Origin of the sequence: Mycobacterium sp. E183 (genome assembly GCF_001667735.1) — a bacterium.
GTDB lineage: Bacteria > Actinomycetota > Actinomycetes > Mycobacteriales > Mycobacteriaceae > Mycobacterium.
Genome location: NZ_LZJN01000005.1, coordinates 1 through 41,003, shown reverse-complemented (window position 1 = coordinate 41,003; position 41,003 = coordinate 1). Strand labels below are relative to the sequence as shown.

Below are 41,003 nucleotides of genomic sequence, written 5' to 3'. Positions count from 1 at the left end.
TGCACTTTTCCTACACCCACCCAGGCATGTCCTGGACCGACGCTTTCTACTTCACCAACGAGACGATCACCACGACCGGATACGGCGACTTCAGCTTCGCCAAACAGCCGACCTGGCTGCGCCTGTACGCCGCAGTGCTGATGTTGGCCGGCGTCACCACCACCGCATTGCTGGTCGCCTTCATCGCCGATGTGCTGCTGTCGCGCCGATTCCTCACGTTGTCCGCCCGCCCGCGGGCGCGACACCTGCGCAACCACATCATCGTGGTGGGGTTGAGCGCGCTGGGGGTCCGGGTCGTGGTGATCGTCTCGTTGGTGAAGTAGAAAGCGTCGGTCCAGGACATGCCTGGGTGGGTGTAGGAAAAGTGCAGCAGGGTCGTCGAGCTGATGATCAAGAGGACGAGGGCGGCTATCAGCGGGTAGAAAGCGGGATTGACCTCGTTGGGCAGGGCCCGCACCGCGTAGAGGACACGGCGCAGCCGGGATTGGCGCGACCGCATCTTCGGGTTACGTGGCACCTTGACGCCGCAGGCGGCCGCCTCCTCGGTGGTGCCGATCATTGCCGTCCAGTCGCCGGCGTTGACCCGCAAATCGCGCCCGGGGCACACCACGACCTCACCGGGGTGGTCGGCGTCCTCGTTGTGCACCATCGCTACCGGGGCGAGGTCGCCATAGATCTCGCGCAGCGACGCGTCGAACGGCGCCTCGGCGCCGAAGACCACGAATTCGATACCTGCCACTTCGAAGGGATGTGTGGTGCGTGCCAGGCACGCCTCGACGACCGCGGCCCCCGCCAGATCCGCGACGCCCAGGATGGAGCTGGGCCCCTCGTCGGCAGCGACCGCCTCGCGCAACACGTCGTTGGCCACCCGCGCCACCACACGGATGTCCGGGTTGGCCTTCCGCGCCAGCAGCGCAATCTCCAGGTTCGTCGCGTCGTCGTCTCCCGCGCACACGACGGCGGACGCCGTGGTGACGCCCGCCCTGGCGAGCTGGGTCTTGACCCGGGCGCCCGCGAGTTCCGAATCGAGAAGCCTGGCGACGCGCGCGCCCGCCCGCTTCAGCTCATCGACGATCGTCGACGCGAGCGCGTCATCACCGCTGACGATGATGCACTGGCTCATGAGGTCCTATCCCTCCGCGAAACAATTACTACCCTCCGGTGAACGTCGACCTGGATTGGTTTTCTCCATGCGTCCGGTGGTGCAGAGACGCGAAACCCATGTGGCACAAGCACTTATTTCGCTTAGGCGGGTGTCACGCGCTACTCCAAGGAAATGGAGATCTAATTCGATGCTAACAGACAGATTTGGAGTGCGGTGAGACTGAACGCATCCACCGTGCAAGAGCAGAGGCCCGGAGCGTACAAATACGCCCTCCGATTGCGCTGGAGCGCAACAGAACTCAATTAATACAACCATGACTTGTGTGAATTGCTATATTAGTGGTGGCGGTCAGCCGTGTTAGAAGATTTGCTGTACAACACCTTTGACGTTCCTGTGGTGATGCTGGTCATCGGCTCCTCGGCGCGGCGGGCTGGGTGTCGGCTACCAAGTGCCATACATCACAACGGGTTTCGCGTCGGACTTTTCGAGCCGTCCCGGGTGCCAGAGAAAGGCATCTGCATTACCGATTGGCGCTTGTTTGTTACATCCAGGTCACCCCGCTGGGAGTGTCCTGGCAATTATTCTGCCAATCTCCTGTGTTTGTTCTTCTAGGTCGCGGACGGTAGGGCGACAAAAACAATTGTGGCAGATACTCTTTCGGCGGGTTCCCGGATCGAAGGGGGCAAATGTCATGCTTGGGGGAAGGAATATCGCCTGTGGCAACACCTTTGGCTGAGCGACGGACCGTTGATCACAAGGCATGGTCGTCGTCGTTCTCCGACGTCTGCAAACGAGGCTTGCTCGGTAAACCCCTGATCAACTCGCAGCTCGAGCACGAGAAGTTGTCCAACCCGGTCGCGCTCGGCGTGCTCTCACCCGACGCGATCTCATCGACCGCCTACGGCTCCGAGCAGATCATGATCGAGCTGCTGCCGGCGGCGGGGATGGCCGCGTTCGCCCTGTTGCTTCCCATCACCGGGGTCATTCTCTTGATCCTGGTGCTGGTCGCCGCGTCCTACCGCCAGGTGGTGATGGTCTATACGCGGTCCGGTGGGTCCTACGTCGTTGCGCGAGAGAACTTCGGTCCCCGGGTGGCGCAGGTCGCCGCGGCCGCCCTGCTGATTGACTACGTCGTCACCGTCGCGGTGCAATGCGCGGCGGGCACGGTGGCGGTGGCCTCGGCGCTACCGGTCCTTGGCCCCTACAGCCTCGAGATCACGGTCGGCATGGTGCTGTTGATGTGCTTTGCCAACCTGCGCGGGTTGCGGGAAGCCGGCGCGCGTTTCGCGTTGCCCACCTACGCCTTTGTGGCCATGGTCTCGCTGACCATCGTGGTCGGCGTCATTCGTGAACTGATCGGCAACCTGCCGGTCTACGATCCCCAGCACATCGCCGGAGCGGTGCCCGTCCACCAGGGCAGCGGCCTGGTGATGGGCGCGACGCTGTTGATCGTGTTGCGTGCGTTTGCCAACGGCGGCTCGTCACTGACCGGGGTGGAAGCCATCTCGAATACGGTCACCACCTTCCGCAAGCCGGAGGGCATCAACGCCCGCCGGGTGATGACGATCATGGCCTGCATTCTCGCGTTCCTGCTGGCGGGAGTGGCCTGGCTGACACATGTGACCCACGCCGTCCCGTACTCCGACGGATACCCGTCGATGCTGTCCGAGATCGCCCGGGCGGTCTTCGGCCACGGAGCAGTCGGCAACGTCTTGTACATCCTGGTGCAGGCGTCGACCGCGGCCATCCTCTACACCGGTGGTAACACCAGCTTCAACGGCTTCCCCGCGCTGGCCAATTTCGTTGCGGGAGACCGCTTTTTGCCCCGCCCGTTGATGAAGCGCGGCCATCGACTGGTCTTCTCCAACGGCATCATCGCCCTGACCGCGCTGTCGGTCGCGCTGCTGCTCATCACCGGCGGCTCGGTTGACGCATTGGTGCCGTTCTACGCGATCGGTGTGTTCACCGGCTTCTCGATGGCCGGCTACGGCATGACCAAACACTATCTGTCCGAGCGCGGCCCGGGCTGGCGGCGCAAGGCGGCGGTCAACCTGTCGGCCGGGATCCTGTCGACGATCGTGGTGGGCATCTTCGCGGTGGCCAAGTTCACCGAGGGCGCGTGGCTCATCGTCGTCGTATTCCCGCTACTGGTGTTGGGGTTGATGCGACTCAACCGGCAGTACCGCGTGGAGGCGTCCGTGCTGGAGATGTCGCGCACGGAAAAGCCGGTCCTCTCCCGATACACGCGGCACCGGGTATTCGTCTTCGTGGATTCCGTCGACCTCGCGGAGGTCGAGGCCATGCGATACGCGAACGGACTTCACGCCGACGAGCTCACCGTCGTGCACTTCGTGGTCGACTCGGATCACGCAGCGCGGTTGTCGCGGCGCTGGGAGGTTTTCGAACACGACACCCCGCTGCGCCTGATCGACTGTCCGGATCGGCACCTGAGTCGGGCCGCCCATGAATTGGTCCTGCGGGTGCTCAACGAGCATCCGGATACCAAGGCGACCGTGCTGCTGCCGCGCCGGACCTACTCGCCGCTCGTGGGCCGCCTGTTGCACGATCGCACCGCGGACAAGATCGCCCGGGCGGTCAGCCGGATCCCGGGCGCGGCCGCGCAGATCGTGCCTTATGACATCGAGTCCCGCATCGCCGAGGTCACCCGCGCGGGATGAGGCAATCCGGTCTCGAGAAAGGGATGTTGTGACGCAACCGAGTGGCGAGATACCGCTCTCCTTCACCGACAAGTGCAAACGGCTTTTCCTCGGGGAGCCGTTGACCACCGACCAGCTGGACGGCGAGAGACTGCCGAATCACATTGCCCTCGGCGCGCTTTCGCCGGACGCGATCTCATCGACGGCGTACGGCACCGAGCAGATCATGGTCGAGCTGCTCCCGGCGGCCGGCCTGGCGGCGTACGCGTTGGTGCTCCCGATCACCGGTGTCATCTTGGTGATTCTCGCGCTGGTGTGCGCGTCGTACCGGGAGGTCGTGATGGCCTACACGCGGGCCGGCGGTTCCTACACGGTCGCGAGGGAGAACTTCGGTCCGCGGGTGGCGCAGGTTGCTGCGGCGGCGCTGCTGATCGACTACGTGGTGACCGTGGCGGTGCAGCCCGCGGCGGCGACAGTGGCGGTGGTGTCGGCGATTCCCCCGCTGCGGCCCTATCACCTGGAGATCACGTTGGCGGCGGTCGTGCTGATCTGCCTGGCCAACCTGCGCGGGCTGCGGCGGTCGGGCCGCACGTTCGCATTGACGACCTACGCCTTCGTCGGGATGATCACCGTGACGATCCTGACCGGGTTTGTGCGTGAAATGTTCTGGGGGTTACCGCGATACGATCCGCAGCACATCGCCGGCGCGGTGCCGGTGCATCAGGGCGGCGGCTTGGTGATGGGTGCGACGGTCCTGATTCTGTTGCGTGCGTTCGCCAACGGCGGCACCTCGTTGACCGGCGTCGAGGCGGTGTCCAACACCGTCAACGTCTTCCAAAAGCCGCAGGGCCCCAACGCGCGTCGCGTGCTGACGTGGATGGCCTGCATCCTCGGGTTCTTGCTCATTGGTGTGGGCTGGCTGACCCACGTCACGCACGCCGTGGCCTATCTCGACGAATACCCGTCGATGCTTTCGGAGATAGCCCGGGCGGTCTTCGGCCACGGCGTGATCGGCAACGTCCTGTACTTCCTAGTTCAGGCGTCGACCGCGGCGATCCTGTTCACGGGTTGCAACACCAGCTTCAACGGCTTCCCCGCGCTGGCCAGCTTCGTCGCCGAGGACCGTTTCCTGCCCCGCCCACTGACGAAACGCGGCCATCGCCTGGTGTTCTCCAACGGCATCTTCGTGCTGACCGCGCTGGCCATGGTCCTGCTCGTCATCACCGAGGCGAAGGTGAGTGCGCTGGTGCCCTTCTTCGCGATCGGCGTCTTCACCGCGTTCGCGATGGCCGGCTATGGCATGGCCAAGCATCATCTGACCCGGCGCGAGCCGGGCTGGCGTGCCAAGCTGGCGGTCAACCTGTCGGCGGGGGTCATGTCGACGATCGTGGTGGGGATCTTCGTGGTGGCCAAGTTCACCGAGGGCGCCTGGCTGATCGTCGTGATCTTCCCGCTCCTGGTGCTGGCCTTGACGAGGCTCAACCGGAAATATCGCGACGAGGCCTCCGTGCTGGAGATGACTCGCGCCGAGGACCTCGACCTGGCGCGGCATCCGCGACTTCAGGTACTGGTCTTCGTGGACACGATCGATCTGGCCGAGATCGAGGCGGTGCGCCTCGGATATGGCCTACATGCCGACGAGCTGACCGCCGTGCATTTCGTCATCGACGTCGATCACGCGGTGCGGCTTCGCGAGCGGTGGGATCGCTTCGAGCACGACACCCCGCTGTGGTTGATCAACTGTCCCGATCGCCATTTGAGCCGGGCCGCACACGAATTGGTGCTGCGGGTGCTCAAGGACCACCCGGACACCAGGGTGACGGTGCTGTTGCCGCGCCGCACGTACTCGCCCCTGTTGGGCCGGCTGCTGCACGACCGCACCGCGGACAAGATGGCCCGCACCGTCAGCCGGGTCCGGGGCGCGACCGCCATCATCGTCCCGTACGACATCGAGTCGCGGATCGGACGGCTCGCGCCCAACGGTTTTGACGCCGACGAGGCGGTAGTGGTGACCCCGATATCGAGTCTCGTGGGCGACTGACCCCGGGGCGGCCGGCGCCGAGGCGACGCTGGCCGCAAGAATTCGAACTAAGTTGCGCGAGTGTGCATCCATGGCGATTTTTGGGGCCGTTTTTGTCGGTGGGGGTGGCTAGTTTGGCGGTATGAGTCCAGATGGTCATCCCGACGCCGAGGCGGTGTTCGATGACCTGGATGCAGTTTTGGCCCGCGCCCGCGCGCTGCCGGTGGACGCGATGACGGTGCGGCAGCAGCTGGCGATGCTGGAACGCTGCGAGCAGGCGCGCCGCCAACTGCCCGCACTCGAACACCCGGTGATCAACTCCCTGGCCCATCAGGCCACCCCCGAAGAGTTGGGCGGCACCTTGGCGCATGCGATCGCCGAGGCGACGTTGGTCAGCCGCGCGGAGGCTTCACACCGGGTCAAGGAAGCGGTGGATCTGGGCCCGCGGCGCGGGCTGACCGGCGAACCGCTGGAGCCGATTCTGCCGGCCACCGCGGCCGCCCAACGCGCCGGAAAACTGGGCGGCGGGCAGGTGGCGGTCATCCGGAAGTTCTTTCACCACCTGCCCGGCTGGGTCGATGCCGCCACCCGCGCCGCGGTCGAGGCCGACCTGGCCACGCACGGAACGCAGTACCGGCCCGAACAATTGGCCGCGCTCGCCGATCACGTCGCCGATTGCCTCAACCCCGACGGCACCTACCGCGACGAGGACCGGGCGCGGCGCCGCGGCCTGGTGTTGGGCAAGCAAGCCGCGGATGGCATGTCCGAGCTGCGCGCCCTGCTCACCCCCGAGGCCCGCGCCACCCTCGAGGCGGTGCTGGCCAAACTCGCCGCGCCCGGCATGTGCAACCCACTCGAGGACACCCCGTGTGTGGACGGGGCCCCGAGCCAGGAGGCCATCGACCGCGACGCCCGCTCGGTGGCCCAACGCAACCACGACGCACTGCTGGCGGCCAACCGCGCGCTCCTGGCCTCGGGAGAACTCGGCCGCCACAACGGGTTACCGGCCTCCATCATCATCACCACCGCCCTGGCCGACCTGCAGGCCGCCGCCGGTCACGGCCGCACCGGTGGTGGCACCCGGTTACCGATCAGCGACGTGATCCGCCTGGCCCGCCACGCCCACCATTATCTGGCCGTCTTCGATCACGCCAAACCCGTGGCCCTCTATCACAGCAAGCGGCTGGCCTCCCCGGGGCAACGCATCGTGTTGTACGCGAAAGACCGCGGGTGTTCGGCGCCGGGCTGCACCGTGCCCGGCTACCTCTCCGAGGTCCACCACGTCACCGACTACGCCCAATGCGGCCGCACCGACATCGACAACCTCACCTTCGCCTGCGGACCCCATCACCGCCTGCTCAAACCCGGCGGCTGGACCACCCGCACAAACACCAAAGGCGACACCGTCTGGATCCCACCCCCACACCTGGACCGCGGCCAACCCCGCACCAACACCTTCCACCACCCCGAAAAACTTCTCCACGACGACGACGATGACGACGCGGCATAGTCACTCGGTCAGCGTCGCGCGGATGCACTCGGTGACGTAGGGGAGCGCCAGCCCCGTCGAATTCGCCAGCGCCGGATGGGTGGCCAGCAACTCACGCACCTGGTCCAGCGTCCTGGTGCGTACCTCGGTCGGCGAGGTGATGCAGTAGCTGCGCGACGCGACCAAGTCGATCAGCGCTTGCGGCGTAAGGTAATTCGTCCACTCGACCTGGTGGCGCTCCGGCTCGGTGAACGATTCGGACAGCGTGACGTCGAAGCGGCCGCGGTCGCCGTCGGAACCGATGATCTCGCCCAGCTCCCGCACCCAGCCCAGCCGCTCGTCGCGGGTATTCCACACCAGGCCCAGCCGCCCGCCGGGCCGCAGTACGCGGGCCACCTCGGGGATGGCGCGCTCGGGATCCACCCAGTGCCACGCCTGCGCGACCAGTACGACGTCAACGCTGTTGTCCGGCAAGGGAATCCCTTCCGCGGTGCCCAGGAGCGCGCGGGTCTCCGGCAGCGAGGTGCGCAACACCTCCAGCATGTCGGGAATCGGGTCGACGGCCACAACGTCCAGCCCGCGTTCCACCAGCCGGGTGGTCAGCTTGCCGGTGCCCGCGCCGAGGTCGAGCACCTGGCGCGCGCCGCGCGGCAGCAGCCAGTCGATGGCCTCCGGCGGGTAGGACGGGCGTCCCCGCTCATAGGCCGCCGCCGCGGAACCGAACGACAGGGAGCGGTCGTGGCGAGAACGGGTCACCGCCGTCACGTGCCTTCGTTGGCGGCGAGATCGAGCGTCTTGCGAATAAGTTCCCCGACCGCCTCGGATTCCACCAGGAAGCCGTCGTGCCCGCAGATCGACTCGACAACTTCCAGGCCGCCGCAGCCCGGCAGCAGCTCGGCGAGCTCCTCCTGCAACCGCAGCGGGTAGAGCCGGTCGGAGGTGATGCCGCCAACCACGGCGGGCACCGGGCAACCGGTCAGGGCCTTGCGCACCCCGCCGCGACCGCGGCCGACGTCGTGGCTGTTCAGCGCCTCGGTCAGGGTCACATAGCTGCCCGCGTCAAAGCGGGCCAACAGCTTGTCGCCCTGGTGTTCGAGGTAGCTCTGCACGGCGTAGCGGCTGTCCTCGCCACCCTGCTTGTCGTTGCCGAACCGGGTGTCGAGCTCCGTTTCCCCGCGGTAGGTCAGGTGGGCGAAGCGGCGGGCGATGGTCAGGCCGGTGTCCGGGGTGCGGCCGGTGTCGTGGTAGTCGCCGCCCTGCCAGTTCGGGTCGGCCTTGATGGCCGCGATCTGTGTGGTCTGGGTGCCGATCTGGTCCGCGGTCGCCCGCGCGCCGACGGCCAGCAGCAGCCCGGCCCGCACCCGGCTCGGGTGACCGACCATCCACTCCAATGCCCGTGCGCCGCCCATGGAACCACCAACAACGGCGGCGACCTCGTTGATTCCCAGCGCGGCCAGTGCGGCGATGTCGGCCTCCACCTGGTCGCGGACCGAGACCATCGGAAACCTTGAGCCCCAGGGCTTTCCGTCGCGGGCCAGCGAGCTGGGCCCGGTGGAGCCGCGGCAACCGCCCAGCACGTTGGTGGCCACGGCGCACCAGCGGTCGGTGTCGATCGGCGCGCCCGGCCCGGCCACCCCTTCCCACCAGCCGCCCGTGGGATGACCCGGTCCGGCGGGGCCGGTGATGTGCGAGTCACCGGTCAGCGCATGCAGCACCACCACCACGTTGTCACGACTCGGCGACAGCTGACCCCAGCGCTGGACGGCGATGCACACGTCGTCGATCACCGCGCCACTCTCGGTGGTCAGCGAGCCGATGTGCACCAGGCCGATCTCGCCTTCGGCGGGCAGCGCCTGGGTCGGAACGTCGGAGATCGTCATGCCCGGGCTCCCTAGAACGCCGCCACGGCTTGCGGGTCGGACGCCTCGGCACCGTACTTACGCGCGGCGGCGAAACCGAGTTCCAGGTCGGCCAGGATGTCGTCGATGCCCTCGATCCCGACGGCCAGCCGCACCAGCCCCGGCGTGACGCCGGTGGCCAGCTGCTCGGCCGGGCTCAGCTGGGCATGCGTGGTGGACGCCGGGTGGATCACCAGCGAGCGCACGTCGCCGATGTTGGCGACGTGGCTGTGCAGCTTCAGCGCGTTGACGAACGCCTTGCCGGCCTCGACGCCACCGGCCAGCTCGAAGGCCAGCACGGCGCCGGTTCCCTTGGGCGCCAGCTTCTTCGCCCGCTCGTGCCACGGCGAGCTGGGCAGGCCCGCGTAGTTCACCGACAGCACGCCGTCGTGACCCTCGAGGAATTCGGCGACCCGCTGCGCGTTGGCGACATGCCGCTCGACGCGCAGGCTCAGGGTCTCGATGCCCTGGGCGACCAGGAACGCGTTGAACGGCGAGGCGGCCGACCCGAGGTCGCGCAGTAGCTGCACCCGCGCCTTGAGCGCGTACGCCGGCGGCCCGAGCTCGGCGAACACCACGCCGTGGTAGCTCGGGTCGGGCGTGGTGAAGCCGGGGAAGCGGCCCTGCGTCCAGTCGAAGGTGCCGCCGTCGACGATGACGCCGGCGATGGCCGAGCCGTGCCCGCCGAGGTACTTGGTGGCCGAGTGCACGACGATGTCAGCGCCGTGGGCGAACGGCTGGATCAGGTAGGGCGTGGCGATGGTGTTGTCGACGACCAGCGGTATTCCGTTGGAGTGGGCGACCCCGGCCACCCCGGGAATGTCCAGCAGGTCGATCTGCGGGTTGGAGATCGTCTCGCCGAAGAACGCCTTGGTGTTGGGCCGCACCGCGGCCTGCCAGGAGTCCAGATCGTCCGGGTCGTCGACGAAGCTGACCTCGATGCCGAGCTTGGCCAGCGAGTAGTGGAACAGGTTGTACGTGCCGCCGTAGAGCCGCGGGCTGGAGACGATGTGATCTCCGGCACACGCGAGGTTCAGGATCGCGAAGGTCTCCGCGGCCTGCCCGGAGCTCAGGAAGAGCGCGGCCACGCCACCCTCGAGGGCGGCGATGCGCTGCTCGACGACGTCGGTCGTCGGGTTGCCGATCCGGGTGTAGATGTTGCCCGGCACCTCGAGCCCGAACAGGGCGGCGGCATGGGTGGTGTCGTCGAACGTGTACGAGGTGGTCTGGTAGATCGGCAGGGCGCGGGCGTTGGTGGCCGGGTCCGGGTGCTGGCCGGCGTGCACCTGCCTGGTCTCAAACGACCAGCCGGCGGTCGGATCGGTGTCGTCGTTGCTGGTGGCATCGCTCATGGAAAGCTTCCCCTGTCTGGCTCAGGGGCCCGTCATGGCGGACCCGCGCTTGCCGGATAGCCGGTGCTTGGCTACTCAACCTGGTCATCACCCGGGGCACCCCACCGCGGTTGGAGGGTTGCCGGCCAGCAAGCCGGGGCTTGATGCTGGCGCTCATGACCAATACGAAGATTAGCTTACTGTGCCGACCGGATGCCAATGGCAGGTCGACACCTGCCCAAACGCCCTTGATAACGTGGCAGGAAGAACGCTGAGCCCCCCAGAGATCTGACCGAATATTCGAGGATTTTGACGCCGGGAAGAAGGACCGTGAGCGCCGAACAGCCGACCGTCATCTACACACTGACCGACGAAGCGCCGTTGCTGGCGACCTACGCCTTCCTGCCGATCGTGCGCGCCTTCGCCGAGCCGGCGGGCATCGAGATCAAGACCAGTGACATCTCCGTGGCCGCCCGGATCCTCGCCGAGTTTCCCGACGATTTGACCGAAGAGCAGCGGGTTCCGGACAACCTCTGCGAGCTGGGCGAGCTGACGAAGCTGCCAGACACCAACATCATCAAGCTGCCGAACATCAGCGCCTCGGTGCCCCAGCTGATCGCCGCCGTCAAGGAGCTGCAGGACAAGGGATACAAGATCCCGGACTTCCCGCAGAGCCCGAAGACCGACGAGGACAAGAAAATCCGCGCCCGCTACGGCAAGTGCCTGGGCAGTGCGGTCAACCCGGTTCTGCGGCAAGGCAACTCGGACCGCCGCGCGCCGAAGGCGGTGAAGGAGTACGCGCGCAAGCACCCCCACAGCATGGGGGCGTGGTCGCCGGCCTCGCGCACCCACGTCGCCACCATGCGGCACGGCGACTTCTATCACGGCGAGAAGTCGATGACGCTGGACCGCGACCGCAACGTGAAGATGGTGCTGGAGACCAAGAGCGGGAAGACCCTCGAGCTCAAGCCCAAGGTGGAGCTGCGCGACGGCGACGTCATCGACTCCATGTTCATGAGCAAGAAGGCCCTGGTCGAGTTCTACGAGGAACAGATGCAGGACGCCTACGAGACCGGCGTGATGTTCTCGCTGCACGTCAAGGCGACGATGATGAAGGTCTCGCACCCGATCGTGTTCGGCCACGCCGTCAAGGTCTTCTACAAGGACGCGTTCGCCAAGCACCAGGAGCTCTTCGACGAGCTCGGTGTCAACGTCAACAACGGATTGGTCGACCTCTACAACAAGATCGAGTCGCTGCCCGCGTCGCTGCACGAGGAGATCATCCGCGACCTGCACGCCTGCCACGAACACCGTCCCGAACTGGCGATGGTCGATTCGGCCAAGGGCATCACCAACTTTCATTCGCCCAGCGACGTGATCGTGGACGCGTCGATGCCGGCGATGATCCGCGCGGGCGGCAAGATGTGGGGCGCCGACGGGCGGCAGAAGGACACCAAGGCCGTCAACCCCGAGTCGACCTTCTCCCGGATCTACCAAGAGATCATCAATTTCTGCAAAACCCACGGCCAGTTCGATCCGACGACGATGGGCACCGTCCCCAACGTCGGTTTGATGGCGCAGCAGGCCGAGGAGTACGGCTCGCACGACAAGACTTTCGAGATCCCCGAAGACGGCGTCGCCAACATCGTCGACCTCGACACCGGGGAGGTGCTGCTCAGCCAGAACGTGGAGGAGGGCGACATCTGGCGGATGCCGATCGTCACCGACGAGGCGATCCGGGACTGGGTCAAGCTGGCCGTCACCCGGGCGCGCAACTCCGGCATGACGGTGGTGTTCTGGCTGGACACGGAACGTCCGCACGAGGTGGAGCTGCGCAAAAAAGTCAAGGCGTACCTGAAGGAACTCGACACCGAGGGCCTGGACATCAACATCATGCCGCAGGTGTGGGCCATGCGGTACACGCTGGAGCGCGCGATGCGCGGGCAGGACACCATCGCCGCGACCGGAAACATCCTGCGCGACTACCTCACCGACCTGTTCCCCATTCTGGAGCTGGGCACCAGCGCCAAGATGCTGTCGATCGTGCCGCTGATGGCCGGCGGCGGCATGTACGAAACCGGGGCGGGCGGTTCGGCGCCCAAGCACGTCCATCAGCTGCTCGAGGAGAACCACCTGCGCTGGGATTCCCTCGGTGAATTCCTCGCTCTGGGAGCGTGTTTCGAAGACATCGGCATCAAGACCGACAACGAGCGCGCCAAGATCCTCGGCAAGACGCTGGACGCCGCGATCGGCAAGCTGCTGGAGAACAACAAGAGCCCGTCGCGCAAGGCCGGGGAGCTCGACAACCGTGGCAGCCAGTTCTACCTGGCGCTGTACTGGGCGCAGGAACTCGCGCAATCCGACGACGAGGAGCTGCGCGAGCACTTCGCCGCGCTGGCCGACGAGTTGGGCCGCAACGAGGACACCATCGTGGCCGAACTCGCCAAGGCACAGGGCGAGACCGTCGACATCGGTGGTTACTACTACCCGGACAGCGAGAAGACGACGGCGGTGATGCGGCCGAGCAAGACGTTGAATGAGGCGCTGGCCGCTTCGCAAAGCTCGTAAGCTTCAAGGGCCGCTAGATAGGGAGTTGACCCGATGTCCACCGACAAGATCAAGGTCAAGGGCCCGGTTGTAGAGCTCGATGGTGACGAGATGACCCGCGTCATCTGGAAGTTCATCAAAGACCTGCTTATCTTGCCGCACCTGGACATCAACCTGGACTACTACGACCTCGGCATCGAGAACCGCGACCGCACCAACGACCAGGTGACCATCGACGCCGCGTACGCCATCAAGAGGCACGGCGTGGGCGTCAAGTGCGCGACCATCACCCCCGACGAGGCCCGTGTCTCCGAGTTCAACCTGAAGAAGATGTGGCTGTCGCCCAACGGCACGATCCGGAACATCCTGGGCGGCACCATCTTCCGCGAGCCCATCGTGATCTCCAACGTGCCGCGCCTGGTGCCCGGCTGGACCAAGCCGATCGTCATCGGCCGGCATGCGTTCGGCGACCAGTACCGGGCGACCAACTTCAAGGTCGACAAACCCGGCACCGTGTCGATCACGTTCACGCCGTCCGACGGCAGCGAGCCGATGGTGCACGAGGTGGTGTCCATTCCCGACGACGGCGGCGTCGTGATGGGGATGTACAACTTCAAGGAATCCGTCCGCGACTTCGCCCGCGCCTCCCTTTCGTACGGCCTGAACGCCAAGTGGCCGGTGTACCTGTCCACGAAGAACACCATCCTCAAGGCCTACGACGGCATGTTCAAGGACGAGTTCCAGCGCATCTACGACGAGGAGTTCAAGGACAAGTTCGAGGCCGAGGGGCTGACCTACGAGCACCGGCTGATCGACGACATGGTGGCCGCCTGCCTCAAGTGGGAGGGCGGGTACGTGTGGGCCTGCAAGAACTACGACGGCGACGTCCAGTCCGACCTCGTCGCGCAGGGCTACGGCTCACTGGGGCTGATGACGTCGGTGCTGATGACCGCCGACGGCAAGACGGTCGAGGCCGAGGCCGCGCACGGCACCGTCACCCGGCACTTCCGCCAGTACCAGGCCGGCAAGCCGACCTCGACGAACCCGATCGCCTCGATCTTCGCCTGGACGCGTGGGCTGGCGCACCGCGGCAAGCTGGACGACACCCCCGAGGTGATCGAGTTCGCGCAGACGCTCGAGGACGTGGTGGTCTCCACGGTCGAGAGCGGGAAGATGACCAAGGACCTGGCCATCCTCATCGGCCCCAAGCAGGAATGGCAGCAGAGCGAGGAGTTCCTCAACTCGATCGCCGAGAACCTGGAAAAGAAGCTGGTCAGCTAGCCGACGGGTTGGCGCCGCGGCTCGCCGCGTTGCACTCGTCGAGGAACGCGATGACCAGTCCGGCGACGCGGTCCGGCGCCTCGAACATCGGGATGTGCCCCACGCCGTCGAGCTCGGTGACCTGGTGGTCGTCGGGCAGGTGGGTGGTGAAATGCCTGCTGAACCGGGGGGCGGGCACGATCCGGTCCTTTTCGCAGATCACCAGGTGCGCCGGGACGGCGTTCTCGGCCAGCTCCCGCAGGCCGTGCAGCAGCAGCGACTTGACCAGCAGCTGGAAGTAGGCGGGGCAGTGGGCGACGTCGTCGATGCAGCCGAGCAGCTGCTCGTCGGTGACCCCGTCGGGCCGCGCGCTGATCGCGTAGGTGGCCAGCTGGCGGCTGAACGGCAGGCGCATCACCTTCGGGCCGAACAGCCAGGCCAGCACCAGCAGCGGAATGCCCAGGATGAACTTGGCGATCACCTCGAACTTCGCCGGGCTCCAACGCGTCCACCCGCCGGCCGGGGCGATGCCCATGACGCTGCGCGCTCGCCCGCGCCGCTCGAGTTCGAACGCGACCCAGCCACCCAGCGAGTTGCCCACGATGTGGGCGGTGTCCCAGCCCAGCTCGTCCATCTGCTGTTCCACGTGGTCGGCCAGGACCGCCGAGGACAGGAACCAGGTCCCCGCGGAGGGGCCGCCGTTGTGGCCGGCCATCGTCGGGGCGAACACCTCGTACCGTCCGGTGTCGGCCAGCCGCCGGGCGACGTCCTCCCAGACCGCCTGGGACAGCAGGAACGGGTGCAGCAGCAGGACCGGCTCGCCCGAGCCGAGATGGATCGGTGGCCGCGTCCCCGTGTTGCTGTTGATCCTCTTGCTCCCCATACCGCCGACATTAAATGCGGTACCGCCGGTACCGCAAGCGAGCGCCCGGCCGGCCGGGCACCGCGCACTCGGCGGCGGCGCATGCCCGGCAAGACCCGCGTGAAAAGATCGGTGCATCATGAGCACCGCTACCGGATCCGGCCGGATTTTCTCCGGCGTGCAGCCCACCTCCGACTCGCTCCACCTCGGGAACGCGTTGGGTGCCATCACCCAGTGGGTCGCGCTGCAGGACCAACACGAGTGCTTCTTCTGCGTCGTCGACCTGCACGCCATCACCATTCCCCAGGAACCCGAGGCGCTGCGCCGCCGGACCCTGGTGACGGCGGCCCAGTATCTGGCGCTGGGCATCGACCCCGCCCGCAGCACCATCTTCGTGCAGAGCCACGTGCCCGCCCACTCTCAGCTGGCCTGGGTGCTGGGCTGCTTCACCGGGTTCGGGCAGGCGTCGCGGATGACGCAGTTCAAGGACAAGTCGGCCCGCCAGGGCGGCGACTCCACCACCGTGGGCCTGTTCACCTATCCGGTGCTGCAGGCCGCCGACGTCCTGGCCTACGACGCCGAGCTGGTTCCGGTGGGCGAGGACCAGCGCCAGCATCTGGAGCTGGCGCGCGACGTGGCGCAGCGGTTCAACAGCCGGTTCCCCGACACCTTCGTGGTGCCCGATCTGCTGATCCCCAAGGTCACCGCCAAGATCTACGACTTGCAGGACCCCACGTCGAAGATGAGCAAGTCCGCGGCCACCGACGCCGGCTTGATCAACCTGCTCGACGACCCCGCCGCGTCCGCGAAGAAGATTCGTTCGGCGGTCACCGACAGCGAGCGCGAGATCCGCTTCGACACCGAGGCCAAGGCGGGCGTGTCGAACCTGCTGACCATCCAGTCGGCGGTCACCGGCGTGGCCATCGACAAGCTCGTCGAGGGTTACGCAGGACGGGGTTACGGCGACCTGAAGAAGGACACCGCCGAGGCGGTCGTCGAGTTCGTCAGCCCGATCAAGGCGCGCGTCGACGAATTGCTGGCCGACCCAGCCGAATTGGAGGGCGTGCTCGCGGTCGGGGCCGAGCGCGCCGAGGATGTCGCAGGCAAGACCGTTCGGCGGGTCTACGATCGGTTAGGGTTCCTTCCGCAGCGAGGATGAGTTCACCATGAGCGAGCCGGCCAAGGCAGGCCTCCTCGGTCGGCTGCGGGCCCGGCACGGCTGGCTCGACCACGTCATCCGCGCCTTTTTTCACTTCAGGGATTGCAGTGGCAACCTGCTTGCGGCCGGCCTCACCTACTACACGCTTATCGCGTTATTTCCCTTGCTGATGGTCGGTTTCGCGCTGGGTAGCTTCGGATTGTCGCGTCATCCTGAGCTACTGGGCACGATCGACGAACACGTCCGGTCCTGGGTGTCCCCCGAGTTGGGGCAGCACCTGGTCAACCTGATCCATTCGGCGATCGCGGCCCGTGCATCCGTTGGTGTGATCGGGTTGGTAGTCGCGGCCTGGCTGGGCCAAACGTGGATGTATCGCCTCCGGGAGGCGCTGGGCCGAATATGGGAGCACCCAGTGGACTCCGTGGGTTTCGTCCGCACGATACTGTCCGATCTGGCCGCCGTGGTGGGGACGTTGGTAGTGGTCGTGATCACCATGGGACTGTCCGCGCTGGGACACGAGAAGCCAATGCGAGCTGCGCTGAAATTGCTTGGTATACCGGAACTTTCGGTGTTTCACTGGGTATTCCGAGTTATTTCGGTGCTGACGGCGTTCGCGGTGTCGTGGCTGGTGTTCAGCTGGGTGATCGTGCGATTGCCGCGCGAGGCGGTCGGCATCGTCACGTCGATGGAGGCCGGCTTGATTGCGGCCGCCGGGTTCGAGTTGTTCAAGCTGTTGGGATCGCTCTACCTGAAGATCGTGCTGCGCAGCGCCGCCGGGGCCACCTTCGGTCCGGTGCTGGGTTTGTTGGCGTTCGCGTACGTCACCTGGCTCTTGGTGCTGTTCAGTACCGCCTGGGCCGCGACGGCGTGGGACGGCCCCCGCGCCCGGCAGGCAGACCCGCCGGGGATCATCGCCCCGGGGGTGCAGCCGGCCGCCGACGCGCCGCCACAAGCTGGGATCCCTGCGGTGGCGCGGGGTAAGAACTCCTCATGACCGAACCTGCAAAGCCCGGAATCCTCGACCGGTTGCGGGCCCGGCACGGCTGGCTCGACCACGTCATCCGCGCCTACCAGCGCTTCGACGACCGCAACGGGGGGTTCTTCGCGGCCGGCCTCACCTATTACACGATCTTCGCGTTATTCCCTTTGCTGATGGTGGGTTTCGCGGCCTTCGGGTTCATCCTGGCCCGGCGCCCGGAGCTGCTGAAGACGATCGACGACCATATCCGGTCCCAGGTCACCGGCGCGCTGGGGGACCAGCTGCTGGATCTGATGAACTCCGCGATCGCCGCGCGCACGTCGGTGGGTGTCATCGGCCTGGCCACCGCCGTCTGGGCGGGCCTGGGCTGGATATCGCATCTGCGGCAGGCGCTGACGGAGATGTGGTGGGACGAGCGCATCGAGTCGCCCGGCTTCGTCCACAACAAGTTCTCCGATCTGTTGGCCATGCTCGGGACGTTCGCGGTGATCGTGGCCACCGTCGGCCTGACCACCATTGGCCATGACGCGCCGTTGGCGGCGTTGCTCAAATGGCTCGGCATACCGCAACTCGTGGTGTTCGACTGGTTCTTCTGGCTGCTGTCGATCGTGATCTCGACGGCGGTGTCGTGGTTGTTGTTCGCCTGGATGATCGCCCGGCTGCCGCGCGAGAAGGTCAGCCTGACCGATTCGATGCGGGCCGCGCTGATGGCGGCGGTCGGGTTCGAGATCTTCAAACAGGTGGGATCGCTGTACCTGCGGGCGGTGCTGCGCAGCCCCGCGGGCGCGACGTTCGGCCCGGTGCTGGGTCTGATGGTGTTCGCCTACGTCACCTCATACCTGGTGCTCTTCTGCACGGCGTGGGCGGCGACGGCCTCCGGTCACCCGCGCACCCGCCACGTCGCCCCTCCCGCGCCGGCGATCATCGCCCCCCGTGTGCAGCTCGACGACGGCATCGGCACGCGCCAGACGTTGACCGCGATGGCGATGGGAGCCGTTGGGGCGCTGGCCCTTTCCCGCATCACCCGGCGGCTTCGTTAGCGGCCTACCCGCCAACGGCCGGCGACCATGACCGCCGTAACCCGCAGATCACCGTCCAGCACAACCAGATTCGCGTCATAGCCGGAGCGCAGGAAGCCGATCCGCTCGAGGCCGAGCGCCCGCGCCGGGGTACCCGAGGTCGTCAGCGCCGCGGCGGCCAGCCCCGCACCGGCGTTGACGTTGCGAAAGAGCGCGTCCATCGTGGCGGTGCTGCCCGCGATCGTCGAAGTCCCCCGCACCCGTGCCACCCCCGAGACGACGTCGACGGCCACCGCGCCGAGGCGAAACGGCCCGTCCCCACGGCCGGCCGCGGCGATGGCGTCGGTGACAAGGGCGACCCGGTCGGGCCCCGCGGCCGCGATCACCGCGTCCACGACGGCCGGGTGCACGTGCACGCCGTCGGCGATCAGCTCGACGGTGACCCCCGGGTCCCGGAGCAGGGCGAGCGCCGGCCCGGGCTCGCGATGGTGCAGTGGCGGCATCGCGTTGAACAGGTGGGTGCCGACCGTGGCGCCCTGCGCGATGGCGCGTTCGACCTGCTCGTAGGTGGCGTCCGTATGCCCCACCGCCACAACGACTCCGGCGTCGCGGAAGCGGCGGATCGCTTCGTCGGCGCCGGGCAGCTCCGGGGCGAGCGTGACCATCCGGATCGCGCCGCCGCCCGCGGCCAGCGCGGCGTCGACCTCCGCCGGATCCGGGGCGCGCAGGAGCGCGGGGTCGTGCGCCCCGCAGCGGGCCCGGCTCAGCCACGGCCCCTCCAGGTGGATGCCCGCGACGATCCCGTGCCGGGCGGCTTCGGCCAGCGCGCGCACGCCGGCGAGCAACTCCGCCGGCGAGGTGCTCACCAGGCTGGCGAGCGTGGTCGTGGTGCCGTGCCGCAGGTGGAATTCCGCCGCACCGGCGATGCCGTCGCCGTCGGTGTAGGACGCCCCGCCGCCGCCGTGCACGTGCATGTCGATGAAACCGGGGACCACGGCCCCATCGGGGAAGGCGTCGTCGGCCGGGCGGGGCGGGGCCCCGGCGCCGCACGCCACGATCCGCGGCCCGTCCGTCTCGAGCCATCCCGGCCGGCGGACCCATCCGTCGAGCACCATCGTGCCCGCGGCGATCAGTCCCATCGGCCGCCGTTTTCCCAGAAGTAGCGGATCTCCTCGAGTTGGCGGCCCTTGGTCTCCGGCGCGTACCGGTAGACCACGACGAACGCGACCGCAGCCAGGGACGCGAACACCGCGAAAGTTCCCGCGCCGCCGAGGGAATGGAGCATGGTGAGGAAGACGGCGGCGACGATCGCGTTGGCCACCAGGTTCGAGGTCAGCATCGTGCTCGACCCGATGGAGCGCAGCCGGGACGGGAAGCTCTCGCTGGCGTACACCCAGCCCAGGGAGCCGAAGCCCATCGTGTAGCCGAAGATGAACAGCACGATGCCGGCGAATCCGAGGACCGCGCCGCCGATGCCCCGCCCGAACACGGCCATCAGCACGACGTCGGCGGCGATCATCATGGCGATGCCGGACAACAGGATTGGGCGCCGGCCCAGCCGGTCGACCAGCAGCAGCGACGCGCCCACGGCCGCCAGCCCGGCGACCTGAACCAGGGCCGGCAGCGCCAGCAGCGCGAAATTTCCGGTGAAGCCCATGGCCTGGAAGATCCGCGGGCTGTAATAGATGATCGCGTTGATGCCGGTGATCTGGATCAGAAAGCCGAGCGTGATCACGAAAGCGGTGGCGCGCGAATACGGCGGCCGCAGCATCTCCGACCAGCCGCCCTTGTGACCGGAGGAGCCCTCGCCGAGCGCGCGGCCGATCTCGGCGAGTTCCTCGTCGACGCGGGCGTTGGGCTCCACGCGCAGCAGCGCCCGGCGGGCCTCCTCGAGGCGGCCCTTGAGCACGTACCACCGCGCCGTGTCGGGCGCGCGAATCAGCAACGGCAGCAACACGATGGCGGGCACGGCGGCCAGTCCCAGCATCCAGCGCCAGCTGTGCGACCCGGCCAGCAGGTAGCCGGTCAGGTAGCCGACGATGAGCCCGCTGACGATGGCAAGCTGGTAGGCCGTCAGCAGCGAGCCGCGCACCGCGGTCGGGGCGGACTCCGCCACGTACACCGGCACCACCACCACCGCCACGCCCAGCGTCAGGCCCAACAGGAGCCGGGCCGTCAACAGCATCGGCAGGGACACCGACAGCGCGCCCAGCAGAGCGAACACCGCGTAGGCGACCAGGAGCAGCACCACCGACTTCTTCCGCCCGATCGCGTTCGCCAGCACGCCCGCGCCGAGCGCCCCGGCGATCTGCCCGATCACCACCATCGTCGTCAGCAGTTCTTGTTGCCGCGTGGACAGCCCAAAGTCCTCGGTGACGTACAGCTGCGCGCCGGCGATGATGGACAGGTCGTAGCCGTAGATCAGGCCCACGCTCGCGGCGGTCAGCGCGACCGCCAGGCCGCGCCGGGCGTTGGTCATCTGGGTGAGTTTAGTGTCGCCGCCGACGGGATCGACGCACTCGCCGTCGGCGCTGTCAGCTAATCGCTATGGGGACTTCGCAGTCCGCAGCCGATCGCGCAGCACCTCGATGACACGCTCGGGGTCGTCGGGGCTGATGCACGGCCGCACCCGGCGCCCGAGGTGGAGCACCAGAAGCGTTCGCTTGCGGCCCCGGCGGACGTCCAGCGGGAACCAGTACCGCGGGTCGCCCGCGCCCCAGATCCGGCCTTTGCCGCTGTTCCACGTCATCTGCTCGGCCTTGACGCCCTGGATCCTGCCGTACGGGATGCGCTTCGGGTTGGCAAACGGGAAGTAGTAGCGCCGGATGGTGATGCCGTCCTCGTCGAGCCGGAGGCCGGGGTCCTCATACAGGGCTTCGCTCATCCGCAAGACGGTGCCACAGCAAACTTCTACGGTCAACGATGCTGTGGCCGGCGGTTCATCGCGCGCGCCACCATGATCAGACTGAACACGATGATCGTTCCGATGACGGCGACGCCCACCCGGATCGGCAGCGCGTCCGCGGAGGGAATCAGCCCGGCTGCCTCGGCGCCGTTGGCCTGCCGGTCGGCGGCGCTGTCGCGTTTGGCGGGCGCCAGCGAGGGGTCGGGTTCGATGAGGTTGCCGACCTGGGTGCCCTGTGGCGTGCTGAAGCCGTAGTCCAGCAGGTGCGCGGCCTGCTCCCACGGGGCGATCGGCACCCGCGTCCCGTGCAGCAACACCGCCATCAAGCGTCGCCCGTTGTGGTTGGCGGCGCCCACGAACGTCTGGCCGGCGTCGTCGGTGTAGCCGGTCTTGCCGCCCAAGGCGCCCGGGTACTTGTAGAGCAGCTGGTTGTCGTTCTCCAGTTCGTAGCCGGGATGGTCGCCGTGGCCGGGGAAGTCGAACGTCCGCGTCGCGACGATGTCGGCGAAGGTCGGGTTCTGCCAGGCGTAGCGGTAGAACAGGCCGATGTCGTAGGCCGACGTGCTCATGCCGGGCCCGTCCAGCCCCGACGGCGTGGCCACCCGGGTGTCCTTGCCGCCGAGCTTGGCGGCCAGCACGTTGATCTTCTCCACGGCTTGCTGCATGCCGCCGAGCTGCATGGCCAGCGCGTGCGCGGCGTCGTTCCCGGAGTGCATCAGCAGGCCGTGCAGCAACTGGTTGACGGTGAAGACCCCGCCTTCCTCGACGCCGACCTTGGTGCCCTCGGCGGCCGCGTCGTCGGCGGTGCCGGGCACCGACTTGTTCAGGTTGAGCGCGTTGATGGACGCCATCGCGATCAGCACCTTGATGATGCTGGCGGGCCGGTGCCGGCCGTGCGGGTCCTTGGCCGCGACCACCGCGCCGCTGTCCAGGTCCGCCACCAGCCACGCGTCGGCGGAGACGTCGGTCGGCAGCGGTGGCGTATCGGGCGCGGCGACGATGCCGCAGCTGCTCAGCGCCTCGCCGCCAACCGGCTTCGGCGGCACGGCCAGCGGGATCGGCGGATCACCGGCTTGCGGGACCTCCGACGAGTCGACCGCGGGCGGGGTGTTCACCTTGAAGGGGCAGTTGGCGGTGGCGGCGTTGGGCTCGGCGCCGGGCTCGGCACTCGCGATCGGCGCGGCGACGGCAACCGGAGCGGCGGCCACGAAAAGGGCCGCTGCCAGGCATGACGCGGGGCGTAGGAAGTCCATTGCCTGTGCACATTAGGCGATCGCGGGCGCGATTCGAGGGAGCCGCGCTGTGACTGGTGAGACGGAAGTTGCGACGCCGTCGGGCGGCGGCAACGCGGGGGAGCCACTACGCTGAGCATGCCGCCACCGTGGCGGCGCCGAATCTTCCGCCGAACCGCGAGGGCCAAGACATTCCCAACGATCGATTCTCGTTTCGTCGGCGGCGCAAGAGCGACGCTCCGCGGTCGCTGCAACAACTGCTCAGGGAGGTCGAGAAGGCGTCGCAGGTCCGGCGCTCCGGCCTGGAAAGTGTGCTGATCGAACTGCAGCACCATCGAGACGCGACGCCCGACGCCGGCCTGCGCGAGGCGCTCACCTGGCTGTGCAACGCGGTGTCGCGGATGGTCAGCAACCCGAACGCCGCGCATTCGCGTGAGGTGCTGATCGCCGCCGACGCGGTGAAGCGCGTCTAAAGCTTTCCAGGCACCTCGCCGAGCACGCCGCGCAGGATGGATTCGATGGTGTCGAATTCGGCCTGACCGCTGATCAGCGGCGGCGCCACCTGAACCACCGGATCGCCGCGATCGTCGGCGCGGCAGTACAGGCCCGCCTCGAAGAGCGCCGGCGACACGAAGCCGTGCAGCACCCGTTCGCACTCTTGCGCGCTGAACGTTTCCTTGGTCGCCTTGTCCTTCACCAGCTCGATGCCGTAGAAGAACCCCTCGCCGCGGACGTCGCCGACGATGGGCAGGTCGTAGAGCTTCTCCAGCGTGGCGCGGAAGGCCGACGCGTGCTTCCTGACGTGGTCGTTGAGGCCCTCACGCTCGAAGATGTCGAGGTTGGCCAGCCCCACTGCCGTCGAAACCGGATGTCCGCCAAAGGTATAGCCGTGCGGGAAGACGGTGGCGCCGTCGTTGAACGGTTCGAACAGCCGCTCGTCGGCGATCATCGCGCCCAGCGGCGAGTAGCCCGACGTCAGGCCCTTGGCGCAAGTGATCATGTCGGGCACGTAACCGAGGTCGTCGCAGGCGAACATCGACCCGATCCGGCCGAACGCGCAGATCACCTCGTCGGACACCAGCAGCACGTCGTAGGAGTCGCAGATTTCGCGCACCCGCTCGAAATAGCCCGGCGGAGGGGGAATGGCGCCGCCCGCGTTCTGCACCGGCTCCAGGAACACCGCGGCGACGGTCTCGGGGCCCTCGAACTCGATGGCCTCCGCGATCCGGTCGGCGGCCCACCGCCCGAAGCCCTTAGGGTCGTTGGCAAACGGCTCGGGCGCGCGGTAGAAGTTCGTATTGGGCACCCGGAAGCCACCCGGTGTCACGGGTTCGAAGGGCGCCTTGTACGCGGGCAGGCCGGTGATCGCCAGGGCTCCCTGGGTGGTGCCGTGGTAGGCGATCGACCGCGAAATCACCTTGTGCTTACCGGGTTTGCCGGTCAGCTTGAAATACTGCTTGGCCAGTTTCCACGCGGTCTCCACGGCCTCCGTCCCGCCGGTGGTGAAGAACACCCGGTTGAGCCCGCCCGGGGCATAGCCTGCGAGGCGCTCGGCGAGCTCGATTGCGGTCGGGGTGGCATAGCCCCAAAGCGGGAAGTACGCCAGTATGCTCGCCTGCCGGGCGGCGACCTCGGCGAGTTCGGTGCGACCGTGGCCGACCTGAACGGTGAACAGCCCCGACAGCGCGTCGAGGTAGCTTTTGCCCCGGTCGTCGAAGATGGTCACGCCCTCGCCGCGGACGATGATGGGCGGCGTGATGCCGGCGCCGTGCCGGGCGAAGTGCAGCCACAGGTGCTCTGTCATGGTGTCTGTGAGACTAGCCGCCGGCTCTGATGGCGTGGCTCCTTACTCGCGCCGTTTCGGCGCTCGCCGTCGCCGCGCTAGGCTCGCGATATGACCGGGACCGAACAGGTCTCACAATTCGAAGCCCTGCGACCCCACCTGATGGCGGTCGCCTACCGGCTCACCGGCACGGTCGCCGACGCCGAGGACATCGTGCAGGAGGCGTGGCTGCGCTGGGACCGGCAGGGTGCCGAAATCACCGACCTGCGGGCCTGGCTGACCACGGTGGTGAGCCGGCTGGGCCTGGACAAGTTGCGCTCGGCCGCGCACCGGCGCGAGACCTACACCGGGAACTGGCTGCCGGAGCCGGTGGTGACCGGCTTCGACCGGGCGGACCCGCTCTCGGCGGTCGTTTCCCGCGAGGACGCCCGGTTCGCGGCGATGGTGGTGCTGGAGCGGCTGTCGCCCGATCAGCGGGTGGCCTTCGTGCTGCACGACGGGTTCGCGGTGCCGTTCGCGGAGATCGCCGAGGTGCTCGGCATCAGCGAGGCCGCCGCGAGGCAGCTGGCGTCGCGGGCCCGCAAGGCCGTCAGCGCGGCCCCGCCGCCCAGGCCCGACCCCTCGCACGACGAGGTGGTCGGCCGGCTGATGGCCGCGATGGCCGCCGGCGACCTGGACACCGTGGTCTCGCTGCTGCATCCCGATGTCACCTTCACCGGCGATTCGAACGGCAAGGCGCCCACGGCCGTTCAGACCATCCGCGGCCCGGACAAGGTGGTCCGGTTCATGCTGGGCCTGGCGCAGCGGTACGGCCCGGGGATGTTCACCTCGTACGAGCTGGGGCTGGTCAACGGCGAGCTCGGCATCTACACCGCCGGCCGCGCTGCTGCCGACGGGTATCGGGAGATGTTGCCGCGGATCATGGCGGTGACGGTGCGCGACGGAAAGGTCAGCGCGCTCTGGGATATCGCCAACCCGGACAAGTTCGGCGGCTCTCCGCTGCGCCGGCCCTGACACCCGACCAGCGGGCGTGACTATCTTCGGGCGAGCTTGCGCGCCAGCCGAATCCCCTGGCGCGCGGTGAGGTGCGGTAGGTAAGCGCGGCTGATCGCGTTGGCGATCGCGGGCAGCGTCGACGGGTCACGGTAGGCCATGTACAGGGGCCGGTACTCGGGCTGGAACTTGGCCTTGAAGCTGAGCAGCGAGCGAAACCCGTACACCGGCTCGAGCGCTTTGCCGGTGACATCGAGGATGCGGTCGAGCGCCGTGACCTCGTTGCCCCGCGCCAGCCGGGCCAGCGGGGCCCCGGAGAGGCTGAGGAACTCCGCGCCCTCCTCCCGAAAGCTCTGTGCCGCAGAGGCAATCAAGAACTCCATCACGCCCTTGAAGGGACTGCTGCCTCGCCTGCGCATGAAGTCCAGCGTCCAGCCGACCGTTTGCCCGTCCCGGTAGACCGGCAACCAGCTGGTGATGCCGTGCACGATCCACTGCTCGTCCACGGCGATCAGGCAGCGCACGGTCGGGTCGTCGAGCTCGTCCAAACCGCCCAGCGTCCAACCCATCTCGGGCATGCCCTTGTCGGCCACCCACTCCTCGGAGATCACCCGCACCTGGTCGCGTATCGACAGCGGCGCCTCCGGGTAGCTCGTCCACTCGGCGCGGATGCCCTCTTTGGCCGCCTTGTTCAGCGCGGTGCGAATGTCTTGCCACTTCTTGCCTTTGAACTCCAGCTCGGCCAACGGCACCACGGTGTCCTCGGCCACCTGCACCGCGTACCACCCCAGCTCCACCGCGCGGTCGCGGACGTCCTCGGTGATGCTGTACATGCACGCCGTCCAGCCGTTGCGGTCGCAGAACCGCTCGAAGCCACGTAGCGCGTCCGCCCGCGCACCCGGATCGCCCAGCGGGCCCCCGGTGGTCAGCGCCACGGCGGCGACAACGCGGTAGGCGAATGCCGCGTGCCCGTCCTCGGTGAACCAGTACACGTTGCCCGGCCAGGTGCTCATGTAGGCCAGCGACGATCCGCTGTTGGCCACCATCAGGTTCCGCGCCCGGGTCCGTGCCTCGTCGTCGACGACGACGCTGGCCCGCCAGAAGCTGACCAGCAGGCCGGCCAGCAGCATCACCCAGAACACGGCGCCGCAGAACTCCCATGCCAGCAGCGCAAGCCCGCTGTTGGGCAGGAACTTTGCGCTGTGCGCCAGTTCGTAGGCCGGCGGCAGATAGCGGGTCGGCAGATCGGAGATCAGCTGAGAAAGGTTGGGCGGGGGGTCGAATTCCTTGCGCTCCCAATAGGCGATCAACAGGTAGCCGCCGGCGGTGAGCGCGGCGGTGGCGGCCAGACCCAGCCCCAGCCGCAGATAGGTGGCCCGTGGTGCGGTCACCGTGAACAACGGCCGGGTGAACAGCAACAACGCGATCATCAGGCAGGGGACCACGATCGGCGCGATGAGAATCAACGTGTCGTGGGCGAACGAATAGGTGTCGTCCGCGTCGTGCACGACGGATCCCGCGTCGGCCGCATCGCGGGTCCACAGCACGGCGAACCAGGCGCTGCCCGCGACCAGGGCGGCGTTGAGCAGTAGCGCCAGCCACCACGCGAAGCGGCGCCCGCGGCGCAACCCGACCGCGGCCGCCAGCAACAGCAGCGCCGGGCCCACCGAGGTGATCGCCGAGCCCACACCCGTCCCCAAGGTCTGCGAGACCGCCAGCCGGCACGCTTCACTCAACCCGGGGTCGGCGCACAGCTGATGCATGCGCTCGCTGTCCTCGGCGGGCGAGGCGAACAGCGATTGCAAGATCCGCAGCGGGCCGTAGCCGGGGTAGGCGAGCCAGGCGCCGGTGGAACCGAGCAGGGTCAGCAGCGGGCCGAACGCCGTGGCCGCGACCACGGTGCCCACCAGCACCCTGGACTCCGAGCGTGAGGGCGGCGAGACGGCGGCGCGCGCTTCCGAGCGGTAGAGCAGCCAGCCCAGCAGCAGTCCGACCACCGCGCCGAAAACCCGCAAGACGTCGAGCAGGGTGCCCGAATACAGCGCGAACACCACTACGCCGCTGAACATCACCAATCGCAGCCGGCGTCGCCAGAGCGCCGACAGCTTGAACGTCATCACCACGGCGAGGCAGACCAGCGCCGGCGTGGTGCCGACCGCGACCTCCTTGTCGAGGTTGGTCAACCACGAGTCACCGGTGTGTGCCAGCAGCGCGACGGCACCGACGCCGAGCAGGCTGCTCAGCACCTGGCCGGTCACCAGGAACAGCGCGGTCCGGCGAGGACCGAGCAACCGTTCGGCGGAAACGCCCACGGCCAGGGTGAACAGCGTGGCGACCACGTAGGCGGCCAGCGACACGTTCCACAGCCCGGCGGTGAACGGGGTCCACCAGAAGCCGCGCTCCAGCTGGGACGTGCCGACGGCGACTTTCGAAACGAGGCCGTGGGGCATGCCCGGCGAGTTCTCGGTGTTGTTCGACCACACCGACCACGCGTGGGTGATCGCGCCGAGCACCCACAGCGCGACGACCAGCCCGACGGTTACCGGCGACTGCCGCAGCAGCGCGAGCGCCCGCCGCGCGTTGTGCTGCACGACGGCGCGCTTGTCGAGCACCGCGGTCGGTGCGTCGAGCACCGCGGCGGTCATTGGGTCAGCCCCGTGCGCGTCGCCAGCCAGGGAATCGCCGCTTCGAACGAGGCCCGGAACACGGCGAAGGTGTGCCCCCCGGGAAATTCCTGCCACTGCGCCTTCATGCCGGCCTGCCGGCAGGCCTCGTAGATCTCCCGCTGCTGGGGGTTGTAGACCCGGTCGTCGGAGCCCGCCGTGATCAGCGCGTTGGTGTCGGGATACTGCCGCTTGGCCATGATGTCCTTCGGTGTGACGTTGTTGTAGGCGGCCTCGTCGCCGTTGAACAACTTGGCGACGATTTCGGCGTGGCTGGTCAGGATCGGCTCGCGCTGCCCGGACATGTCCACCAGGTTCGGAAAGGTCTCGGGGGCGCGAAGGGCCACCAGCAGCGAGCAGGTTCCTCCCGACGACAGGCCGCCGACGCCCCACTGCCGGTGGTCCCGGCTCACTTGCAGGTTCGCCGACACCCAGCGCGGAAGGTCCTCGGCGAGGTAGGTCTGCGGCCTGCCCCAGGCGGAGTCGACGCAGCTGGGATTGTTTTCCGCGACGCCCTGTTGGTCGGCCATCACCACCACCGGGGCCAGCCCCTTGTGCTGCGCGGCGAACTGGCCGAGCGCGTCGTCGATGTGCACCTTGTCGATCCAGTCGCGCGGCGCCCCCGGGTCGCCGGGAATGACCACGAGCACCGGCAATTCGGGCCGCGGCGTCGCCAGGTATGCCGGGGGCAGGTAGATCAGCGCCTCACGCGGGGTGAACCCTCCCGAAGCCGGAATCGACGCCTTCACCACCTTGCCGTCCGTGGGCATGTTCGCCGGCGGCTGCCACAGCTGTTCGAGGGTGCCGCCCGCCGAGGCGCGCACCGCGCTGGCCTGGCTCGGCGTGACCGAGGACAGGTCGCCGACTGGGTGCAGCAGCGGGTTGACCAGCTTGCGTGCGGTGGTGAACGCCGCGTAGTGGATGTTGGCCTGCGCGGCGATCACGACCACCGACCACAGCACGCCCAGCACCATCAGCGCGCGTGCCGGCCAGCCGGACCGACGCATCCTGACGGCCGACAGGCACGACACCAGGGCGGCGAGCCCGCCCCACGCGAACAGAGTCCACGGGATGATGTCGGGGTAGGGATGCCAGCGGTAGTTCACTATGAAATAGCAGGCTGCCGCGACCGCCGCCGCGATAGCCACGCACAGCGGCACCGCCCGTAGCCACCACCGGCGCTCGCGCCGCCACAGCAGCGCGACCACGAGGCCGACCACCGAGACCGCGATCAGCGCCTGCGCCGGGAAGTCGATCAGCGACCAGTCCAAGGGTGACTTCATACCCCTCCGTTTGGCTTCGCACCAGTTCCGCAACCTGTATGCGCCGGCAAGCCGGCCCCCGGTCCGCCGTGGCCGATCCCGTAGTGACTAGCGACGAGCCCAGGAGTAATCGCTGTATATCACGACGTTCGAGCGGTTTTCGGATCTCTGCGAAAAGATTCACCCGCCGCTCTTTTCGCGCGCGAACAACGTTGCGGTGGGCGCTGATGCCTTCAATGTCGCACCGACCGGACGGCGGCGGTTGCTGAGGCCGCCGTCGGCGACGACCGGCGTCAAGACACGCCGATGTGATTTTCGCGATCGGCGTCTGCAACGAAAAGGCTTGCGGCCTAGGGGATATCGCCGAGGCGAACGAGTTCGCCGGCGCTGGGCTGCGGCCGGCGCGGCCGCCAACGCGATAGCGACCAGCGGTGGGACGGGCGTTTAGCGGCAATGGATTCAATGTCGGTCGCCGCGGGGTGGGGGCGACCGGATTCACCAACAAGCGTGCGGATTCCTCGACCAGCGCGGTCACGCTGTCGACGACGGGCTTGCCGGCCATCTCGGCGTCGACGACACCGAAGAGCTCATTGCAGTCCAGCAGCAGCGCGTCCACGTCGTCGCCGATCGCGGCGATCGCCCGGAGGAATTGCCCCGGGACGGGGATCGGAGTCCGGGACCGCCGAAGCGATTCGATGAACCGGTCGATGATCTCCGGATCGCACGGGGCCGGCGCCACGACGGTGATGCCCACCTCGACCAGGCCGCGCTCGTAGGCCGCGGACGACACCATGATGCTCGACGCGAGCAGGCCGACCCGGCGGACGTCGAGCCGTCGCAGCGTCCGAGCCGTCGCCTCGACCATCCCGATGCATGCCGGTGCGCCCGCCGCGCGTTCGATCGTGGTGGCGTTGCATGCGAGGGCGATCACGTCCGCGCCGCTGCCGGCGAGCGATCGAGACGTCCGTTTCCGGCGATCGGGGGATGCTATCCCCCGACTTCGTCCGCCCAGGGCACGCGGCAGGCGTCGCCGGAACTGAAGCCCTGCTCGGTGATGCCCAGCGCGGTGTTCATCCGGGCCCGCATGTTCTCCACGCCGATCTGGTAGGTCAACTCGATCACGCCGGCATCGCCGAACCGGGCGCGCAGGTCGGCGACCTGCTCGTCGGTGACGGCGTGCGGATCGGTGCTCATCGCGTCGGCATAGCGGATCGCGGCGCGCTCGTCGTCGGTGAAAAGTGGTGAGCTGGCGTAGTTGTCGATGTCTTTGAGCCGTTCGATGTCCAGGCCGTCGAGGCGCTGCAGCATGGACCCGAAGTCGACGCACCACGAACAGCCGATGCTGCGCGCGGTCCACAACACCGCCAGCTCACGCACGCCGACCGGCAGCGCCTTGGACGCCCGGTCGATCATCGTCTCGTGCACGGCGCCGGCGACCATCAGCTTGCGGTGGTGGGCCGTCACGGTGAACGGTTCGGGGACCTGGCCGTAGCGCCGCTTGGCGATCCGGTACATCGCGCGGGTCAGCAGGCCGGCGCGCCGGGGGGACAGGGGCTCGATGCGGGTTCTCTGTGTCATACCCCTGAAGACGGGATGGGCCGCCAAAGTGTGACGGACGGAATGCGCCTCGCGTGGCGCCGGAGAGTCGTAGCATGCGGCTAGCCTTTCGACGTCGATGAGCGGTGGTGTGATTGCGAGTCAACGATGACCGCGGTGTCTAGCCGGCGGGCCGATCAGTACGACTGGCTCTCCGGCTACCTCGCTTCGCGAGGCCTCAGCGGCGCCACTCGGGCCGTGATGGCGTTCATTTCGGCATCGATGGTGTTGTGCCTGATCGCCCTGCTGGCCGGCTCGGACGGTCCCCGCGGATCGGTACCGGTGGCGATGATGTGGGTGGCCGTCGCGGGCGGGGTGGCGGGGGTGTTCCTGTGGGCGTGGCGCTGGCCGACTCGCGGCCAGTCCATCGCGTTCGGCCTGACGTGCAACACCGCCAGCGCGCTGGCGTGCCTCGCGCATCCGAACCCGCTGGCCGCGCTGATCGGCTGCATCGCCTTTGCGACCTTCGGCGCCTACATGGCGTTCTTTCACACCACCGGATTGGTGCTGTACAACTTCGCGGTGGCCGCCGCGGTGGGATCCTGGGAGGCGTTGTCGCTCGCGAGATCCGGGCATCCCAGCCTCGCCGGGGTGGATCTGTGGCTGGTGATCGAAGTCAACATCGCGCTACCGCTGGCCATCCGGATCCTGATGCGCGCCTTGACCGGAGATCTGCTGCAGGCCGACCGGGATCCGTTGACCGGCCTGCTGAACAGGCGCGCATTCCAGCACGAGGCGCTCGGGATGATCGTGGCGCGCCGGGGCATCGACTCCCACCTGGTGGTCATGCTGATCGACCTCGACCATTTCAAAGCGATCAACGACAGGCTCGGTCACGCCGCCGGGGACCGGGCGCTCGTTCAAGTCGCCCAGGCCCTGTTGGCCGCTTGCGACGACCAGGCGGTGGTGGCGCGCAGCGGCGGTGAGGAATTCCTGCTGGTCGGCACCGCCAAGACCTGCAACGCCGAATCGTTGGCCACGCAGGTGTGTCGGGTCATCGCCGCGTCGGCCGCGGGGGTGACGGCCAGCATCGGCACCGCCTGCGCCCAGATCGACGACACTGGAGCCGAACCGCAATCGCTGCTGGCCGAGTTGGTCACCGCCGCCGACACCGCGATGTATGAGGCCAAGCGGTTGGGCGGCAACCGAAGCAATCATCACGAGCTGTGCGACCCGCGCAGATGATCAGCGGGTGAACATCAGCGCGCGCTTGACCTCTTGGATCGCCTTGGTGATCTGGATGCCGCGCGGGCAGGCCTCGGTGCAGTTGAACGTGGTGCGGCAGCGCCACACGCCGTCGACCTCGTTGAGGATGTCCAGGCGCTCGGCGGCGGCCTCGTCGCGGCTGTCGAAGATGAACCGGTGCGCGTTGACGATCGCCGCCGGGCCGTAGTAGCTGCCCTCATGCCAGAAGATCGGGCAACTGGTGGTGCAGGCCGCGCACAGGATGCACTTGGTGGTGTCGTCGTAGCGGGCGCGGTCGGTGGGGCTCTGAATGCGTTCGCGCGTAGGGGGATTGCCGCTGGTGACCAGGTAGGGCTTGACGGCGCGGTAGGCGTCGAAGAACGGCTCCATGTTGACCACCAGGTCTTTTTCCACCGGCAGCCCACGGATCGGTTCGACCGTGATGGTGAGTTGCTTGCCCTTCTTCTCGGGCAGCAGGTCGCGCATCAGCACCTTGCAGGCCAGCCGGTTGACGCCGTTGATGCGCATGGCGTCCGAACCGCACACGCCGTGGGCGCAGGAGCGCCGGAAGGTGAGCGTCCCGTCCAGGTAGCTCTTGATGTAGATCAACAGGTTCAGCAGCCGGTCGCTGGGCAGGCAGGGCACCCGAAAGCTTTGCCAGCCACCGGTTTCCGCGAAGGCGTCGGGGTTGTCGGGGTTGAACCGGGCGATCTTCACGGTCACCAGGACCGCGCCATCGGGGATCGGCGGTAGTGGCGGCTCGGGTCCCCGCTCGATGTCTGCCTCGACCGTGTCGGTCATCAGTACTTCCGTTCCTTCGGTTCGTAGCGGGTCTGCACGACGGGCTTGAAGTCCAGCGCGATGTCGCTCAGCAGGTCGCTGCCCTGCTTGTAGGCCATGGTGTGGCGCATGTAGTTCACGTCGTCGCGGTTCGGGTAGTCCTCCCGGGCGTGCCCGCCGCGGGACTCCTTGCGGTTCAGCGCGCCGACCACGGTGACCTCGGCCAGCTCCAGCAGGAAGCCCAGTTCGATGGCCTCCAGCAGGTCGCTATTGAACCGCTTTCCCTTGTCGTGCACCGTGATTCGCGAGTACCGCTCCTTGAGCGCGTGGATGTCGGTCAGCGCCTGCTTGAGCGTCTCCTCGGTGCGGAACACGGCGGCGTTGTTGTCCATCGACTGCTGCAGCGCGCCGCGGATGTCGGCCACCCGCTCGTTGCCGTGCTCGCTCAAGATGTCACCGACCCAGCCGACGACCATCGCCTCCGGGTTGGGCGGCATGTCGACGAAGTCGTGCCCGTCGGCGTAGTCCGCGGCGGCTATCCCGGCCCGACGGCCGAACACGTTGATGTCCAACAGCGAATTGGTGCCCAGCCGGTTGGCGCCGTGCACCGACACACACGCGCACTCGCCGGCCGCGTACAGGCCCGGCACCGTGGACGTGTTGTCCCGCAACACCTGTCCGGTGACGGTGGTGGGGATGCCGCCCATGACGTAGTGACACGTCGGGTATACGGGGACCAGCTCGTGCACCGGGTCGACGCCCAGGTAGGTGCGGGCGAACTCGGTGATGTCGGGCAGCTTGGCCTCGAGCACGTCCTCGCCGAGGTGGCGCACGTCGATGTAGACGTAGTCCTTGTGCGGGCCGGCGCCGCGGCCCTCCAGCACCTCCAAAACCATTGAGCGGGCGACGATGTCGCGGGGCGCCAGGTCGACGATGGTCGGCGCGTAGCGCTCCATGAAGCGCTCGCCCTCGCCGTTGAGCAGTCGCCCGCCCTCGCCGCGCACCGCCTCGGAGATCAGGATGCCCAGCCCCGCCAGGCCGGTGGGATGGAACTGGTGAAACTCCATGTCCTCCAACGGAAGTCCCTTGCGGAACACGATGCCGATGCCGTCGCCGGTGAGCGTGTGCGCGTTGGAGGTGGTCTTGTACATCCGGCCCGAGCCGCCGGTCGCCAGCACCACGGCCTTGGCGTGGAAGACGTGGATCTCACCGGTGGCCAGCTCGTAGGCCACCACGCCGGTGGCGACTGGGCCGCTCGGCGTCTGCGTCAGAACCAGGTCCAGGGCGTAGAACTCGTTGAAGAACTGCACGTCGTGCTTGACGCAGTTCTGGTAGAGGGTCTGCAGGATCATGTGGCCGGTGCGGTCGGCGGCGTAGCACGCCCGGCGCACCGGGGCCTTGCCGTGCTCGCGGGTGTGCCCGCCGAAGCGGCGCTGGTCGATGCGGCCCTCTGGGGTGCGGTTGAACGGCATCCCCATCTTCTCCAGGTCGAGCACAGCGTCGATGGCTTCCTTGCACATGATCTCCACCGCGTCCTGGTCGGCGAGGTAGTCGCCGCCCTTGACGGTGTCGAAGGTGTGCCATTCCCAGTTGTCGTCCTCGACGTTGGCCAGGGCCGCGCACATGCCCCCTTGGGCGGCGCCGGTGTGGCTACGCGTGGGGTAGAGCTTGGTGAGTACGGCGGTCCGGACGCGGGGGCCGGCCTCCACCGCCGCGCGCATGCCGGCACCGCCGGCGCCGACGATGACCACGTCGTAGCGGTGTTGCTGGATCACCTCAGCCTCCGATGTTCGGGTCGAATGTCACCAGCACGTAGGTGCCGAGGACCAACGTGAACCCCATCGACAGCAACAGCAGGCTGTTGAGCCAGAACCGGGTGCTGTCCTTGCGGCTGTAGTCGTCGATGATGGTGCGCAGGCCGTTGCCGCCGTGCAGCTGCGCCAGCCACAACAGGGCGAGGTCCCAGAACTGCCAGAACGGCGATGCCCAGCGCTGCGCGACGTAGTTGAAGTCGATGCGGTACACGCCGTTGTCCCACATCAGCATGATGAACAGGTGCCCGACGGCCAGGACGATCAGCGCGACACCGGAGAACCGCATGAACAGCCAGGCGAACTTCTCGAAGTTGGGGATGCCGGCCCGGCGCCGCGGTGAGCGCGGGTTGTCCAGGCTGGCCGGGCGGTCGTGGCTGCGCTGGTGCACGGGGGCCACCTGGCCGCGGCCCAGCTGCAGGTCGGGCGAGCTCATCGGAGGTGCTCCCAGATGTGGATGCCGGTCACCACACCGGCCGGAACCATCAGCAGCAGGAAGACGATTCCGACGATCCAGAACATCAACCTCTGGTAGCGGGGGCCCTCCGACCAGAAGTCGATCAGGATGACGCGGATCCCGTTCAGCCCGTGGAAGAGGACGGCGGCCACCAGCCCGTACTCCATCAGGCCGACGACCGGGGTCTGGTAGTCGTGGATCACCGCGTTGTAGGTCTGCGGGCTCACCCGCAGCATCGCGGCGTCCAGCACGTGGACGAACAGGAAGAAGAAGATCGTCGCGCCGCTGATGCGGTGCAGCACCCACGACCACATGCCCGGGTCGCCCCGATACAGGGTGCGGGGTGGTCGCCGCCTGCGCGAGGGTGCAGATTGTGCCGCCGGATCCGCGGTTGTCGCCTGTGTGGTCACCGGAGTCCTCACCGCCTTCTGACATCGACCCAGTTCAGCCTAACCCCGCGCGGGGACGACCCGCGCCGAGCGGTGCGCCGGGCGAACTCGCCCGTCAGGGTTAGGGTGACAGTCTTGGGTGGCAAGAGCTGAGCGGGGTCGGGTATGCCTGATGTCGATTGGAAAGCGCTGCGCCGCATGGCAATCGGTGCCGCGGCGGGGGCCTACGCGCCCTATTCGCGGTTCCCGGTGGGGGCGGCCGCGCTGGTGGACGACGGGCGGGTCGTCACCGGCTGCAATGTGGAGAACGTCTCATATGGCCTTGGTCTCTGTGCCGAATGCGGTGTGGTGTCCGCCCTACACGCGACGGGTGGCGGCCGGCTGGTCGCGCTGGCCTGCGTCGACGGCCGAGGGGCCGCGCTGATGCCCTGCGGGCGGTGCCGCCAGCTGCTCCTCGAGCACGGCGGCCCCGAGCTGCTGATCGACCACCCGGCCGGGCCCCGCCGCCTCGGCGAGCTGCTGCCCGACGCCTTCGACGCCGACCTGCCGCGGGAACCCCGTTGACCGACCACGCATTCGACGCGCCGACGGTGATCCGAACCAAGCGCGACGGCGGCCGGCTGTCCGATGCCGCCATCGCGTGGGTCGTCGACGCCTACACCCACGGCCGGGTGGCCGAGGAACAGATGTCGGCGCTGCTGATGGCGATCTTCCTGCGCGGCATGGACCGCGGCGAGACCGCCCGCTGGACCGCGGCCATGCTGGCCTCCGGCCCGCGGCTGGACTTCCGCGACCTGCCGATGCCCACCGTCGACAAGCACTCCACCGGCGGCGTGGGGGACAAGATCACCCTGCCCCTGGTGGCCGTCGTCGCCGCCTGCGGTGCGGCGGTGCCCCAGGCGTCGGGGCGCGGGCTCGGGCACACCGGCGGCACCCTGGACAAGCTCGAGGCGATCGCCGGGTTCACCCCCGTGCTGTCCAACCGGCGGGTGCGCGCGCAACTGCTCGACGTCGGCGCGGCCATCTTCGCCGCCGGCGAGCTGGCCCCGGCCGACGCCAAGCTGTACGCGCTGCGCGACGTCACCGCGACCGTCGAGTCGCTGCCCCTGATCGCCAGCTCGGTGATGAGCAAGAAGCTGGCCGAGGGGACCGGCGCCCTGGTGCTCGACGTGAAGGTGGGCTCCGGAGCCCTGCTGCGTTCTCCGGACCGGTGCCGCGAGCTGGCCCACACCATGGTGGAGCTGGGCGCGGCGCACGACGTGCCGACCCGCGCGCTGCTGACCGATATGAACACCCCGCTGGGCGCGACCGTCGGCAACGCCCTCGAGGTCGCCGAGGCGCTGGACGTGCTGGCCGGCGGCGGGCCGCCCGACGTGGTCGAGCTGACGGTGCGCCTGGCCGGCGAGATGCTCGAGCTGGCCGGGCTCGACGGCCGCGACCCCGCCGCGACGCTGCGCGACGGCACCGCGATGGACCGATTCCGCCGGCTCGTCGCGGCTCAGGGCGGGGATCTGTCGGTTCCGTTGCCGATCGGTGCGCATTCCGAGACCGTGGCCGCGGGGCGGGGCGGCACAATGGGCGATATCGACGCGATGGCAGTGGGGCAGGCGGCTTGGCGGCTCGGTGCGGGCAGATCCCGTCCGGGCGAACGGGTGCAGGCCGGCGCCGGCATCCGGATCCATCGCCGCCCCGGCGACCCCGTGGCGCCCGGCGCGCCGCTGTTCACCCTCTATACCGACACCCCGGAGCGCTTCGGCGCCGCGCTGTCCGAATTGGACGGCGGCTACCGAGTCGGCGACTCGGCGCCCGATCCGCGGCCGTTGGTCATCGATCGGATCCTAACGTGACAACACCGCTGGGCCTCGAGCAGATCAAGCGGGCGCCCAAGGCGCTGCTGCACGATCACCTCGACGGGGGACTGCGCCCGTCGACCGTGGTCGAAATCGCCGGCCAGACCGGCTACGACGGGCTGCCCACCACCGACGTCGACGAGCTGGCCACCTGGTTTCGCACCCGGTCGCACAGCGGCTCGCTGGAGCGCTACCTGGAGCCCTTCTCGCACACCGTGGCGGTCATGCAGACGGCCGACGCGCTGCATCGTGTCGCCTACGAGTGCGTCGAAGATTTGGCCGCCGATTCGGTGGTGTACGCCGAGATCCGGTTCGCGCCGGAACTACATATCGACCGGGGCCTGTCGTTCGACGAGATCGTGGACGCCGTGCTGGCCGGTTTCGCCGACGGCGAGCAGGCCTGCGCCGCAGCGGGCCGGCCGATCGTGGTGCGGCTGCTGGTCACCGCCATGCGGCACGCCGCGGTGTCCCGGGAGATCGCCGAGCTGGCAATCCGGTTCCGGGACAAGGGTGTTGTGGGGTTCGACATCGCCGGCGCCGAGGCGGGCAACCCGCCGACACGGCACCTGGACGCCTTCGAGTACATGCGAGACCACAACGCGCGCTTCACCATTCACGCGGGCGAGGCCTTCGGGCTGCCGTCGATCCACGAGGCGATCGCGTTCTGCGGCGCCGACCGCCTTGGCCACGGGGTGCGTATCGTCGACGACATCGAGGTCCTAGAAGACGGTCGCGTCCGGCTGGGCCAGCAGGCGGCCATCCTGCGGGACAAGCGGATTCCGTTGGAGCTGTGCCCGAGTTCCAACGTGCAGACCGGCGCCGTGAAGAGCATCGCGGACCACCCGTTCGACCTGTTGGCCCGCACCCGGTTCCGGGTGACCGTCAACACCGACAACCGCCTGATGAGCGATACCACGATGAGCCTCGAAATGTGGCGTTTGGTCGAGGCTTTCGGCTACGGCTGGAGCGACCTCGAGCGGTTCACCATCAACGCGATGAAGTCGGCGTTCCTTCCTTTCGACGAGCGGCTGGCGATCATCGACGACGTGATCAAGCCGCGCTACGCGGTGCTGATAGCAGGCTGACGCCGCCCGCCCGAAATCCGGGTGAGCGGCGCAGCTTTCGGCCGACCGGTTAACGGGTCAGCCGGGTGCCGGTGCGGCGACCGGTCAGCGCTTCGTACAGCGCGATCAGGACGATGGCGGCGCCCACCCCGATGAAGAACGGAACCCAGGCCACCCCGCCGTTGGCGTTGTGGTAACCGAATTGGCTGGCGGCCCACGAGCCGATCAGGCCGCCGACCGCGCCGAGCACGACCGTCATGATCATGCCGACGTTCTGCTTCCCCGGCATCACGAGGCGCGCGACCAAACCGATGATCGCGCCCACGATGAGGGCGAGGATTATGGATGTGATCACTTCGAGCTCCTGTCGTAGCGGCGCCCGGGGTGGGCACCATCTTCGACGGGACTTCCCCGAATCAGGCGACTTCTAACACAATTCGCCTGAGCTCAAATCAGATCGGAAGCCAGCCCGATGGCGCGCACCGTGCTGGCCAGGTGGGTCTGCACCGCGCGCGACGCTCGCGGGCCGTCACCGTCGCGCAGTGCCTCGGCGATCTCGCGGTGCTCGTCGATGATGGTCGTGACCCGGTCCGGATCGCGGAGCGCCGATTCGCCGATCATCCGCATCTGCCGGTCCCGCAGCGACGCGTGGAAACCCGCCAGAATGGCGTTCCCCGATTCGGCCAGGGTGATGGCGTGGAAGGCGCGGTCGGCATCGAGGAAGTCGGGCCAATCGGAGCGGTCGGCGGCGGCGCGCTGCCGCCGAAGCTCGCCGGAGAGCCGATCGAAAATCGCGGCGCACGAGGCGGTCCCGCGGCCGACCACCTTGGTCGCCGCGAACTGCTCCAGGACCAGCCGGGCCTCCATCACCGACCGGACCTCGTCCGGGGACACCGGGACGACCAGGGCGCCCCGCTGCGGGTACAGCCGCAGCAGCCCCTCGGCCTCCAGCCGCAGGAACGCCTCGCGCACCGGTGTGCGCGACATTCCGAGCGCCGTGGCGACGTCGCCCTCGCTGATCAGCTCCCCGCCCGGGAACGCGCCGGTGAGCACCTGCGTCTTGACGTAGTCCAGTGCGCGGTCCTTGGCCGTGGCCGGCCGCGGGTCGATCGGTGCCATCCAGCCTTCCGGTAGCTAAGTCGTATCCCAGCAGTGTGGTGACGGTACACCACCACAGACCTTGACAGGGCGACAACTGAGATACAAGATAGATACGAAAGAAACATGAGACGCATCGAAGAAGCCCGCGAGCAGGCCGAAGGAGCCGCGAAAATGCCCGTCACCGAACAATCCGTGACCCCGAACCTGGATCCGACGATCCCGGCGCCGATGATCAACGTCGCCGAATACGGCTTCGAAGGTCGTTTCCAGGACTGGGCCTCCGACGCGGAGTACTTCGAGTACTCGAAGGCCGCCAACCCGATCGGCTCGGGCCACGTCCCGCAGGTGCCGGTTACCCGGTTCGATGCGGATACCTACACCGATCAGCCGACGGGTGTAATCCCGCTGGATCTGTCCAAGGAGCTGGGCATCGACACCGGCGCCGCGACCAGCCCCGCGCTGCTGGCCAACTTCGTGCGCATCCGTCCGGGCGAGCAGGTCGATACGAGCCCCAACGCCACCTCGCAGCTTTACTACGTGCTGTACGGGCGGGGCTTCGCCGCGGTCAACGGGCAACTGGTGCAGTGGGAGAAGGGGGACTTCCTGACGTTGCCCGCCGGCACCCACTCGGTCTTCTACGCGGCCACCGACACGGCCATGTACTGGGTGCACGACGAGCCGCTGATGCGCTACCTGGGCGCCGACGCCACCCGGCCGCGGTTCCGCGCCACCAAGTTCCGCCGCTCGGACGCCGTCGCGAAGCTGGAGGAGATCGCGTCACGCCCGGGCGCCAACGAGAAGAGCCGGGTCAGCGTGCTGCTGGCCAACACCAACCAGGAGCAGACGCTGACCATCACCCACGTGCTGTGGGCGATGTTCGGCGTCCTGCCGCCGAACCAGGTGCAGCGCCCGCACCGGCACCAGTCGGTGGCCCTGGACCTGATCCTCGACGCGCCGGCCAGCGGCTGCTACACCCTGCTGGGCACCCGCCTCGACGAGCACGGCGACATCGTCGACCCCACCCGGGTGGAGTGGCGCGCCGGCTGCGCCTTCACCACGCCGCCGGGCATGTGGCACGCCCACTACAACGAGACGGGACAGCCCGCACACCTGATCCCGATCCAGGACGCGGGGCTGCAGACCCATCTCCGCAGCCTGGACATCAAGTTCACGCAGCGCCGCGACCTCGTCGCCGGCTGACCCGCGGGAGAGTGCACGGGGCCCACCGGGCGCATAGTGTGGCTGCACATGAAGCTGCCACTGCTGGGCCCCGTGTCGGTCACCGGCTTCCAGAACGCGTGGTTCTTCCTGTTCCTGCTGGCGGTTCTGCTGGTCCTGGGGATCTACGTCGTGCTGCAGTTCGCCCGCCGCCGCCGCGTGCTGCGGTTCGCCAACATGGAGGTGCTGGAGCGGGTCGCACCGGCGCGCCCCAGCCGCTGGCGGCACGTGCCGACGATCCTGCTCGCCACGTCGCTGGTGCTGCTGACCACCGCGATGGCCGGTCCGACGTCCGACGTCCGGATCCCGCTCAACCGGGCGGTCGTGATGCTGGTGATCGATGTCTCGGAGTCCATGGCCTCCACCGACGTCCCCCCCGACCGGCTGA

33 protein-coding genes, 4 pseudogenes and 1 riboswitch are annotated in these 41,003 nt (G+C 68.1%); of the genes and pseudogenes, 17 read left to right on the top strand and 20 right to left on the bottom strand.

Annotated features, from left to right (window positions below; translation table 11 throughout):
- The first annotated feature begins 26 nt into the window (after nucleotides 1–26).
- On the top strand, nucleotides 27–323 hold the full coding sequence (locus A5691_RS27015; RefSeq protein WP_369827080.1) for a potassium channel family protein: 297 nt from the start codon (nucleotides 27–29) through the stop codon (nucleotides 321–323).
- On the opposite strand, the pseudogene A5691_RS01280 reads toward A5691_RS27015, so the two are convergent.
- Nucleotides 248–1,123: pseudogene (locus A5691_RS01280) on the bottom strand (NAD-binding protein); the annotation flags it as partial. The gene A5691_RS27015 and the pseudogene A5691_RS01280 overlap by 76 nt on opposite strands.
- Nucleotides 1,124–1,833: 710 nt before the next feature.
- On the opposite strand from A5691_RS01280, the gene A5691_RS01275 reads away from it, so the two are divergent.
- The 3 genes from A5691_RS01275 to A5691_RS01265 all read left to right on the top strand — a co-directional run bounded on the left by A5691_RS01275 (nucleotide 1,834) and on the right by A5691_RS01265 (nucleotide 7,292).
- Nucleotides 1,834–3,783 carry an APC family permease gene (locus A5691_RS01275; RefSeq protein ID WP_369827079.1) on the top strand — a complete coding sequence of 650 codons (1,950 nt, stop codon included), beginning with the start codon at nucleotides 1,834–1,836 and terminating at the stop codon, nucleotides 3,781–3,783.
- A 28-nt stretch (nucleotides 3,784–3,811) separates the two neighbouring features.
- On the top strand, nucleotides 3,812–5,803 hold the full coding sequence (locus tag A5691_RS01270) for an APC family permease (protein ID WP_082950081.1): 1,992 nt from the start codon (nucleotides 3,812–3,814) through the stop codon (nucleotides 5,801–5,803).
- Nucleotides 5,804–5,924: 121 nt separating this feature from the next.
- Complete coding sequence (locus A5691_RS01265; RefSeq protein WP_068016688.1) at nucleotides 5,925–7,292, top strand: HNH endonuclease signature motif containing protein; 1,368 nt, start codon at nucleotides 5,925–5,927, stop codon at nucleotides 7,290–7,292.
- Here the strand turns inward: A5691_RS01265 and A5691_RS01260 are convergent, their stop codons facing one another.
- From A5691_RS01260 to A5691_RS01250, 3 genes are read right to left on the bottom strand one after another with little or no spacing between them, the layout of a single operon-like run.
- Nucleotides 7,293–8,027 carry a class I SAM-dependent methyltransferase gene (locus A5691_RS01260; protein WP_067751971.1) on the bottom strand — a complete coding sequence of 245 codons (735 nt, stop codon included), beginning with the start codon at nucleotides 8,025–8,027 and terminating at the stop codon, nucleotides 7,293–7,295.
- A gap of 5 nt (nucleotides 8,028–8,032) precedes the next feature.
- On the bottom strand, nucleotides 8,033–9,151 hold the full coding sequence (locus A5691_RS01255) for a homoserine O-acetyltransferase (RefSeq protein ID WP_068016685.1): 1,119 nt from the start codon (nucleotides 9,149–9,151) through the stop codon (nucleotides 8,033–8,035).
- 11 nt (nucleotides 9,152–9,162) lie between these two features.
- The gene (locus A5691_RS01250) at nucleotides 9,163–10,521 is read right to left on the bottom strand and encodes a bifunctional o-acetylhomoserine/o-acetylserine sulfhydrylase (RefSeq protein ID WP_068016682.1); all 1,359 of its coding nucleotides are present in this window, start codon (nucleotides 10,519–10,521) and stop codon (nucleotides 9,163–9,165) included.
- 40 nt (nucleotides 10,522–10,561) lie between these two features.
- A riboswitch (SAM riboswitch) is annotated at nucleotides 10,562–10,682 on the bottom strand.
- A gap of 148 nt (nucleotides 10,683–10,830) precedes the next feature.
- Between A5691_RS01250 and A5691_RS01245 the strand changes: the two genes are divergently transcribed.
- The gene (locus tag A5691_RS01245) at nucleotides 10,831–13,068 is read left to right on the top strand and encodes an NADP-dependent isocitrate dehydrogenase (protein WP_067778834.1); all 2,238 of its coding nucleotides are present in this window, start codon (nucleotides 10,831–10,833) and stop codon (nucleotides 13,066–13,068) included.
- Between the two features lie 33 nt (nucleotides 13,069–13,101).
- Entirely contained in the window at nucleotides 13,102–14,328 is a 1,227-nt protein-coding gene (locus A5691_RS01240; RefSeq protein WP_067751948.1) for an NADP-dependent isocitrate dehydrogenase, read from the top strand.
- On the opposite strand, the gene A5691_RS01235 is transcribed toward A5691_RS01240, so the two are convergent.
- A complete protein-coding gene (locus A5691_RS01235) occupies nucleotides 14,321–15,118 on the bottom strand; it encodes an alpha/beta fold hydrolase (protein ID WP_067778856.1) in 798 nt (265 codons plus the stop codon). The two genes, A5691_RS01240 and A5691_RS01235, sit on opposite strands and share 8 nt — an antisense overlap.
- Before the next feature lie 190 nt (nucleotides 15,119–15,308).
- Between A5691_RS01235 and trpS the strand changes: the two genes are divergently transcribed.
- Genes trpS through yhjD (A5691_RS01220) form a run of 3 tightly spaced genes read left to right on the top strand, consistent with a single transcriptional unit; the run spans nucleotide 15,309 to nucleotide 18,347 of the window.
- Entirely contained in the window at nucleotides 15,309–16,328 is a 1,020-nt protein-coding gene (gene trpS / locus A5691_RS01230; protein WP_068016679.1) for a tryptophan--tRNA ligase, read from the top strand.
- 7 nt (nucleotides 16,329–16,335) lie between these two features.
- Nucleotides 16,336–17,322, top strand: coding sequence for an inner membrane protein YhjD (gene yhjD / locus A5691_RS01225; RefSeq protein ID WP_068016677.1), 987 nt, complete (start codon nucleotides 16,336–16,338; stop codon nucleotides 17,320–17,322).
- The gene (yhjD, locus tag A5691_RS01220) at nucleotides 17,319–18,347 is read left to right on the top strand and encodes an inner membrane protein YhjD (RefSeq protein ID WP_067751939.1); all 1,029 of its coding nucleotides are present in this window, start codon (nucleotides 17,319–17,321) and stop codon (nucleotides 18,345–18,347) included. Before yhjD (A5691_RS01225) ends, yhjD (A5691_RS01220) begins: the two co-directional genes overlap by 4 nt.
- Here the strand turns inward: yhjD (A5691_RS01220) and nagA are convergent.
- The 4 genes from nagA to A5691_RS01200 form a co-directional block, all read right to left on the bottom strand.
- Complete coding sequence (gene nagA / locus A5691_RS01215; RefSeq protein WP_068016674.1) at nucleotides 18,344–19,465, bottom strand: N-acetylglucosamine-6-phosphate deacetylase; 1,122 nt, start codon at nucleotides 19,463–19,465, stop codon at nucleotides 18,344–18,346. The genes yhjD (A5691_RS01220) and nagA overlap by 4 nt on opposite strands.
- Nucleotides 19,456–20,805: a sugar porter family MFS transporter gene (locus tag A5691_RS01210; RefSeq protein ID WP_067751933.1), complete on the bottom strand. Its 1,350-nt coding sequence runs from the start codon at nucleotides 20,803–20,805 to the stop codon at nucleotides 19,456–19,458. Before A5691_RS01210 ends, nagA begins: the two co-directional genes overlap by 10 nt.
- 66 nt (nucleotides 20,806–20,871) lie before the next feature.
- Nucleotides 20,872–21,210 (bottom strand): hypothetical protein, encoded by a 339-nt coding sequence (locus tag A5691_RS01205; RefSeq protein WP_067751930.1) that lies wholly within the window; start codon nucleotides 21,208–21,210, stop codon nucleotides 20,872–20,874.
- Nucleotides 21,211–21,242: 32 nt separating this feature from the next.
- Entirely contained in the window at nucleotides 21,243–22,484 is a 1,242-nt protein-coding gene (locus A5691_RS01200) for a D-alanyl-D-alanine carboxypeptidase family protein (RefSeq protein WP_067751927.1), read from the bottom strand.
- 227 nt (nucleotides 22,485–22,711) lie between these two features.
- Here A5691_RS01200 and A5691_RS01195 point away from each other — a divergent pair, with 227 nt between their 5' ends.
- Complete coding sequence (locus A5691_RS01195; protein WP_067751965.1) at nucleotides 22,712–22,936, top strand: hypothetical protein; 225 nt, start codon at nucleotides 22,712–22,714, stop codon at nucleotides 22,934–22,936.
- Here A5691_RS01195 and A5691_RS01190 read toward each other — a convergent pair.
- Nucleotides 22,933–24,294, bottom strand: a pseudogene (locus A5691_RS01190) (aspartate aminotransferase family protein); the annotation flags it as partial. The gene A5691_RS01195 and the pseudogene A5691_RS01190 sit on opposite strands and share 4 nt — an antisense overlap.
- Before the next feature lie 63 nt (nucleotides 24,295–24,357).
- Here A5691_RS01190 and A5691_RS01185 point away from each other — a divergent pair.
- A complete protein-coding gene (locus A5691_RS01185; protein ID WP_067887028.1) occupies nucleotides 24,358–25,260 on the top strand; it encodes a sigma-70 family RNA polymerase sigma factor in 903 nt (300 codons plus the stop codon).
- A gap of 20 nt (nucleotides 25,261–25,280) precedes the next feature.
- Here A5691_RS01185 and A5691_RS01180 read toward each other — a convergent pair whose 3' ends face one another.
- From A5691_RS01180 to A5691_RS27785, 4 genes and pseudogenes are all read right to left on the bottom strand, one after another.
- Nucleotides 25,281–27,884: a bifunctional lysylphosphatidylglycerol flippase/synthetase MprF gene (locus tag A5691_RS01180; protein WP_067887025.1), complete on the bottom strand. Its 2,604-nt coding sequence runs from the start codon at nucleotides 27,882–27,884 to the stop codon at nucleotides 25,281–25,283.
- Entirely contained in the window at nucleotides 27,881–29,185 is a 1,305-nt protein-coding gene (locus A5691_RS28480) for an esterase family protein (protein WP_067887022.1), read from the bottom strand. Before A5691_RS28480 ends, A5691_RS01180 begins: the two co-directional genes overlap by 4 nt.
- Before the next feature lie 553 nt (nucleotides 29,186–29,738).
- Nucleotides 29,739–30,095: pseudogene (locus A5691_RS29050) on the bottom strand (aspartate/glutamate racemase family protein); the annotation flags it as partial.
- 56 nt (nucleotides 30,096–30,151) lie between these two features.
- A pseudogene (locus A5691_RS27785) lies at nucleotides 30,152–30,776 on the bottom strand (carboxymuconolactone decarboxylase family protein); the annotation flags it as partial.
- A 92-nt stretch (nucleotides 30,777–30,868) separates the two neighbouring features.
- Here A5691_RS27785 and A5691_RS01160 point away from each other — a divergent pair.
- Nucleotides 30,869–31,945: a diguanylate cyclase gene (locus A5691_RS01160; RefSeq protein ID WP_067783896.1), complete on the top strand. Its 1,077-nt coding sequence runs from the start codon at nucleotides 30,869–30,871 to the stop codon at nucleotides 31,943–31,945.
- On the opposite strand, the gene A5691_RS01155 is transcribed toward A5691_RS01160, so the two are convergent.
- Genes A5691_RS01155 through sdhC form a run of 4 tightly spaced genes read right to left on the bottom strand, consistent with a single transcriptional unit; the run spans nucleotide 31,946 to nucleotide 35,307 of the window.
- Nucleotides 31,946–32,746, bottom strand: coding sequence for a succinate dehydrogenase iron-sulfur subunit (locus tag A5691_RS01155; RefSeq protein WP_067752035.1), 801 nt, complete (start codon nucleotides 32,744–32,746; stop codon nucleotides 31,946–31,948).
- The gene (gene sdhA / locus A5691_RS01150) at nucleotides 32,746–34,500 is read right to left on the bottom strand and encodes a succinate dehydrogenase flavoprotein subunit (protein ID WP_067752031.1); all 1,755 of its coding nucleotides are present in this window, start codon (nucleotides 34,498–34,500) and stop codon (nucleotides 32,746–32,748) included. The genes A5691_RS01155 and sdhA overlap by 1 nt, the downstream gene beginning before the upstream one ends.
- Before the next feature lies 1 nt (nucleotide 34,501).
- The gene (locus tag A5691_RS01145) at nucleotides 34,502–34,972 is read right to left on the bottom strand and encodes a succinate dehydrogenase hydrophobic membrane anchor subunit (protein WP_067889592.1); all 471 of its coding nucleotides are present in this window, start codon (nucleotides 34,970–34,972) and stop codon (nucleotides 34,502–34,504) included.
- Nucleotides 34,969–35,307, bottom strand: a complete 339-nt coding sequence (gene sdhC, locus A5691_RS01140; protein WP_067889595.1) for a succinate dehydrogenase, cytochrome b556 subunit — start codon at nucleotides 35,305–35,307, stop codon at nucleotides 34,969–34,971. The genes A5691_RS01145 and sdhC overlap by 4 nt, the downstream gene beginning before the upstream one ends.
- A gap of 240 nt (nucleotides 35,308–35,547) precedes the next feature.
- Here sdhC and A5691_RS01135 point away from each other — a divergent pair, with 240 nt between their 5' ends.
- Genes A5691_RS01135 through A5691_RS01125 form a run of 3 tightly spaced genes read left to right on the top strand, consistent with a single transcriptional unit; the run spans nucleotide 35,548 to nucleotide 38,317 of the window.
- The gene (locus tag A5691_RS01135; protein ID WP_067752025.1) at nucleotides 35,548–35,946 is read left to right on the top strand and encodes a cytidine deaminase; all 399 of its coding nucleotides are present in this window, start codon (nucleotides 35,548–35,550) and stop codon (nucleotides 35,944–35,946) included.
- Nucleotides 35,943–37,229 carry a thymidine phosphorylase gene (locus A5691_RS01130; RefSeq protein ID WP_067752022.1) on the top strand — a complete coding sequence of 429 codons (1,287 nt, stop codon included), beginning with the start codon at nucleotides 35,943–35,945 and terminating at the stop codon, nucleotides 37,227–37,229. The genes A5691_RS01135 and A5691_RS01130 overlap by 4 nt, the downstream gene beginning before the upstream one ends.
- Nucleotides 37,226–38,317: an adenosine deaminase gene (locus tag A5691_RS01125; RefSeq protein WP_067752019.1), complete on the top strand. Its 1,092-nt coding sequence runs from the start codon at nucleotides 37,226–37,228 to the stop codon at nucleotides 38,315–38,317. The genes A5691_RS01130 and A5691_RS01125 overlap by 4 nt, the downstream gene beginning before the upstream one ends.
- A 49-nt stretch (nucleotides 38,318–38,366) precedes the next feature.
- On the opposite strand, the gene A5691_RS01120 is transcribed toward A5691_RS01125, so the two are convergent.
- Nucleotides 38,367–38,651: a GlsB/YeaQ/YmgE family stress response membrane protein gene (locus tag A5691_RS01120; RefSeq protein WP_067889601.1), complete on the bottom strand. Its 285-nt coding sequence runs from the start codon at nucleotides 38,649–38,651 to the stop codon at nucleotides 38,367–38,369.
- Between the two features lie 92 nt (nucleotides 38,652–38,743).
- Complete coding sequence (locus A5691_RS01115; protein WP_067752013.1) at nucleotides 38,744–39,415, bottom strand: GntR family transcriptional regulator; 672 nt, start codon at nucleotides 39,413–39,415, stop codon at nucleotides 38,744–38,746.
- A 153-nt stretch (nucleotides 39,416–39,568) separates the two neighbouring features.
- Here A5691_RS01115 and A5691_RS01110 point away from each other — a divergent pair, with 153 nt between their 5' ends.
- Nucleotides 39,569–40,597 (top strand): cupin domain-containing protein, encoded by a 1,029-nt coding sequence (locus tag A5691_RS01110; protein ID WP_068016666.1) that lies wholly within the window; start codon nucleotides 39,569–39,571, stop codon nucleotides 40,595–40,597.
- Nucleotides 40,598–40,645: 48 nt separating this feature from the next.
- A partial coding sequence (locus tag A5691_RS01105; protein ID WP_197696176.1) for a BatA domain-containing protein occupies nucleotides 40,646–41,003 on the top strand: 358 nt, incomplete at its 3' end.

What these genes read in the sequence shown, in the direction of transcription:
- A5691_RS27015 (WP_369827080.1), top strand. Translation starts at nt 27, where the DNA reads ATGTCCTGGACCGACGCTTTCTACTTCACCAACGAGACGATCACCACG.
- A5691_RS01265 (WP_068016688.1), top strand. Translation starts at nt 5,925, where the DNA reads ATGAGTCCAGATGGTCATCCCGACGCCGAGGCGGTGTTCGATGACCTG.
- A5691_RS01255 (WP_068016685.1), bottom strand. Translation starts at nt 9,151, where the DNA reads ATGACGATCTCCGACGTTCCGACCCAGGCGCTGCCCGCCGAAGGCGAG.
- A5691_RS01250 (WP_068016682.1), bottom strand. Translation starts at nt 10,521, where the DNA reads ATGAGCGATGCCACCAGCAACGACGACACCGATCCGACCGCCGGCTGG.
- A5691_RS01240 (WP_067751948.1), top strand. Translation starts at nt 13,102, where the DNA reads ATGTCCACCGACAAGATCAAGGTCAAGGGCCCGGTTGTAGAGCTCGAT.
- trpS (WP_068016679.1), top strand. Translation starts at nt 15,309, where the DNA reads ATGAGCACCGCTACCGGATCCGGCCGGATTTTCTCCGGCGTGCAGCCC.
- yhjD (WP_068016677.1), top strand. Translation starts at nt 16,336, where the DNA reads ATGAGCGAGCCGGCCAAGGCAGGCCTCCTCGGTCGGCTGCGGGCCCGG.
- yhjD (WP_067751939.1), top strand. Translation starts at nt 17,319, where the DNA reads ATGACCGAACCTGCAAAGCCCGGAATCCTCGACCGGTTGCGGGCCCGG.
- nagA (WP_068016674.1), bottom strand. Translation starts at nt 19,465, where the DNA reads ATGGGACTGATCGCCGCGGGCACGATGGTGCTCGACGGATGGGTCCGC.
- A5691_RS01210 (WP_067751933.1), bottom strand. Translation starts at nt 20,805, where the DNA reads ATGACCAACGCCCGGCGCGGCCTGGCGGTCGCGCTGACCGCCGCGAGC.
- A5691_RS01205 (WP_067751930.1), bottom strand. Translation starts at nt 21,210, where the DNA reads ATGAGCGAAGCCCTGTATGAGGACCCCGGCCTCCGGCTCGACGAGGAC.
- A5691_RS01200 (WP_067751927.1), bottom strand. Translation starts at nt 22,484, where the DNA reads ATGGACTTCCTACGCCCCGCGTCATGCCTGGCAGCGGCCCTTTTCGTG.
- A5691_RS01185 (WP_067887028.1), top strand. Translation starts at nt 24,358, where the DNA reads ATGACCGGGACCGAACAGGTCTCACAATTCGAAGCCCTGCGACCCCAC.
- A5691_RS01180 (WP_067887025.1), bottom strand. Translation starts at nt 27,884, where the DNA reads ATGACCGCCGCGGTGCTCGACGCACCGACCGCGGTGCTCGACAAGCGC.
- A5691_RS28480 (WP_067887022.1), bottom strand. Translation starts at nt 29,185, where the DNA reads ATGAAGTCACCCTTGGACTGGTCGCTGATCGACTTCCCGGCGCAGGCG.
- A5691_RS01160 (WP_067783896.1), top strand. Translation starts at nt 30,869, where the DNA reads ATGACCGCGGTGTCTAGCCGGCGGGCCGATCAGTACGACTGGCTCTCC.
- A5691_RS01155 (WP_067752035.1), bottom strand. Translation starts at nt 32,746, where the DNA reads ATGACCGACACGGTCGAGGCAGACATCGAGCGGGGACCCGAGCCGCCA.
- A5691_RS01145 (WP_067889592.1), bottom strand. Translation starts at nt 34,972, where the DNA reads ATGAGCTCGCCCGACCTGCAGCTGGGCCGCGGCCAGGTGGCCCCCGTG.
- sdhC (WP_067889595.1), bottom strand. Translation starts at nt 35,307, where the DNA reads ATGTGGTCGTGGGTGCTGCACCGCATCAGCGGCGCGACGATCTTCTTC.
- A5691_RS01135 (WP_067752025.1), top strand. Translation starts at nt 35,548, where the DNA reads ATGCCTGATGTCGATTGGAAAGCGCTGCGCCGCATGGCAATCGGTGCC.
- A5691_RS01115 (WP_067752013.1), bottom strand. Translation starts at nt 39,415, where the DNA reads ATGGCACCGATCGACCCGCGGCCGGCCACGGCCAAGGACCGCGCACTG.
- A5691_RS01110 (WP_068016666.1), top strand. Translation starts at nt 39,569, where the DNA reads ATGCCCGTCACCGAACAATCCGTGACCCCGAACCTGGATCCGACGATC.